Below are 57,671 nucleotides of genomic sequence, written 5' to 3' on the forward strand. Positions count from 1 at the left end.
CAATGAAAGTAATTGTTCAAGCATGTCAAAATGATGGTTGATAGACATAAAAAGAACTCCTTTCAAAAAAGATGGTATGTATCTTTACCATCTTTTTAAGAAAAGTACACCTATTTCTTAAGTTGACAGCTATGTTCGCCCCAACCTCCTGATCAGAATTCGGATAAAAGTACGTCCTATTCTACCGTCCAACGCGTCGGTCTAATTCTAGGTCCGCTTTTATTTATTATTATGATGTTCTTTTTATCTCCTGAAGGGATGAATCCGGCAGCGAAATCGGTGCTTGCGGTGACTCTGTGGGTGGCGACTTGGTGGATTACTGAAGCGATTCCGATTCCCGTCACTTCGTTGCTTCCTATCGTTTTATTACCGTTAACGGGCGCTATGGAAGCGGATGCAGTAACCTCTTCGTACGGTAATGATATTATTTTCTTGTTTTTAGGTGGATTCTTTATTGCCACAGCGATGGAAAAATGGAACTTACATAAACGACTTGCACTTGGTATTATCGCGTTCATCGGTACAGGAACGCAGCGGATTTTGCTTGGTTTCATGACTGCGACCGCATTTTTATCGATGTGGGTTTCTAATACCGCAGCAGTTATGATGATGATTCCGATGGGCTTGGCGATTACCGCTCAGGTGGCAGCCGCTTTAAAGGGCACACCGGAAGAAAAAGAACTGCCGAAGTTTGAAAAGACACTTATATTCGGTATTGGTTACGCAGGAACGATTGGTGGACTAGGTACGTTAATAGGTACACCACCCAATATTATTCTGGCGGCACAAGTAAAAGAATTATTCGGTGTCGAGATATCCTTCGCAGGTTGGATGCTGATCGCGGTACCTATTGTTATAGTTCTCTTGTTTTCGACATGGATCTATCTGGGACGATTTGCTTTTAAGATGAATATTAAAGGTCTTCCGGGTGGAAAAGAAGTGATCCAAGAAGAACGGAAAGCATTAGGGAAGATGACATTCGAAGAGAAAGCAGTGGGAGCTGTTTTCGCATTTGCGGCGTTTATGTGGATTACACGAGAATTCCTTTGGATTAATATTCTTCCGTCATTAAAAGACGGCATGATTGCGGTAATAGCTGCAGCATTGTTGTTTACTATTCCAACTTCCAAGAAATTCGGCAAACGTATTCTAGGATGGGAAGATTCCAAAGAAATTCCATGGGGCATCTTGTTGTTGTTCGGTGGAGGACTAGCGATCGCAGCAGGTTTCCGTGAAACGGGGCTTTCTGAATGGATTGGATCGCAATTGACGGCTTTGGAAGGACTTCATATGATTGTGATCATTGCGGCTTCCTCATTCCTTGTTCTAGCTTTGACGGAGTTCACTTCCAATACAGCGACCGCTACAATGATCCTGCCTATATTGGCTGCTCTAGCTCTAACAATGAATATCCACCCGTATGCATTGATGGTACCCGCTGCAATGGCTGCAAACTGTGCATTTATGTTGCCGGTAGGTACACCACCAAATGCTATCATTTTCGCTACGGAGAAACTCCGCTTAAGTGAAATGGTACGCGTTGGATTTATCATTAATGTGTTTGTGCTGATTCTCATTGTATTAGCCGCCTACTTCTTGCTACCACTTCTTTGGGGAATTGATTTGCAAGTGGTACCAGAAGAGTTTTATGCGAATTTTAAATAACAGAAAATGAATGACTTTCGTCAATAGTTAGACTCTCTAGTGAGCGCCAGATTCTTAAACAATGCATATTGTTTGAGGAGCTGGTGCTTTTTCAATGATGGAGGTATCCGAACGCTACACAACGGAAGGCCGATTCAGAATAATGTCGGGACCTGGTGCTTATAGTGATAGTTACTTTTCTTTGTCTTGTAGTTGGACAATTGCTAGACAAGCAACACCAATGGACAGTAGTGTGATGGCGGTATCTACAGATACATCCCCTAAAATACTTAAAACAATTGTACTGACACCCATTGCCAATGCAACTGCTTTAAAAATCAGTTTGATATTTTTCATTTGAATCAACTCCCATTCTGGCCAGTAATGGCAATCTTTTATTCAGCGTTATTTCATTTATCGAACTTTGTGGAAAACGTAGTCATCAACACTATAAAGATAGGTAGCAAACTCCATAAAAAGAAGCCCCAATTCTTTGTTAGTAAAGATAATACTAAGAAGAAAGCTAGTGCGGCAATTGAAATATATATAGTACGTTTTTGATATTTTTTCATTTTGTAGCTCCTTTTCGAGAGTAGGTCCTAGTTATATGTATCGACGAACGTTTTGGCAGTACTGTACGTACTCTTCTCCATAAATTTTTACTAAAGACTGTTCTTCGAGTCGTACTTGTCGATTAAATAACCAAAAAGCTGAAATCAAATATATTAATAGGATCCAATTGGGGTAAATGAGAAATTCACCACATAAGACCATTCCAAAAGCAGTATAAATCGGGTTTCGACTAATGGAAAAAGCGCCAGTAGTAATCAGTGTACCTGGGCTTTCTTCATCAATGCCTACCCTAAAGCTTTTCCCGAATGAAATTAAGCTATAAAGGAATAGCAAAAGTCCAGCGGAGCAAAGGGCGACACCAATCCACCCCACAATGCCGTTAGTAAATAGCTCTGTTCCCAACCTTGGTAAATTAAAAGCGTTTGAAGTGATTAAATATAACAACAGCAACGCAAAGGGCGGTATGATGAAATCTTTTTTGTACATGTGACCAAATTTAAATACGTTAATGCCGAATTTCTTTAATTGAATCGACCGAATAATTACGAGTATGATTAATAGTGAAATGGTTGTAACAGCAATATATCCCTGCATCAAGACCCCCCTCTAATTTACTGTTTTTCTATATTCATCGTATCACAAATATCGTAGTAAAATACTATGTTTAGAGACTACTCTGACAATAGGATGGTACCACTTCAATTGTATTACATAGTAGAGAAATATAGAATCCCAGAGGAGCAACATCTCTTTCGGGACCTAGTACCTTCCCATACATAATTATCAATATGAATACTCAAACGTTAAAATTTGACTTGACATTCAAATTCTGAAAACTTAGAATGTAAACACAACGAGATGTGGCAATGTGAAGGAAGTGAGAAATTCATGTCATTACGAGAGAAGAAAGTAGAAAAGAAAAAAGAAGAGATTCGGCAATCCGCTATGAGTGTGATCGCGGAAAAAGGATATCATGCTACTACGATGGAAGACATTGCAGCAAAGTTACTCATGACGAAGGGTTCCGTTTACTATTATTTTAAAGATAAAGAAGCACTAGTGTATGACAGTCACAAAATACTTCTAGAACAAAGTATCGAGCAACTTAACGAAGTGTTGGCGGAAGAACTTCCTTCTATAGCGAAGCTTCGGAAGGCTATGATTGTCCATATGGAATATGTCATTACAGAAAGAACGGACTTCTTTATAGGTGCTAAGCCGGATCAAGTTTTCGTAGGAGAGCATTTAGAGGAAATCATACGTCTACGAAATGAATACAGTGATTGCATGGACGGACTGATTAAACAAGGGATTGAGGATGGTAGTTTTGCAAATGTAGATAGTAATATTGTGAATAATATTATCCTAGGTGCCATGAATAATGTGGTGATTTGGTATTCTCCAAAAGGAAGTAAAAGTATACAAGAGTTAGCCAATTCGATTGCCGATTATTTATTGAAGATCTTAGTCTAATATCGTAAATCCTTAAGACGAGAAAGGGAGAGAATATATTATGAATATGGATCACGTATCAGCAGTTATTACAGGAGGCGCATCAGGGTTAGGCGAAGCGACAGCAAGAGAGATCGTCGCGTCTGGTGGAAACGTTACGATTTTTGATTTGCAGGAAGATCGAGGGAATAAGTTGGTGAAGGAGCTTGGCGATCATGCGACATTCGTAAAGACAGATGTCACTAGCGCAGAAAGTGTTCAAGCTGCGTTAGATCATGCCGTCAGTACTTTTGGCATGATTAATGCAGTTGTCAATTGCGCGGGAATTGGTGTCGCGGAGAAAACGTACAGCGGCAGAAAAGGCGCACATAACTTAGAGAACTTTAGTAAAGTCATTCAGATTAATTTAATCGGAACATTTAATACGATCCGACTCGCTACCGAACATATGGCGAAGAATGAACCGAATGATAATGGAGAAAAAGGAGTTATTGTGAATACAGCATCTGTGGCGGCATTTGACGGACAGATTGGCCAAGTAGCGTATGCGGCATCGAAAGGCGGGATCGTCAGTATGACATTGCCGCTGGCGAGAGACTTAGCATCTGAAGGAATCCGCGTGATGACTATCGCACCGGGTTTGTTTGAAACACCGATGTTTGCTTCATTGCCAGAGAAGGCAAAAGAATCTCTTGGGGCGATGGTCCCTTTCCCTTCGCGACTAGGCTACCCCGAAGAATATGCACAACTAGTAAAAGGTATTTTCGAAAATACGATGCTAAATGGGGAAACAATTCGCCTCGATGGCGCAGTCCGCATGCAGCCTAAGTAAGGCGTTATGCGTAAAGACTGACCTGCTTGTATCTAATAAAATGTAAGGGCTTACAAATATATTGAAGGAAGAGGGATCGACATGAGAGAAGCAGTAATTGTGGAGTGGGTAAGAACGCCAGTAGGAAAAAGAAATGGTCTATTGAGTACCATGCGGGCTGAAGATTTGGCAGCTAAGCCGCTGGCAGAAGTAATTAAACGAGCTGGAATCGATGCCGGACTAGTAGAGGACGTAATCTTCGGCTGTGTATCGCAAGTAGGGGAACAATCCTTTGATATCGCGCGTGTCGCTGCTTTGCAGGCAGGATATCCAGTTGAAGTACCGGGGACTACAGTGGATAGACAATGTGGGTCAAGTCAACAGGCTGTACATTTCGCGGCGCAAGCGATTATTAGTGGAGATATGGATGTCGTCGTGGCAGGAGGCGTCGAGAGTATGTCTCGAGTACCGATGGGCAGTACTCGACTCGGCGTTGCATTCAGTGAAGAACTTACATCGAAATATGAAATGGTTCACCAAGGTGAGTCAGCCGAAAGAATTGCTGAACAGTGGGAGATCACAAGAGAAGAAATGGATCGTTACTCACTCGAAAGCAATGAGAAAGCTATCGCTGCTCGAAAAGAAGGTAAGTTTGATAGCGAAATCATGCCAATTGAGGTCACACTTCCTGACGGTACGAACATGATCGTGAAGGATGATGAAGGACCGAGGGAAGATACGACGATGGAAAAGCTCAGCAAGTTGAAAACTCCTTTTAGAGAAAATGGTGATGTGACGGCAGGAAACTCGAGCCAAATCAGCGACGGTGCCAATGCGATTTTGTTGATGTCACGTGAAAAAGCAGAAGAACTTGGATTGAAGCCGAAGTTTAAAGTACTCACGCGTGTAGTCGTAGGTTCCGATCCAACACTTATGCTAACAGGGCCAATACCTGCTACGCAAAAAGCATTGGAAAAGTCGGGACTGACTATGGAGGATATCGATGTGTTTGAAGTAAATGAGGCGTTTTCTGTTGTGACGATCGCATGGTTGAAAGAAACAGGTGCAGATCCAAAGAAGTTAAATCCAAACGGCGGGGCTATCGCTCTTGGTCATCCACTCGGTGCAAGCGGCGGACGTTTGATGATCACGATGATGAGTGAACTCGAACGAACAGGTGGCCGCTATGGTTTGCAGACAATGTGTGAAGGTCACGGCATGGCCAATGCGACCATTTTGGAAAGGTTGGAGTAACTGCTGATCACGCTAGTCAAGACGTAGAGAGGAGGGATTTCATTGCCATTAGATGCTATTCGGGTACTGGATTTATCTCGCTTATTACCAGGGCCATACTGTTCGATGCTTCTTGCCGATTTTGGTGCAGAGGTGATCAAAGTGGAAGAGCCTAACGTGGGTGATTATGCGCGGGCGGAATATCCGAAGCTAGGTGAAGATAGTGCGCTGTTTCATTCATTGAATCGTAGTAAGAAGAGTATTTGCCTTAATTTAAAAGCGGCAGAGGATCAAGCGAAGTTCTTACAGCTCGTGAAAGATTCGGATGTAGTGATTGAGTCTTTCCGACCTGGCGTGATGAAGCGGTTGGGGCTGGATTATGAAACGTTGAATGAAATTAACCCGAGTCTAGTGTACTGTGCGATCACGGGTTATGGGCAGGAGGGTCCATACGCGGAGATGCCGGGACATGATGTGAATTTTCTCAGTTACGCGGGATTGCTAAATATGATGGGGGAACAAGGAGGTGCGCCGCAAATTCCAGCCACACAAATCGCGGATATTGGTGGCGGGGCATATCCAGCGGCGGTGGGAATTCTGCTTGCATTGTTTGAGAGACAGAAGACAGGCAAAGGCCAAATGGTCGATATCTCCATGATGGATGGGGCGATATCCTGGATGCCAACATTCTTCCCGAACTTTCTTGCGTCGAGGCAGGAGTCAAAAAGAGGCGAACTTGATTTAAGTGGAAAGCTTGCTTGCTATGCAATCTATGAAACGAAAGATCAAAAATGGTTGTCTGTTGGCGCACTCGAACCGAAATTTTGGGGTGAGTTTTGTCAGGTGATTGGAAAAGAAGAGTTCGTCGCAAAGGTCCGTGATCCGATCGATGTGCAGACACAGATGAAAAAAGAAATTCAGGAAATTATGTGGCAGAAAACACGTGAGGAATGGATGGAGATTTTCGAACAGATCCCTGCATGTGTCTCACCCATTCTTTCATTTGGTGAAGTGGTAGAGAATCCGCACGTGAAAGCGCGTGGCATGATTCAGGAAATAGAAGATCCCGTGCTTGGAGTAATCCAGCATATCGGTACGCCTATTAAGCTATCGCGAACACCAGGGAAAATTAAAGGCGCTGCTCCAAGTTTAGGTGAACATACAGAAGAAGTTCTTCGGGGATACTAGAAAAATCGGTAGGCGGTATGTAAACGACAGGAAGTTTAGTGAGAGAAAGGGGACAACAACAATGGATATCGGATTATCACTTTCCCGTAACGCGCGCAGAATACCTGAGAAAACAGCAGTTATTTATGAGGATCGACGTTATACGTATCGCGAGCTGAATCAAGAGGTGAATAAACTTTCACATGGACTGATTCAGCATGGCGTGAAAAAAGGTGACAAAGTCGCGCTTATGATGAAAAACTCAGATACATTTATCATCGTCTACTATGCCATATTGAAAGCTGGAGCTATTACAGTACCCGTGAATTTCCGCTTAACCGCTACTGAAGTGTCGTATATTTTGGATGACAGTGATGCAAGTGTTGTGCTGTTTGATGAAGAGTATGCTTCGTTAATCGATCAAGCAACAGCGACAAATAGCAAAATCAATTTGAAAATCACAACAGGTGCTACAGCAATAAGTGACCAAGTCCTTTATCAAGATGTAGTACAAAATCGTACAGATGATCCCGAGATCTCTGTCGATGAAGCGGATGATGCAGAAATATTATATACATCCGGTACAACTGGCTATCCGAAAGGCGCGTTATTTGATCATCACCGTGTGCTTCATGTCGCCTTTAACACCTCTTTAATCCTCAAAATCAATCCCGATGACATATTGCTTCATGCGGCACCGTTGTTTCATTCCGCACAATTAAATTTATTTCTCGTACCAGGAATTTATTTAGGCTGCACGCAAGTCGTTCATCAAAACTTCGAACCTCAAAAAGTATTACAAGCAATCGATCAATATAAAATCAGCTTCTTCTTCGGTGTGCCGACGATGTATAATTTCTTGCTGCAAGTTCCAGATAAACAGCAATACGATCTATCTTCTGTTACACGATGTGGATACGGTGCGGCGCCGATGCCTGTCGCTTTGTTGGAACAGATCATGAAACTTTTCAGTACAGACCAGTTTTACAATATGTGTGGTCAGACAGAAGGTGGACCAGGTGGCGGTGCTTTTCTTCTGCCAGCAGATCATAAAGATAAAATCGGTACGGGAGGAAAAGCTTCGCTGAACACGGAAATACGCGTGGTGGATGATCATGATGAGGATATACTTCCTGGTGAAGTAGGAGAATTTATTATCCAAAGCGAGATGGTCATGAAAGGCTATTATAATAAACCAGAAGAAACGGCGAAAGCGATCCGGAACGGTTGGCTCTATACCGGTGATTTGGCGACGATCGACGAAGACGGTTTCGTTACATTAGTAGACAGAAAGAAAGATATGATCGTTTCTGGAGGAGAGAATGTCTACTCAACGGAAGTAGAACAAGCGCTGTATAGACATCCTCAACTGCTAGATTCAACAGTGGTCGGCTTACCGGACCCGGTGTGGGGAGAGAAAGTAGTCGCGATTGTAGTAGCAAAGAAAGACGAGACGCTCGATTATGCAGAGTTAAAAGCGTTCTGTAAAACCCATTTAGCGGATTATAAAGTGCCAGTCGAATTTATCGAAGAACAAGAGATCCCGAGAAATGCATCAGGGAAAGTATTGAAATATCGTATTCGGGAAGCACTAGTTTCCAATCGACCTGTTAATCCTCACGTATAAAAATAGAAGCTTTCTTACAGGAGAGTAAAGGAGTGGCGGATGCATGAAGCGACCATTTATGACGGAAGAGCATGAACAGCTCCGAAAATCAGTGCAGAAGTTTTTGCAGAAGGAGGCCGTACCTTATATAGATGAGTGGGAGAAAGCACAGCAAGTGCCTCGATCATTTTGGAAGAAAGCTGCCGCCCAAGGATTGATCGCACCATCCGTTGAAGAAAAATATGGCGGGATAGGCGCGGATTTTGGCTATGCTGTCGTCATTAGTGAAGAGTTTGAAAAAGTGGCAAGCGGCATCGGTGGAATTGGATTGCATAATGATATTGTCATTCCTTATATACAATCCTTTGGTTCGGACGAACAGAAAGAACGGTGGCTCACGAAAGCTGTAACCGGAGATATGATTAGTGCCATTGCAATGACGGAGCCAGGCACAGGTTCCGATCTCGCTGCAGTGCGGACGACTGCGATAAAAAAGGGAGACCATTATATTATTAATGGAGAAAAGACATTCATCACGAATGGCTCTTCTGCCGACTTCGTCATTGTGGTCTGTAAAACGGATCCTACCGCGTCACCTGCTCATAAAGGCATCAGCTTGCTCGTAGTGGAAGAAGGAATGCCTGGGTTTACAAGAGGGAAGAAACTGAATAAAGTAGGACAGCATGCGAACGACACGAGTGAATTGATATTTGAAGATGTAGCGGTTCCGGCAGAAAACCTTCTGGGTGAGGAAGGGAAAGGTTTCTACTATTTGATGGAGAAACTCCAGCAAGAACGGTTAATGTGCTCCATTCAAAGTGTAGCTTCTGTGCAGAAAATGCTAGATATTACATTAGCGTATGTAAAAGAGCGACAGGCTTTCGGCAAGCGGATCGGAGATTTTCAAAATACGCAATTTAAAATGGCAGAGATGCAAACGAAGGCAACCATTGGTCAAACATTTGTTGATCGTTTAATTATCGAGCATATGCAAGGCAAAAACGTTGTAGATGAAGTATCGATGGCGAAATGGTGGACGAGTGATTTGGCTCAAGACGTGGCAATTCAGTGTATGCAATTTCATGGTGGCTACGGCTATATGGAAGAATACGAAATCGCTAGAAGGTATCGCGATGTGGCAGTCAGTTCGATTTATGCCGGAACGAATGAAATTATGAAAGTCATTATCGCGAAGAATATGGGGCTATGAAACAAAGTAGGCGAGTAAGATGGAACAGCATATTAGGTATAAAAAAACGCGATGAACAACTCATCGCGTTTTTTATATTAAGGCTGAATCAATACTTTGATACAACCGTCTTCTTTCTTATCAAAAATAGAATAAGCATCTGCTGCGTCTTCCAATTTCACTTTATGCGTAATAATATCTGTCGGATCGAATTCTTTTGCTTCGATCTTTTTAAATAACTCAGGCATTAAGTGAATAACGGGCGCTTGTCCCATTTTCAAGGAAACATTGCGTGTGAAGAAATCACCCAGTGGGAAGTTGTTGGCGTCTGTCGCATAGACACCTGTCAATTGCACCGTACCAAATTTCCTTACGACTTGTGAAGCCGTGACAATTGGGCTGATCGTTCCAAATTGGTTATCTCCACTAGATCCGAATGTTTCGCCTGGTTGTACAGTTCCGTCCATTCCTACACAATCAATGACGACGTCTGCGCCGCCTTTCGTTTCTTCATGCAATAATTTGCCAATGTCGTCATGTTCTTTAAAATTATACGTTTCTACTTTATTCGTCTTCTTGGCATGCTCTAAACGGTAATCTACATGGTCCACTGAAATGACTCGTTTCGCGCCTTGCATCCAAGCAAACTTCTGCGCCATTAATCCAATAGGTCCGGAGCCAAGAATAATTGCGGTATCGCCTTTTTTCAATCCGCTATGAAGTACACTCCAATACGCTGTCGGAATGACATCAGATAGTAAGGCAAGATGCTCGTCATCTAGTTCGCTGTTCTCCGGTACTTTAAATGACGTGAAATCTGCGTATGGAACACGTAAATATTCGGCTTGACCTCCCGGGAAGTTCCCGTTTGGCTCAGCAAAACCAAATAACCCACCTACTTCACCGTGCGGATTGGATTCGTCACATTGACTTTCCATTTCGTGTTGGCAGAAGAAACATTCTCCACAGCCTATATTAAAAGGAACGACGATACGATCGCCTTTCTTTAATGTTTTCACTTCAGAACCTACTTCTTCGACAATCCCCATCGGTTCATGACCGACTACATAATCTTTCTCGGGCACAATCCCGCCATGGTACAGATGCAAATCCGATCCGCAAATACCACTTGTCGTAATGCGTACGATTACATCACTATTTTCTTGGATACTCGGAGCTTTCACTTCTTTTGTGACCATCGACTTCTTTCCTTGAAATGTTACTGCTTTCATACCATCACTTCCTTCTCATATTATATGTGTTTTCTACCCGCCTCCTTTATTCATAAACTAGATTAGTGAGAATATGATTATTGGTACCTAGTAGGGGAATAGATAGAAGAAGGTAATGCAATTAGAGAATTTCAGAGTTGCTTTTGTATTTACAATATGAAAAAGATGCACTTCACTATATAATTAAAGTAGATTATGTATTTACATAAAGATACTAGTATATAGAAACATAGTTGGAGGCTAAAGTTTGTTACAGCTCATCATTTTCTTCATCATTTGGTACGTTGTCGGTAGCATATTGCCTGCGCTTTATATAGGAAAAAGAAAAGGACTAGATTTACGTGTAGAAGGTAGTGGAAATCCAGGAGCGCGTAATGCAGGGAGAGTGCTCGGTAAGTCGATGTTCTTTATTGTGTTGTTTCTTGACGCGGCCAAGGGGGCATTGCCGATCCTCGTCTCGCGTGCCCTTGGATTCAGTCCCGAACTTATATTGTTGATGCTTTTCGCGGTCATACTTGGGCATTGTTTTCCGCTGTTTCATCGCTTGCGTGGAGGGAAAGGGGCGGCTTCTTTACTCGGCGGTATGATCGTCTTTCAGCCACTTTTCTTGCTGTTAGCCCTTATTTTTTCAGGGCTGTTGTACTCGTGGATTCGTCAGAAAACGAAAGCGGCTGTGCTTGGACTGTCGGCCATTATTCCAGCTATTTTTATTGGCTACGGTGAATGGGCGGGAATTGTTGCTATCTGTTTGGTTGCGCTAGTCGTCTATACACATCGTAGTTATTTCATTAACTAGCATTGGAGGCAATCAGTATGACCTATTATTATCGGCTTGCCGTACTTCCACAAGATGCGGAGCGAATTCATCAGTTGAATTATCGGGCGTTTGTGGAAGAAATTCCGCAGCATGCATCCAATGAACAGCGTTTGTTGGTCGATCCGTTTCATGAAGAAAATACATACATCGTTTGTTTGAAGGACAATGAAATTGTTGGGATGTTGGCATTGCGTTCAGTTCGTCCGTTTTCATTGGATAAAAAGATTGGTCCGATTGAGGAATGGCTTGAACGAAAGCCACAGCATCCTGTAGAAATTAGATTACTTGTAGTGGATCGAGCACATCGTCGCGGTCGTGCATTTTTCGGTTTGATGCAGGGGCTAGTGAATTGGTGCAAGCAAGCGGGATATGATGCCGCGGTGATTTCGGGTACAGTGCGTGAGTTGAAACTTTACCATCATATGGGCTTTGAGCCGTTTGCCGATCCGGTGGGTACGGAGGAAGCGAAATATGTGCCGATGATATCGTCGTTCGCCACGTATGAAAAAAGTGCGGCGAAACGTCTCGTTGCGCCTGTCGTGAATTTTTTGCCAGGTCCACCAAAAATTGCTGAAAATGTTAAAGAAGCTTTTGCACGTGACGCATTTTCCCATCGTTCGGCTGAATATACACGATTAGTCGCGACGGTTAAACGTCAATTACTCGACTTAACGGGAGCGAACTACGTCCAGTTGTTGCAAGGAACAGGGACGCTTGCGAATGATGCGGTGGCGGCTCAGTTGACTAGAATTGGGGGAAGGGGACTCATTGTAGTCAATGGAGAATTTGGTCAACGGTTATGCGATCATGCGACGCGTTTTGGTTTAGTTTTTGATTGCTTGGAACAAGAATGGGGCGAAGTGTTATCGCTGGAAATGTTAGCGGAGCAATTGGATGCTCAAGAATATAGTTGGCTGTGGATGGTTCATTGTGAAACGTCGACGGGTGTGTTGCATAAGTTGGAACAGATTACAGCACTTTGTCGCGCACGTGCTGTTCGGATTGCTGTGGACTGTGCGAGTTCAATCGGGACAGTGCCTGTGAATTTGCGTGACGTCGATTTCGCTTCTTCAGTTAGTGGGAAAGGACTGGCTTCGTACGCGGGGCTTGGTCTAGTGTTCCATCAAGAGGCGATCGAGCCGGATGATACGATTCCGCGCTATTTGGATCTCGGTCAATATGGGAAATACGATGGAATTCCGTATACGCAGTCGTCTAATGCAGTAGTTGCGTTGCATCAGGCGCTTGAAAATCTATTAGTGGATCCGCAACGCCGTTTTCAGCGTATTCGCTATTGCGCAGATCGTTTGCGTGAGGGTGTAGAAGGGGTAGGTGTGGAGGTGTTGTCGCCGAAAGAGTCAACAAATCCTGGCATTCTGACGTTCGTACTTCCGAAAGAGATAGGTTCGAAGCGTCTCGGTGATGATTTGCTTCTGAATGGCTACCGCACGCATTATGAAAGTAGTTATTTACAGACGCGTAATTGGTTGCAAGTGGCGGCAATGAATGAGCCATCAGATGAGGAGATGGAGAGGTTTCTGGAATTGTTACGTTGTTTAGTAGAGGGGGTGCGTAACGGGGAACATCTTAAATATGGACATTGAATGAGGTGGAGGGTGGACACCAGTCGTTCATTGCTGCAGCTCTCGCTGAAATTTCTGGAGTGTCTGCTCGAGTGAACTAAGGGGAGTAGTGGTTTGAAACTGTTGATCTGCGTTGCAGCCGGACGCGTGTCCTATGGGTGGGCTAGTGCAAAGATGTGCTCCTAACGCTACGCTTTTACTCGCAAAAGCCGTTCTTCGTTACGGCTTTCGCTGATCCTCCCGGAGTGGCTGGCTGTAACGAAGATCAACTAAGTGAGTACAAAAAGCGTATGCGACAATCGCGCCCGTTAGTTGGAATCTGCATTATTTCGGGTTGTTTTAGGAAAAAGATAAGAAATTAGAATTAAAATAATTCCTATTGTAAATCCTGTCCAGGTTATGGCATTCATTGTGATATCGGTTAGATTGTAAGCAATTCCCGTGGTGAATAAAACTAGTTTTAGAACAAGTGAGAGCATTACAATCCCAAGTGCAATCCACTGAATAATAATCCGTTTGTTATTATTTTTACTTTTCATAAGACCACCCTTTGATAAAGCATAATTTGATCAGCAAAAATGAGCTTATCTTGCAAATTGGCCCTTTAACGACACAACCCATCTTCCATAATTGAGCCCGATAGCAGAGGTCTAATTTTTATTTACTTTCCAAATTACTGAAATCAAAATAACTGTGAGAATTAACATAAAAAGTGAGATTTGAAGCAAGAATTGTACATTGCCGCCGGAAGGATTGAAATACGAATATATACCAATCCCAATACATGAAACAGCAAGCATTAGTGTTAATGTTCTTAATAAATTCATATTATTTCATTCCCCTTATTGCTACTTTAGCCTGTATGAATAAAATTTCTTTGTAAATGGCTTTCCCAAAGGCTTAATTTTAATACCATTTCCATTAGCAGATTTTTGGCCCGATTGAAGCGTAGTCCTATACAACAAACGCACCCATTACTTGAACAGTAAAATGGGATACTTAGTTTAATGGTCCATATATATCAATAAGTTTACCCGTATAAGCATCAATAACAATTGTTGGCTCTGAGCCGTTAATTTTTATCGTGACTTCCCAATTCATTCTATTTGTTAAGTTGTTCCAGATACCATTCTTTTGATTTAATGATACAACAACATCTTCTAATGCAGTATCATCCCAATTATAGTCTGAAAAATTTTTCCCCACTCCTTTGGTGGATTTTGCAAGTGTTTTTCTGCACTATCTATCGCTTCCCCTGTACTCATAATTGGTAACTGATATGAGTATGAAAAAAACATCACAATAATAATAACTAAAACAAATAACAGTTTTTTCAAATGAACGCTCTCCCTTGTCAATTACCTGGTCGTTATGTAAATCGAAGGCAAACTCCACGATTTGGCCCTATTACTGAAAAGGGTGCAGATTCCTTATACAAGAATCGCGCCCGATTCTTGAGTTATTTTAATTAACGAACAAAAAGATATATAAATCAATAGAAATGTAAACCGTGAATATTAACGGAATTACAAATAGAAACTTACTTTTAGGTGAGAGTTCTTTAATTTTATTTTTAAAAATAAGAGCTAATAAAAACAATGAAATATATAAAACGACGAATAATGATGCTGGGAAAAACAACTGATATACTACTCGATCAATAAATGTTATATCGCCTAGATAATTGGAAGCAGCCATACTACGGCTTATGTCAATATAAATATGACTAGCCCATCTCCAGAAATAAGTAGTTAAAATGCTTATTAGCAATGCTATAAAAACCATATTTCTTACTCCATTTCTAACAATCATTTCTTTAATCTGGCCCGATTGTTGAACAGCAAAAACATTTTTAATCATTTTTTATATAATAATTTTGTCGATTCTAATTCCACATTGCCGTTACCGTATACGCAGGATCCTCTTTTTCTTTTTCTTCATCTTCGCCATCTACTTTTATTAAATCGCCATCTTCAGCACTATCTAAATTTAATTTCTTATGAATCTCTTTCAACAAACCCATCGTAAGAAATCAATCGTTTTCGGAACAAACCCTCTTCTAAATCCTTAACAATTTGCAAATTCCGTTCTTCATCATCTGTTAAATAATCATCAGATTTACATGAACGAACTTGTTATTTTTTTATCAAAAGTGCCGGTATACAAATCAACGAAATTATTGCTAAAAATACCCATATACCGAAAGGGTAGTTGTGAGAATAATTATAAAAAATATATCCAACACACAATATCAGGAAAAAAATAGAGATAACAAGATAAATTATTCTTTTTTTATCGTTCATTTTTTCCATTAACAATTACCCAATCTATATTTTGTTGTTCCCTTATGAGCGTCTCTGGCTACATTAGCTTTGTGCTCTGTATTGAAATATGTAACCAATGTGTAAATTTGACCTATTCCAGGTACCGCTTTGCCTATAGTTTTAAAAGCAGCTTTTATAGTAGCTATTGTTACTTGTTTTTTGCCAATAGCCTTCACTAATTCTCCAAGTCCCTTAGCTGTTCCAACAATAGGTACAGCTGCTTTCTCTTGTGCTATAAGACTGTCAACAATCCTTGTATATTCGTCAAACTTTCTATCTGGAGTTTTGACAATAATATCTAAAGTTCCTAAACGAGAAATGCCCTGATTAGTTTTCCAATTGTGAGCGTATTGGTGTCCGGAAACTATAGGTTTTTTCCCTTGAAAACCAGAAGGCCATACTTGGCTGCATTTCACCATTACAGAGTACTCTGTATCAAGGTTATTCGCATTAATTTCTATTTGCTCTGTCGTGTTATTAATGTTGTCATATACACTCAATGAAAGAATATTATCAACCAATTTGACTGTCGTTGAACTATCTTCGACCAATGTTCTTGAAGATTGAGTAACTCTGTATTTCTTTGTATAAACTACGTCAGCAACAGTTCTTTCTTCATAATCATAAATGAAACCGTTTTCCTCTGTTCTGTAAGACATAAAATCTTCTTCATCTTGAAATACTGTCAATTTATTTTCCAAACTTTCTAAGTCTTGAGCAGCAACTGCTTGAAGCATTGAAGTTTGGGAAATAGCAATCAAAAAAACAACCGTCAATAAAAACATTTTCTTCATTTCTTTTTCACACTCCTTATGGATTTTTTACTCATGATAACCGGATGTTACCACCTAGCTCATTCTGGCCCGTTTGCTTAACAAGCCAATCTCTTACAATCCATTTTAACATAAACCCCCTTTTTTAACTTCGACGTATTAAATTCCCCCGAAATATATTCTCTGGTGCCATCCCACTTATCCATTCATAAGGAAATTTAATAACACAATTAGCTGTGGCGCATTTAGTTATGTGCTGTTGTTAATTTGTTCATCAAATAAAAGGTGATTTACAATCTGCCGTGCTACATATTGTTTACTCCGCATGTACCGCACCTCGTATCTCTTTAAGAACAGCGTGTTACCTATGCCGATGAACTTTTTCAGCCCGTGGCCAAATGAAGTAGGAGAGTGAGACGACCATATCAAGGCCAACGATGAGCGCCCATAACTTCAGCATTTGAGAAAGTGCTTCGGTTTTATTGGTATCTCCAATTAGGTAAATCATGACAAACAAGAACCCGCCACCGATGATAAATGCTAGTACATGTTGCAACGCACCTTTTACGGAATGGCGCGCATGGGCATATCCTGTTTTCTTCGCAGGTTTTGTGCCTTCTTTCTTGACGTAGTAAAGAAAGCGTTCGTCCGCCCAGTGAATCATGCTTTTTCCGAATGCGATCGATACTCCGAGATAGATCGCCGCAATGGCATGAACTTGTGTGGCAACAGCGCCGTTATATAAATCGGTAGCCGTGACGACTAGCAAGAGTAAATCGATGACTGGTGTTAACGCTAGAAAAAATAAGCCGAGCCGTTTTTTGTTGAATACATAGCGTGTAATAAGACCGGCAAGAATAACGACCCAAAAACCTATTTCACAAGCAATAATCAACCAAGCCATGAAATTCATTCGCTCACCTCTTTTAATAGAGTAGTATTGGTTATGTGTATCATAGCATAAACATTCTGAATTGTTTGTGGTCCTGGTACCATTTGAATAGATAGATATGAGATAATAGACACGGAATATGGACTCATATAAGTATTTTATTTTATGGCAGGAGGGATGGTATGGTGAAATCAAAAAGCTTCGAAGAATTTTATTATACTAAAACGGATGAGAATCATTTTATAGAAGAGGTAGTAGATTACGCCATTGCTAATCAGGGCGACTATTCTCCATATGAAGGCTTCATGCGATGTCCCGAATGTGAAATGGCGGATTTGTTTTTAGTGAGTAAATCATCTTCGGCAAGGACCCATTTGAAAAAGAAACCCACTTCGGACCATCGTGAAGGATGCTCTTATATGTATGAGTATGCATCTAAGAAATTGATAGAGAAGTATGTGGAAAGTCTCAACTACGATAAAGTCCAAGATAAGCTGGATTCCATGATGCGCATGCTATTTAAGAATACACATCGACAATCGAGACAGCAGGATCATAACCAGAAAACGACTAAAGAAGAGCAAAATCCGATGTTGATTCATGGGGATAAAACAGAGCTTCAAGAAGTGAAAGCAATCAGAAGAAAAAGTTTAACGAGCTGGATTGACGCATCTGACGGAACAGATATCCGTCTTTTATATGGAAAAGTTAAGTTGGAAGTGACTGAAAAAGAAGCTGTAAATAAAAAAGGGAAGAAATTCACTTATTACTTACTCAAATTATGGACTGAGAATAAGTTAGGCGAATGGAAATATAGAACGCAAATATATAGAGGTTCGAATAAAGATGATGTGATGTTTGATAAAGTGTATCAGATCGCAGTTATCGGGAAATTGAATTTTAAATGGAAATGGTGGCAGATTGATTTGGTCGATCCGTCTGCTGTGCGTATCCGAGAGGTTTGAGTATACACAAGATGTCTGTGAAATTCCATCAACTATAGGGAGTGAAGTCAATGTTTGCAGTGGGACGAGAGGATATGCGACAGATGGATCATTATGCAATTGAAACGCTTGGACTGCCGGGGGCGATTCTTATGGAAAACGCCGGCATGAAAGTGACTGATGAGCTGTTGAAACTGACCCGTGATAAGCCTGACACAAGATTCCTCGTGTTCGCAGGTGCAGGCAATAATGGCGGAGATGGATTTGTTATCGCTCGCCGATTACAGGATGAAGGCAAATCTTGCATGCTTATCGTTACCAATACATCCTCCTTGCAAGGCGATGCGAAAGTTCATTATGATGTCTACAAGAATCGAAAACTTAAAATGGTGCCTTTTATAGAAGAACTTATTCCGGATATAAAGCTATTGTTAAGTGAAAACGTCATCATTGTGGATGCGTTGTTAGGAACAGGATGTACGGGCAAACTACGTGAGCCTGTTCGCTCAGTTATAGAGCTAATCAATTCATCAAGGAGTAGAGTCGTCTCGGTAGATATTCCATCCGGGGTAAATAGCGATACTGGAGAAGTGGCAGATATAGCTATACGAGCGGATCATACGATTACGTTCGTTGCGCCGAAGGTTGGATTCTTCCTGCAGCAAGGTCCAGAGCATATAGGCGAATGGAAAGTGGTTGATATTTCAGTCCCATCTTCTATAGCTGACGAGCTTACACTGGAACTGCCACAAGTGATTACGGAAAACAATGCCATCCACGCGTTGCCGAAACGACCAAAGCACGGACATAAAGGAACATTCGGTCATGTGCTCGTTCTGGGCGGTTCGAAGTCATATGTAGGTGCACCAATCTTCACTGCTAAAGCTGCATTGCATTCGGGTGCGGGGCTTGTGACGCTCGGTGTTCCAGAGGGGATCTATCCGATGGCGGCTACGCAGTTTCCCGAAGCACTGTTTTGGCCAATGGCAGAAACGGGTGGTCATCTCGCTGTAACTTCATGTGAGCAAGAATCATTCAATTCGTATGACGTAGTGGCGGTCGGACCTGGGTTGAGTCGATTTGCAGGCGGTGAAGAGTGGATGAAAAGTCTATGGCATTCATTGGACGGACAAGCGGTTGTAGTCGATGCGGATGGGTTGTATTTATCACGCGATCTGCTGGACATAATTAGTGTATATGATGGCCCTGTAGTGTTTACACCGCATCCTGGTGAAATGGGTGCTTTGCTGAATACGACCGTACAGGACGTGGAAGCGAATCGATTGGATATAGCGAAACAATTTGCGTTGGAGCATCGGCTGTATTTAGTGTTGAAAGGGCATCGTACGGTTATCACGACACCTGAAGGGGAAGTGTATATTAACCCCTTAGGTAGTAGCGCGCTTGGCAAAGGCGGATCGGGGGATGTGCTGACGGGTTTGATCGCCTCATTCCTTGCTCAAGGAGCTAAACCAAAACAAGCGTTGATTGCGGCAACTTACTTGCATGCGTCAGCTGGTGAAAATCAGTCGGCTCTTCATTCGGAATATGGCGTGACTGCACCTGATATTATTGAAGGTAGCAGAAAGTTATTACATGATTGGACAACAAACTAGTAAGTGAATAAGGAGGATTTTATTATGATCAATGAAACGGATTTACAGCATTTACAAAGATGTGTGGAGTTGGCGAAAGAAGCAGTAGACCACGGTGATCAGCCGTTTGGTTCGGTACTTGTTTCAGCTGAAGGCAAGGTGTTGGCTGAGGATCGTAATCGGGTAGGAAACGGTGACGCGACGCAACATCCTGAATTTGCTTTGGCACGTTGGGCTGGCGAAAATATGACAGCTGAAGAAAAGAAAAACGCAGTCGTCTATACTTCCGGAGAGCATTGTCCGATGTGCTCGGCTGCTCATGGATTAGTCGGTCTAGGGAAAATCGTGTATGCGAGTTCATCCAAACAGTTATCAGAGTGGAAGAAAGAACTGGGGGTCGAATCCCAAAGCATTCAATCGATTCCGATCGAGGGTGTCATTTTGAACGCGGAAGTGGTAGGGCCTGTTCCAGAACTAGCAGAGCAAGTTCATGAGCTGCATCGCCAGTATCACGCGAAGCAACGGTGATATATAGGAAAAGATGATGATGTCAAAAGCCTATCAGTTTAAACTGGTGGGCTTTTGTGTGTGAAAAGACAAATTCAATGCAGCTTAGAAGTAGGTTGACTATATTTCATTATTTACTCGTATGCTCGTGTGTTGAAGCATTGTGTATATTTTGTTTCGCACTTCAAATAATTAGAGAATTCTATGTACAGTTTGCGTTATTCCATAGTATGATAGATTCATAAAATGCTAAATTCTACTAGAAATTGATTACTATTGTGGGGGCAATGAAAGATGTCCAATGAAATCAGTCGCCACATATTATCCATTCACACAGTTTACACGTACATATAGTCAATCGGAAGGGGTTGGGAAGAATGGAAAAGAGGAGTACTAGTTCCACAAACGCTAAAAGCAATAAAAATAAAATCATTTTAACTATATTATCCGTGGCAGTCATTGCGGTAAGTGTATTTTTATTCACTGTCATTAAAGACAATAAAACGATCAAGCAAGCAGATTCATTGGTTGCGATAGGAAAGTATGAAAATGGCATCGCAATCTATGACACGGTGCTGACGAAGAAATACTCGGACGATGTAATGGCAAAGCGTGAAAATGCGATTGAATTAATGGAAGCAAATGAAAATTATGAGCGAGGCATGGAGTCACTAGATCATAATGATCGATACAAAGCGCTGAAGTATTTTTCAAAAGTGCCTGAGAACGATACCAAATTATATGAAAAAGCAACAACTGAATTACAAGACATTGAAGATGTGACTGCTGCCGAAATTGAAGAATTGATAGGGGATCAAGAATTCGATGAAGCACATGACATCGTGAATGCGTATCTGAAAGCAGCTCCAGGCTCTGCAAGAATCAGCAATTTAAAGGACACTTTACTAGCTATAGAAAAAGATGTTACTAAGAAAAACGCCGTAGCTAAAGCAGAAGAAGATCAAAAGATTGCACAAGCGAAGAGCGAAGAAGAAAAACAGGCAAAAGCGATTGAAGATGAAAAGAGAAAACAAGAAGCCATAGCCATAGCAAGTGCTAAAAGTAAGGAAACAGGTAAGTGGGAATTAGAACAAGCGAGAATAACGGGTGCTAATTTGGTGAATAAAACTCTTTATACAACGAGTAAAATCGCCAATCTAAGAGATGCGCCTACTTTAGGTGGGAATGTGGGAATAGTATTGTATAAAGGAACTGAAGTATATATTTTGGAGACGCACGTAGAGAGTGCTAGTAGAACGTGGTGTAAAGTGAGAGCCTACACAAATGAAGGTTCTTACGTGGGATGGATTTCGTACAATACGATGAATAACAGTATTCCTTAAAATGAAGGGTGAGCGACTCACTATGAATAATCGAACGAAGAAAGAGCAAAAATTACTAGATCAAGTGGTTGGATTTATTATTGTGTCTGCCGGTACGCCGTTTTCAAGTTTCAGGTAGGCAGTGACGTATACACCTACATGACGTGCGCATGGTAGATCGAGAAGCATTGATTCGACTAAGTATCGAAATGAAAAGAAATGTACAGATTACAGCTTAAAATATATGTTTATTCAACCTATCAGATAAATAATCTGGTAGGTTTTTGTGCTACTGCCCATATTCATTCACTTCCTACGTATCGTCATACTGCGAAACTTGATGAGTTTACTCCCTTTTTGTAGTATGATGCATAGAGAGTTGGAATTCGAAAACAAATTATGCGGGGGTACGACATGAATTATGGGGATCCGTTAAACAATAAAAACATTGAACCAGATAGAACGATTTATAACAGTGAGGGCTTCGATAGACAAGGGTTCAATAAGTTTGGTTATGATCGTCATGGGTTTAATGAACATGGATATAATGCTAGTGGTTTTGATAAATATGGTTTTGATGCACAGGGCTTCGATAAAAACGGCTATGACAATCAAGGCTATGATAAAGAAGGCTTTAAGGCAACGGGCTTTAATAAAGCAGGCTTTGATCGGACGGGTTATGATCGCTACGGCTATGATGCAAACGGTTATAATAAGAACGGTTATAACGTGCAAGGCTATGACAAAGACGGCTATAAAGCGGATGGCTTCAATCGCCAAGGCTATCACAAAAATGGCTATAACAAAGAAGGTTATGATGTCAACGGCTTCAATCGGGCAGGATTCAATAAACAAGGCTATGATAAATATGGCTTCAATAAATACGGTGTCAGTGCACAAGGTTATCGGACAGACGGGTTTAATAACTTGGGTTACGATAAGAACGGCTTCAATCGTCAAGGCTATAATAAATTTGGTTACGATAAAAGAGGCTTCAATCGCGATCGCAAGCATATGAATGGCACGATGTATGATGGCAGCGGTTTTGATTTCCAAGGTGTCCATAAAAATAACAGTTCATTTGACGAACAAGGGTATGACCAAGAAGGCTTTGATGAACAAGGTTTTAATAGAAGAGGATACAACCGTGAAGGTTTTACACGGGATGGTGGCCATATCAGCGAAAAAACGTATGATGAAGCGGGTTATGATCAGCATGGGTACAATCGAGATGGTTTTGACAAAGCAGGGTACAATGCATCCGGCTTTAATTCGCTCGGCTACGATAGTGAAGGCTATGATGTAAATGGTTTCAATAAGCATGGCATCGACCGCGAAGGTTATAATCGCGATGGCTTCAATAAAGCAGGCGTCGACCGAGAAGGCTTTGGCAAGAACGGCCGAAACCGACAAGGCTATGACAAGAAAGGCTTTAATCTGCAAGGATATGATAAGAATGGCTTCAATAAAGACGGCTATAATCGTTTCGGCTATGATCCACACGGTTTCAATCGGGATGGCAAACATGCGAACGGTACGAAATATGATACTAAAGGATTCGATTGCAACGGCTTTACTCCTCAAGGGATTCACCGAAACGGGACGGATCGCGATGATGAAGGATACGACAAGTCGGGCTATGATGAAGAGCGCTATGACCGAAGAGGCTTTAATAAGTTAGGCTACGATAGAAATGGTTATGATAAATATGGCTATGATAAATCGGGGTTTAGGGCGGATTCGAAATAGGATTCTTGTTTAACTTTGATAGAATTTTATAAGTGATGGTTGTAATAAGTTCAACACCCCAAATTTCAGGTAGAGTTTGGGGTGTTTGTAATTTGTAAAAGATATCTGTACATAAAAATCAAACTGTAAGCCTCTCCGTATAAAAAACATGAGGAGTGTATAAGTGAAGATATTCAAGCTATGTGTAGTCGTATTATTTATCATTTTATTTCCCGATGTGTCATCCGCTGAAGAGAATACTGTGACGAAGATTATCGATCCTTATACTATAGAAGTCAATGACACGAATCGAATTCATCTTTATGGCATCTCGACTAGTATGTTCGAAGAGTATGAAGAGTTTAAAGGGAATTTTGAAGAGGCTCCACTAAAAATAGAAACTAAAAAAATAAAAGACGCAGTACTGTTTGTGGAGGATATAGTTACTTTTGATCAGCAAGATGCTGTAAATGAAATTGAAAAGATTCTATTAAACAAAACTATTTACTTGAAGGAAGTTGAACAGGACGACTATCTCATATCTTTTTCAGCTGATGATGATCTAACTATAAATGAGTTAATTGTTGCGGAAGGTTTAGCTAATATGGACGACCTAATTAAACCAGAATATAAAATGCGTTTTTTACATGCGGAAAAGATGGCTAAAGATAATCAATCAGGGATTTGGGGCATCCGTTATCAAAGCAAGTCGATAAGCAATTCGGAAGTTATTATGGGGAAAGGAATATATAAAGTATTAGCGGTAATTAGTATAGTTAACTTGATGTACTTGCTATTCACTATAAAACAGTTATCAAATATTCCGAGTTGGTCAGGACTGTTCTATGGATTCATTTCCTTATTGTTTATTCCTTTTCCAGTGATCATAGTAGCGATTCAATATAAAATGGCTGCTAAGATATATTTAGGAATCTGTTTAATTATCATACTAGTTATTTTTTACATTCTATCTAAATTCATATTGAAACACATAGAAATATTGAATATCAAGAAGTTAAGTGCCCTCATTGTCGGGTCAGTCCTAGTAGTTATTTCTTATTTTACATTTGTCTATGCTGTATTTGATAATCCACGAATAGTTCATATAACTCAAGAGGATTTCTTTTCGGGAAAAATATACACTGACGACAAAGAAGTTATAGGAGATCATATTTCCGTAAATGGCGGGGCAGATCATCTGAATGATTTAGGTGATTATCTATATTTAAGTGGCACTACTTTCTTTGGTGGATCGTATGGTGATGTAATTCCTAATGGAAATATACGCTTTATAGTTGTGTTAGAAATGTTTATTGGTTTCTTATTACAATTACTTTTCTTTAGTATAGTGATCAACCTTATTTACGATAAATTTATCAAAAGTAAAAATATAGTTGAGGAAACGAATACACAAGGTGAAAAGGACATAATGGAACGAGAAGATAAAGAGTGCCAAGTCGAAGAGGTACCACTTAAAATAAGTGCGAGAGTAAGTCTAGACAGAGAAACTACTAAATTGTCTGCGATTTTAGCGACATGTATAGTCTTGTTTCTGGAAATATGTAAGAGTAAAAAAGATTGAATGATCTATATTTAGATATTTAATAGAGAAAACAAGACACCCGAAACTTCAGTTGAAGTTTCGGGTGTCTTTGATTAATTCTTACATAAATACTCCTCTAACCACTTCAACGCATCATCCTTGGAGGCAATATCTCCATTTAGCTGACTCACTTCCAGAAGGAGCAAGATCTTAGCGAATGCTGGTCCAGGCTTGAGTCCGGCTTTCATTAAATCGCCACCCGACAATAGATTTTGAAGTTGGTTGCGTTTGTACAGATAATCAATGACGGATTCCAGATGCGCTACTTCATCCGCCACTAGGATAAACAGGATTGCTTCGTCAGAAAAATCGTGAAGGAACAAGTGGTAGTCTCCAGATTGTTTTGCTGCATTCCATTGATCATGCCGCTGCAATGCCGTGATTTCTTCCAACAGCTTCCTACGGTTTTTTCGCAGTGTGAATTTTTCCGCTGCATACAAGCTATCATTACAGTAGAACGGCAACAGGAAGTAATTGAACCAGCTTGGTTTTTCACCGATTTTCAGATTCGCGATTTGACGTACTTGTTCGTTGTACAGCTTTTCTAAGTTACTAGCGACCATTACGGAAGCACCTAACTGTTTCTCGCTGACACCAAACTGTTGCCAAACTTTTAGTTCAAATAGGCGACGAATGACTTCTTGTGGTCTGCCTTCTGTGAATAAACGAATCATTTCTTCATTAATACGCTGCGGTGACAAGTGGATGACTTTATCAATTGATTCCAGTGCCAATTTTTCTGTTTGCTCATCCATCGAGAAACCGAAACGTTCTTCAAAGCGTACCGCACGGAAAATACGTGTCGGGTCTTCAATGAAACTAATATTATGGAGAATCTTGATTTTCTTTTGGCGCAAGTCTTCTTGTCCGCCAAACGGATCGATCAACTCACCAAACGCTTCTGTATTCAAACGGATTGCCATCGCATTGATCGTGAAATCACGTCGTTGCAGATCATCTTCGAGGATGGAGATTTCAACTTCAGGTAAAGCAGCTGGCTGTTCGTAATATTCGAGCCTTGACGATACCATATCAATGGATAGGCCGGACGGGGTATTCCACGTCGCAGTGCCGAAGCTTTCATGTTCCACTACTTCGCCGCCATGGGTTTCCATCATACTTTTCGCCAGTTCGATTCCATTGCCTTCCGCCACAATATCGATGTCATAATTCGGCTTGTCGAGTAAAATATCCCGTACAATCCCACCGATTAAGTAGGCAGGTGTATGGATGCGGCTAGCCGTTTCGCCGATGTCTTTCAGCAATTGCGAAACTTCTTCACTCATATGCTTGTCCATCTTTTCAATCAGATCAGTGGTAGGGGACGTGTTTTCTGTTTGCTTGTCAGCTGTCATATCGCTATAGAGCACTTCGATAATATTCGACCGTGTGACAATCCCAACGATTTCTCCGTCAATTAGCACAGGTAAGCGACCGATATTATGCTCGATGACGAGTTCCTGTATTTCTTCAAGTGAAGCATCGGGTCCGATTGAATAGATTTTAGTCGTCATATATGCCTTCACCGGTGCATGACCGAGTCCGTGGTGATTTGCTTTATCTAGATCACGTCTCGTAATTAAACCGACCAATTTATTGTTTTCGACGACAGGGTAGCCTGAATGCCCGTATCGATACATGCGATGGCCTGCTTCTTCAATCGTTGTATCAGGCGTTAGTGTTTTGACAGGCGACGTCATCAACTCTTTTGCAGTAATCGCAGGGCGCAACATTGTACTCATACTATTGTTGATTTCCTCAAGAATGGCGTCTTTATCTCCTTTTTTCACAGTGGCGGAACCTGCATGCTTGTGACCTCCGCCGCCTAGTTTTTTCAGGATAGGTTGCAGTGTAATACGTTCAGAATTTGCACGCCCTACGACGCATACAGTATTTTTCATTTTGACGACAGTAATGACCGCATCCGTTCCTTTCACACCCAGTACTTTGGTGGTAATCAATGCCAAACCGTTCAAGAAGCTATCCAACTCATGCGTACTGACTGCAATTTCAAGACCATCGACTTCATGAATTTCTGTATGTGTAAGCAATTGATCCAACAAATCTTGCTGGTCTGAAGTTAATGATTCCTCCGCGAAACTGCCAACCATCTCAAGGCTCATTCCTTGTTCGAGTAAATATGCAGCAGCTTTCATGTCACGGACCGTTGTATTCGCGTATGTAAAGTTTCCTGTGTCTGTATACAAGCCGAGACCGAATAAGGAAGCCTCAAAACTTGTGATCGATACGTTCTTTCTCTGGATTTCCTCAAGAAGCAATGTCACAGCAGCCCCTGTAAGTTCCACAGTCCCTTCATCGTATGCTAGGTCCTTTTCGCCTTTTTGATGGTGGTCATAAATAATGACTTTGCGTTTTGAGACGTCGAAATCATCGGGGAGTCTACCGATTCTAGAAAGTGAAGCGACGTCCACGATAATCATTTCTGTTACTTGATTCCAATCAATACGAGCGCTTGGCACGAAGTCGAAGACATCTCGGTAAATATTCAAGAAACGTTGTACGCGACCTTCCAGCTTATCGGAAATGATCAACTGTGCATCCGGATACAGCTTTTTCGCTGCAATCATTGAAGCGAGCGCGTCAAAGTCAGTATTGACGTGTGATGTAATAATTTGCACTGATAGTCCCCCTAGACAATATGTGAGTTAGTAAAAAAATAACCACCCTCTGCTCTGCCTGAGTGGAAGGTGGTTATTTTTCGCGTTAAATAGTGTAATAGGTACAGTTTATCAGTTTCATTCAAAATGTTCAATTGAGTCTAATCTATGGTGCTTTTTAACCCATATAGACACTATCACAAGTCCCAGGTTGCGGTTCATAGAAACAGTGATTTTTAAATTGCCCTGTAAACGGCTGACCATACCAAGTAGGCGGGCAAGGGGCGTATGGATTAAAATACCATAGCGCATAGTGGGCAGGATGTTGACGCCAGTTTGTTAGAGTCCGTTCAGCTAATCTTTTTTCTGATTCTCTTGCACGTTGGTAGAACAAGTTTCCTTTTTGTACGGCTTCGAATGAATAATTATTTCCTTGTATTTGGAAGATTACATCGTTGATCGAACGCACATCCCTGAAGTCCAGACAATCGGCTACTGCGCGATTAACAATAACATTTCCAACATATAGCATTCCTTGGTTACCTTCCGCCTCGGCTTCCGCTCTCATCATTCTTGCCATTAAGTCGACATCTGAATTTCGATATTTGACTCTCGCCATAGTTTTCACCTCACTCATAGTGTATGAAAAAGAGGGGTGATGATGTGCCATTTTAGGAAATAGTTATAGGAATGAAAATAAATATACTAGCGAACGTTGAATCGCTAATGTAGATTACTGTCTAAAAATGAAATATGCAGGTTTAATAGATTGAAATAGATACACTGAACATTTCACTGTACATAGTACTCTAAAATATTTAGAATAGTAAATTACTATTGTGATATTATTTATATCTTCTGATCGCATTGTCTACATGTACAAATTCATACATCTGTGCATACGCATTCAAATTATTAATTATTGTGTATATATGAAGAGTGCAACGGTGTTGTAGAAGTGATGTATTCATACAAAAAAGGAGGACAAGCTCATGGCAGATAATAATACAAATAACCCCAAAAACACAAATGAAGTTTCAGATCCGGGCCGCCGCAGTTTCGTCAAGAACACAGGAATTGCTGTCGGTGGGGTAGCCGGTGGTGCGTTGCTTGGAGGACTATTTACAAGCCGCTCTAAAAATAACAACAACGCGAATTCCACTGCGGACAAAGGAACAGCTAAAGAGAAGCGTTATGAAGAAGCGCGTATGTATTTCACGCGCATGGCGGACTTTGCTATTTTGGAGCAAGCCGTTGAGCGAATCTTCCCTGAAGACGATAACGGTCCTGGTGCTATAGAGTTAGGCGTTCCGTATTATATTGACAAGCAACTTGCGGGTCCTTACGGGTCTAACGTTGGCGATTACAGACAAGGTCCCTTTAAAGGTCCTAAAACTTCCGCAGCAGATTCAAGCCTAGATCGTGGGCAGATTTTCATTAATGGACTGCGTGCAATGGATATGGAGAGCCAAAAGAGATTCGATACGAATTTCATTAAAGCAACAGAAGATCAACAATTAGAAATCATGACGGACTTTGCAGATGACAAAGTAGAAGTAAAAGGAATTACCTCAAAGGCATTCTTTGCACTATTGCGTTCAACTACGCTTGAAGGAGCGTACTGTGATCCCTTATATGGTGGTAACCGAGATATGAAAGGCTGGAAAATGAAAGAATATCCAGGAGCTATCGCATCTTACGCCAACATGATCGAAGAAGATAAATTTATTAAAATGGATCAGGTCAGCCTGACGGATTATCAACCTAAATAAACTTTAGGAAAGGGGAGAACAGAATGGTAAAAACATTGGAAAAAGTAGATGTAGTAGTCGTAGGTTCAGGCTGGGCAGGCGGTATTGCAGCAGCTGAATTAACGAAAAAAGGATATAAAGTAGTAGGTCTGGAGAGAGGTAAGGCACAGAAACGAGACGATTTCGTCGGTTCAAAAGATGAATTGCGTTATGATGTGCGGAAACTCATGTTCCAGGAATTGAACAAGGAAACATTGACGATTCGTAATACGCTGGATGAAACTGCGACACCAAACCGTAGTAACGATACGAATGCTATTAATGGTACTGCTACTGGCGGTTCAGGTGTTCACTGGAACGGTATGGTTTATCGCTGGCTTCCGACAGATTTCGAAATTCGCACGAAGACTGTGGAAAAGTATGGAGAGGAAATCATTCCGAAAGATATGCAACTTCAGGACTGGGGTATAAAATACGACGAACTAGAAAAGTATTATGACCAGTTTGAAAAAACGGGAGGCATCTCTGGGGAGCCCGATCCATTGCGACCAGGTCAGCGTTCAGATGATTATCCTACACCACCGATGAAAGAAACGGATATCATTCGTACATTCACGAAAGCAGCGAAAGATTTAGGGTATCACCCGTATCGTATTGCTTCTGCCAACATTTCAGAAACATATACAAATCCAGACGGCGAAACAATTAATGCGTGTGTTTACTGTGCATTTTGTGAATCGTTTGGCTGTGATTTTGGAGCGAAAGCGGATCCAATCGCTACGGTCTTGGCTACTGCCAATAAAACGGGTAATTATGAGTTACGCAATAATTCATATGCAGTCCGAATTGTACATGAAAATGGAAAAGCTGTCGGTATCAAATATGTAGATACCGAAACAGGTGATGAGTTCATCCAACCGGCTGATCTAGTCGTAGTGGCAGGATTTACATTTACGAATACACGTTTAATGCTTTTATCGGAAATCGGGAAACCGTATAATCCGAAAGATGGAACGGGTGTTATCGGTAGTCACTTGACAGCACACCAACGTAACTTGACGCACACACGCGTACGTGGATTCTTCGATGAGAAGAAATTCAACCGCTATGCAGGTACCGGTGCACTTGGTGTGACGATGGATGATTTCAACGTGGAGCAACTGGATCATACGAAACTCGATTTCTTGCATGGTTTCTGTTTGCGTACGTCTCAAAGAGGAGATCGACCGATTACGAATAACCACGTTCCGGCAGGTGTTCCTTCTTGGGGGAAAGAATTTAAAGACAAGTCCATTTTCTATGCAAACCGTCGTATAGACGTTCAGCAACAAAATGGTGCACTCGCTTGGCGTGAAAACTATATGGACTTAGATCCAACGTATACAGATATGTTTGGTGATCCATTGCTGCGCGTTACGAGCAAGTTCCATGACCAAGACCGCAACATTGTCCGATATGCTCACCAAAGAGGAAAAGAGTTACTAGAGCAAATGGGCGCGGATTATATTACAGTTCCTGAAATTACGGATGAAACAGAATTTGATAAGACATCACTTTCCGATCATACGGGTGGCGGCGTCATCATGGGAGACAATCCTGAAACATCTGCTGTCAATAACTATTCACAAGTATGGGATATGGATAATTTATTCGTAGTAGGGGCATCTTCATTCCCATTGATGGGTAGCTCCAATCCTACAGCGACAGTTGGTGCTCTCGCGTATCGTGCTGCTGAAGGAATGATCAAGTTCCTCGAGGACGGCGGAGGCCAGTTGGTCAAAAAGGAAGAAAGCGCAAAAGCGTAAACTAATTAAAGATATGACGTGGGGGGAGAGGGAGATCGAAGCCTCTCTCCTTTCTTTATATAGATTATAGCGAGGAAAGATGCTTATGAATATCCGAATACTTTTTCTCCTGTTGACAGCCGTATTTCTCAGTGCCTGTTCCAATCAAATCGAAACGAATATGTCCGAAGAATTACCGGATTTCGAGTTTACTACACAAGACGAGAATACACTCGCGCTGGATGATTTGAAAGGTGATTGGTGGATTTCTTATTTTTCCTATACGCACTGTACAACAGTCTGTCCACGAACGACAGCGAATATGGTCAGTATTCAGGAGAGTTTGAAAGAAGAAGGTGTAACACCGCAAATTATTTCGTTCAGTATCGATCCGGAATTGGATACACCTGAAATATTGCGAGATTATGCAAGAGATTATGGAGCCGACCTAGATACGATGACGTTTTTAACAGGCTATGATTTTGAAGAAATTCGTAAGTTGTCTGTGAATACATTTATGGCAGTATTGGAAAAAGGAGCGCTCGGTCAGCGATCCCACAGCTTTTTCTTTTATTTAATTAATCCTGACGGCGAGATTGTCAAACAGTATAATGGCATGAGCGCTACGGATAATGACTTGCTAGTCGAAGATGTGAAGACGATTTTAGGGAAGTAGCGTTATTTGAAAAATAATTTATATAACTAAATCAGGCATACTTTCGTTCTAAAAAGGGCGAAAGTATGCTTTTTCTTTTTATGTACGTTATACGGTTCTCATCGATAAAAAACTTTCTAAAAAACTTTTGAAACTTTTTCTGTATTCCTCCGTCTGTAGGGTGCGCAAATGATAATAGGGGGATTCACATGAAGAAAATATATAGCTGTGTGTTGTTACTAGCGAGCTTACTCTTATTTATAATGGGAGATGGAGCCAAGTGGAATTTGAATGAAGTGCCACTGTTCCATGAGCAGCCAGCCACGGCATTTGCGGAAACTATACAAAGCAAACCGTTCATTACAGAGAGAGAATTTGAACAGGTAGTCACACTTACACAAAACCAACCGATGTATATGAAGCAAGAGAATCTTGTCCGAATTGGTGAACTGCAAGCGAATCAAGCGGTTGCGATCATTGGTGAAGATGAGGAATATTATGAGATTCGAGTAGGTAAGATGCCAGCTTTTATTCGTAAAGGGCAGGCAAAGGTGGAAAAGAACGTGATCAAAGCACCGTTACATACAGAACGTCTTGGTGCAGTAAAAACAGCTGAAGAAACACCGGTCTATTCGGAAGCAAATCGTGAAAGTGGTATCCTCATGCAATTGAGGGAAGGTTATCGCTATCCAGTTGTGCAGGAAGAAAACGATTGGTATATTATCAAAGTCGGTGAACGTGCGGGCTATATTCATAAGTCATCCGCGGAAATGGATGAAGGCTTGCCGGTATTGCTGTATCACCAAGTACTGCCACGTAAACTAATGGAAACAGAAATGAGTACAATCTCACTTGAAAAATTTGAAGAGCAAATGGCGTATTTAGCCAATGAACAATTTACGACGCTGACTTCACAAGAATTGTATGATTATCTTGAAGGGCGATTAGTCATACCCGAAAAAGCTTTGATTATTACATTTGACGATGGATTATTATCATCGAAGAAATATGCGTATCCCGTCTTGAAGCAATACGGTTTTACTTCACCTCACCACATCATTTCTTCACGTTTGGACAGAGGAAAAGGGGCACCGGCATTTGACGGTGGCGGGTTGTTGAAGTATCTTGATGCGGAAGATCTGAAAGAAATGACAGATGTCTTCCAGTTTGAAGCCCACACATGCGCATTGCACGAGCTAGGGATAGAAAGCGGAGCGGGTTTAGTTTTCGAACATTCCGAAGAGGAAATTATCGAAGATTTGAAGCTGAATTTGCACCATGTACCGTCAGCTATTTCGATCGCGTATCCATATGGCCAATATAATGATGAATTTATCGCGGCTGCTAAAGAAGTAGGATTGCTAATTGGCTATACAACAGTAGAAGGATATGCCAATATGGATCGTTCCAATTATGAAGTGAATCGATTTGGCATGACAGAAAAAAGGTCGTTTAAAGATTTTGCAACGTATGTTGACGGAGACATGAGATGGCCATAGAAGAGAGTGACTAACCCAAATGAATGAAATGGATCAAATAATGAATGAGCATTCGCATTATTTAGTACGAATCGCTTATCTATACGTGAAAAACTGGTCAACTGCTGAAGATGTCGTGCAGGAAGTCTTCGTCACGTACTTCCAGAAGAGCGACCAATTTCGCAATGAAGCCTCTCTTAAAACGTATTTGACGAAAATGACGGCGAATCGTGCAAAAGATTATTTGCGCTCCTGGAAGCATAAAAAAGATGTCGTATTTGAAACGATTTTCGTATCAACCAAAAGCTCGGAAGAACAAATCATTGAGCAAGAGCAGCTCGCTTCACTTGAAAAGCACTTATTCCAACTGCCGCTGAAATATCGCGAGCCTCTACTTTTATATTATTATGACGAGCAATCGATTGCGGAAATCGCATTATTTCTAGGGCTCAATGAAAACACGATCAAGACTCGATTACGTAGAGCAAAGTTGCAATTGAAGGGATTTTTTGAAGATGAGGAGGTGGACGACTTTGAATGACTTTAAACGAAAACTCGACCAAATGATGGGCGATACAACAGAACAGGAACGTCGAATTAAACAGCGCGTGCACGATGACCTCCAACCTTCGCGAAAGAGACAGTTTTCTTGGCAAGCTTTGCTCGTCACAGCGGCATTACCCGTTGTCGCCTTGTTGCTCGTGTTCAACTTGATGCCGGACAATCAAATCTCTTCCGATCAAGGACCGGGCACACCGTATGATCCACTTGACGATATGGCGTTGATTTCTGCGCTTCAAAAGAAAGACCAACTATCGTCCATTGATTACGAAGAATTTTCTTCATTGCCTGAGGCGAAGGAAGTAGACGGTCTATTATACGTCGATGATGAATCTTTTTCACTGCAATTTAGTACAGACACATATCATCCAGTTCTAGAACGTAAAGCGGATCTATACGATGCTACGGTCTATGAGCCAGGTGACATAGTGAAGACCTTTACGAATACGAATAGTCACTTGCCGACGTATACAGGTGTCTATTATGAAGTCGTGGCGGTACCTGGAGATCGTGTTGTCCTGCAAGACGGTAAGCTGAACATTAACGGCAACCAGTTATCGTCTGAGCTGATGGATCGCTATAAAGAACAAAACGTCAAGATCGCTGGCGGATATGATCAGTTGTTGAACGCGCGGGAATATTTACTGCTGAACCACTTCCCGGCAAAGGGGACGGTTCAAGGAGCGACCGTCACGCCAGTGCACAAAATTTACGGTAAATTAATTGGCGTCGCAACGGAAGAAAGAACCGAGTCAATTTACATCGATTATCTGACTGATCAAATGAAGAGTGATTATACAGCCGAAGAGTACTTCGATTTGTATTTATACGATCAGCTCACAGGTTTGAATAAACTACCCGAGTCATCAGTATTCGCGGAATCTAGCAGAATCGGAGAACTATTCCTCGAGGCTGCTTATCGCAGAGCCATTTCAATCAATGAAGACAGAGTGGAAATACGTTATCGATATGGACGCGAAGGAGTCGTGGAGCAAGCGTTCTCTATGGGAAGAGACGCTAACTCTGGACAGTGGATTGTGAAAAATTGATCTGTTAAAGACTTTAAAGGAGGTGATGCCAAATATAGCCTCAAAGAAACCAGGTTGGCACCTGTTCAGCACTAGCCGTCAACCAACCGCTCGCTTATAGAGCCAGCCTGGTTTTTATTATATGTAACATGAGCAAGAACACTGGTAAGCACTATCGAAACAAGAAATAGAAAACATACCAGACCGGCACCTGTTTTGCATAAGCCGTCAACCAACCGCTCGCTATATAGAGCCGGTCTGGTGTGTATACATAATCGTTTAAATAGCGTGATACAAGTATTACAGACATACTAGCGATTGAAACTATGTGATGGATCAAGTACTCGTTATAGTTGATGAAAAAGACAAGAACTTCAATTTCAAGAAGTAAGAAAGAAGTGCCCGAACCCTCCCGTTTGCATTGGAAGATGTATGATGAAATACTAAACAGGTATACTCATACAAGGAGATGATACTATGGCACTCAGCAGAAAAGATTACTTACAGAAAATCATTGGATTACATGAACGCTTGATTATAGCGTCAGAAGAATATGAAGGTATTTCTGAAGAATTTATTTCTAAACAAGAACTCGATATTCCAGGGATGCAAGAACAATGGATGGGGAAAGTAGAAGAGTTCAAGCAAATTCTGAATGACATGAATGCATTGGAAGTTCCGAACGCGTTTGAAACGGAAGGCAATGAACTAAAAGAAGCCTATACGATATTCGTCAACTGTGTAGAAGAGAAGACGAAGAAGTTCAGCGTGGAAGCGATGGAGAACGGTGAGCTGGATGCCCTCCAGTCGAAGGAACTGCACGCCGCAGAGGATATGGAAGAATTGATTGAGAGTATGTTTGAGAAGTAAATCTTCCTTCATACGATAATTAAATACAAAACAATCGAACTGCAGACAACCCTCTAAGTAGAGTGGTCTGCAGTTTTTCGTTTGCAAAGAATGCACTTTTTAACCGTACCAGATATGATAAGAGTACTAGTACACGAAATCGGTTCAGAAAGGAGTTCTCATTGATGCAAAGTTTCATCGTCATGCAAGGACGTACATATCACGAAGAACGAGAAGTAGGAATCATTTGGACACCTCGAAAAGATCGTATTGGACAAGAGCAACATTCATGGGAGCGCGTAAGGGAAGTGCGTGCAGGAGATCGGATCCTGCATTACGTGAAAGGATATATTGTCGCAATGAGCGTGGCTACATCTGACTATGTGATCGCAGAAAAGCCTTCGAGTATGAGGACACATCTAGAAGACAATGAAGAAGGATATCTAGTTCACTTAGAGTATCATGAGTTAGAAATTCCATTAAATGTTCGCGATCATTTTACTCATATCGAACCTTACCTCCCGATGAAATATTCTCCATTCCAACAAGATTCAAATGGAAATCAAGGCTACCTATATCCGTGTAATGAAGAATTATTGATTAAGTTAGTGGAACTGATTGGTGAGTTGAATATTTTTGTAGAAGATGACGAACAGTTGGAATTTGCTATTGGGATTGTGAAAAGAACCGAGCATAATACGTTCATCCCTATGTTGACTGAAACGGAATCGGAAGCTAAAACGAAAGTGCGGCTAGGCAAACAGAAGTTCAGAAATGAATTGATGGATCAATGGAATGGTACATGTGCGATTTGTGAAATTAAGCTACCCGCTTTGTTGAAAGCTAGTCATTCCAAGCCCTGGAAGGATAGCACTGAAGCGGAAAGATTAAATCGGTATAATGGGCTATTACTATGCCGTAATCATGCGGCACTATATGACGAAGGTTTCATAGCATTCGATGGTCAGGGAAAGATCCATATTTCTTCGCAAATTCCGGAAGAGGATTATGAGAAGTATGCGATACATGCAAAAGTAAAAATTGTACGTGTGGAAGAAAATAAATACTATTTTAAATGGCATAAGAAGAATATGCTCAAAAAATAAAATCGTATATTCTGTATCTTATTTACTTTCTTCAGTCTATATAGAGCAAAAAAGGGTTTTTTCGTTTATTACTGCTCAAATAGATTGTACGATGGGAGCAAAACAGTCCATGTAGTAGACAAATTTGCACCGTTCCATGGGACAGTTTTGCACCTAGCAATAACCTAAGCATTTAAGAAAACTACAAAGAAAAGAAAAAGCGCGCGTGGACAAAAGATTTCCACACGCACTATCCCTTTTGGATTTATTCTCTATATAGTGGGTAACGAGGAGGGATGCTTTTCTTGAAACTTCACCATACTAGTTATAATTGTGGTCACTTTATTGCAAATAACGACCGACGTTCAAGTCGTCATAGGACGGCGTTAGTATAAAAACATTATTTGTAAAATCAAAAGTTCTTCTAGGTAGTTCAACAGTTTTAACCGCATACTTGCCATTAGCAAAAACGAGCAAGAATAGATCATCTCTAAAATCAATATTTTGAATACTGCCTTTGACTGTAATATCCAAACGGTCTTCAATCATTTCTCTCGAAGTATATGGACCGAAGACCATGGCTTGATCCCAATCGAAATTTGTTAAATTACTTAACCGGATTTTCATCACGCCACTGTTGGCTTGTTCCTCGATTCGCTTGGCAAGAATCGGATCTTCGGTCGCTTTATGTAGGAAAGTCGATGCGAAAACTAGTACGATCAGCAGCACTAGAATGGACCCTATAACAACTTTCTTTTTCATCCCATCACCTCTTTGATTTTTGATTATAATATATATACGACGAGAGTGGATAGTAGTTCCACTAATTGAAGAGATTCAGTATATAATCATGGTAAAGAGGATGAGTGGTATGGACTTTTTAACACGTAAGGAATCACTTCATCTACAACACGCTGGCCTAGCAACCTATACTAGGGGCCAATACAGCCAGAGTGGATTAAAATTTCCTGATCTGCATATACACTAAATACAACTTAGATTACCAGGAGGCCATAAAATGAGTACAACTAAGATCATGACTGAAATTAAACGATTGATAGAGCAAGATCCGTCACTCGCCATTAGTGAATGGCAGGGGACGTGCCATTATGTAGTTGGTGAAATGATATCGCTTGAAACGAAAGATCTGCACGAAATTGATTTAGAAGGATTTGCGAAGCCTGGAGAAAAGCAAGTGATGCCGATTGAGTTATTGATCGCTGCCGCAACTACTAGTTTTGGCGTTACATTTCATTTAGAAGCACATAATCAAGGTGTAATTGTGGATCGAGCGGAAATTGTCTTCAGTGGGGTATGTGATAAAGCACCGTTTTTAGGAATTCAAAGTGGAAATAGTGGAATTACGAAACCAATGATCGTCTTATCAGCACAGTCTGCTACGAATAAAGGACATCTAGCAGAGATTGCGGCCATTGCAATTGAACGTTCACCGATTCTTTCTAGCTTGAAAGAAGACGTTACGTTGCATATTAAGTGATTGTATGAAGCAAGGTTATAAATAGGTATAAAAATACGCCATCATTTGTCTATTGAGACGAACAGATGGCGTATTTTTCATTCAAATCAAGCATTTTTCTCAAGTGACGCAGCCGCAACATTGCCGCCTTCTTTTAAGAACTTGATCATCCCTTCAGCTGCACGATAAGCGAATGCACCAATCGTAACGGTTGGGTTGTAGTTACCAGTATGCGGGAATGAAGATCCGCCTACGACGAATAGGTTTTCCATATCCCACATTTGTGAATAGGTATTGACTGCGGAGTTCTCAGGAGAAGCTCCCATGATCGCACCACCAAAGAAGTGGTCTGTAAAGAATTTATGGTCGAATACAGTATCGTCTTTTACTACATCGACGTTCATTTGGTCTGCACCCATTTCTTTCATGATCTCTTCACACCGCGCGACTCCTGCTTTTGCACGTTCAATGTCTTGTTTTGCATATTCCACTGTGACCCGCAGAAGCGGATTACCGAGTGCATCTTTATATGTTGGATCCAAATCCATATAGGTATTCTCGTTTGGCAAGAAGCCACTCTGTGCTGTGATGAATAGGTTACGGTTATAATATTTTATCGAATTCTTTTTAAATTCCTTACCCCAACCCGGTGTGTCATACGGAACTGCATTATTGTTAATAGGTCGTGAACCGAGCTGGCTGTAATGTACTTCATACCCGTGCAAGTAGTCGAGGTTTGTATGATCTTCATTGTCTCCACTGAAGTCGCCAATGGAAGAACCCATACCGCCAGCGCCCATGAAGTTGTTGAATTTTTTATCTTCGAAGAATCCACGAGCCCCGATATACGTTGACAAGTTGTTGAAGTGACCTGTAAAGTTCTTGCCGATCATGCCTTGTTTTGTTTTGGGATCGTATGGCTGTCCAATTTTAGAATGTAACAACAGCTTGATGTTCGTAAAGACGAAACCTGCAAGTACTACAATGTCGGCTGGTTGTTCGAATTCTTCGCCAGTCGTTGTATCAGTGTAGACTAACCCGTTCGCTTTCTTTCCGTCATGGCTTACCCGATTAACGAATGCGTCATTACGAATCTCCATCTTACCCGTTTTATGTGCCGTCTTGAGCACTGTACCGATCGGATCTGCTTTCGCTCCAAAGTCACAGCCGTATTCTTCGCAAAAGGCACAATATACGCAACCATTGATCGTTTCACCATCTGGATTGGTATACGTTTTTGATGCGTTAGCAGACGGAATCCGATAAGGGTGGTAACCGAGAGCTTTCGTTGCTTTGGTGAACAAACGAATATTCGGTGTTTCTTTCATTGGTGGATTCGGATATTTATCGGAACGTGGAGGACCGACTGGGTTTTCTTCACCTGAGATCGCTGCTGTTTTTTCAAATTGATCAAAATACGGCTCGATCTCATCGTATGTAATGCCCCAATCTTGCATCGTCGAACCTTTTGGAATTTTTTCTTTCCCATACCGTTCTACAGTCTTACTATAAATTTCAAAATCATACGGCAACCAGCGAAAAGACATGCCGTTCCAGTGAACACCTGCGCCACCTGTATGGTTTCCAAGACGTGCGTTCATATTATTCCGAACCGGTATAGCTTCTTTGTTTATAGAGTTTCTAGAAGTGATCGTATCTTTGTTTAATTCCTGCATCAGCTCATATCTTTTGGAGTAGCGTAATTCATCTTTCGTTCCGATGAAGTCTTCATGCTTTTTGTTTTTACCTCGTTCTAATATGACCACGTTGTATCCTGCTTTTGTAAGTTCTGCAGCCGTGATTCCTCCAACCCAGCCGGAACCTACGATGACCGCATCTACTTTTTCAAGTTTTTTTACCATTGCATATCCTCCTCACTGTTTCTGTTTTAGTGCCCTTGGTAATCTCTTAGACTGACGGGATCCAGTTTTGCAAATTCATCTGATTCAATATAGTTTGCATAGGAAGCCACTGCGCCCGGAAACTCTTTCATTTTCCAGCCTTCCATATTAATATTCCCTCCATACAATGGATCACAATAAGCGCCTTCTAATGTCGCTTGTTTTAACAGAATGAAAAATTCAGAAGCTTTTACACCTCTCATCTGCACTTTGTTTGCCTCGACGTCGGTCATGATTTCTATTTGTTGTTCTTTAGTTGCTTTATCAAAAGTGACTTCGAAACGCTTTTGACTTTCTTCATCCATTTTACGTAGTCCGAGTAGGAAGATCATGCCGCGATCCAAAATGGATTGTTCTCCACCAGGTCCAGCGGTTTGATCGACAGCTTTCAAATCGATTGCATAGGGGGCCTGGCGATAATCGTATGCATTGACACCCCAGCGTCCTGCTAGTTGTTTGTCGATATAATACGGAACACCTAATTTGATTGCGCCTGGACCAAGTTCATCTTCAGGAAAAATCTGTTCAGTCGCTGCATTTAATACTTTGAAATCTTGATGACGTGTAAAGAATTGACGTGCTTGTGTTACTTCGATACCTTTATTGTTGTTTTCTCCAGCTGGCTTGTTATTTTTATCATTCTTCTTATCCAAGCCGCCTGTGAGTAGACCTCCGAATATAGATCCACCGACAAGTCCACCAGCTACGAGTCCAGTGTTTTTCAAGAAATTTCTCCGGCCCATATCTTGCTCGTGTTGCGGTTTCTCATGTACATCCTTTGGTGGTTGTTGGTCTGCCATTTTAACCCCTCCTTAGTAAAGTGTAACCAAAATACATATGCGATATACTGAATAACTAATCTACTTATAAAACGTGCCTACTTAAGATTACCCACATTATCATGTATTTAGACAAGAAAAAACTATTTATCTACATATAATTTCAACTTTTTGATATATATAATAGACAGGACTATATTTGGCCCATAGAATTGTTTTAACAAAACAGCTCATTCACATTAGCAAAGGAAATGATGATACAATAATTCCAAGACAGGGATAGTACAACGAGTAAACTGCAATAATAGATAGAAGTCAGTTGTGGTATACTTACTTTCTTCATTGCGATATACCAAAAGTGGGAGGATCTTCATGAAAATTAAAGTAGCTATTCTTTTATGCGCGACCATTTTATTTCTGAGCGCATGTAATAAGAAAATCGAAACAAATATGTCTGAAAAAATACCTGATTTTACATTTACTACACAAGATGACAAACCTCTTGGATTGGATGATTTAAAAGGGGACTGGTGGATTGCGTATTTCTCCTATACGAACTGCATTACAGTATGCCCAAGAACAACAGCGAATATGGTCGATGTTCAAGAAAAATTAAAAGAAGAGGGTCTGAAACCTCAAATTGTATCATTCGGTATAGATCCTGATTATGATACACCTGAAGTGCTGAAGAAGTATGCTGCGGATTTTGGAGCGGATTTGAATACGATGAGTTTTTTGACAGGCTATGATTTTGAAACGATCCAAGATATTTCAAAAAACACTTTCCTTTCTATATTGGAAAAGGGAGCGCTAGATCAACGCGCCCATAGCTATTACTTTTATTTAGTAAACCCTGACGGTGAGATTGTGAAAAGATACGATGGGCTGACAGCGACTGAGAATGAATTGTTAATAGAAGACGTCAAGACGGTACTCGGCGCGTAAGCCGAAAAGGTTCGACCATATGAAAAGCCTTTCTAATCCTAGGATTAGAAAGGCTTTTTGAGTGTTCGGGAATGTTACCATTTTGGTACGCCTACATGGTTTTCAACCCATTCATCATTGTATTTAATCGTTGGATTGGCTTTACTAAGCGGAACGACTTTGAAACGCCTATCTTGATCTCGAATGACGCCAGTTGGGAAAAATCGTGGATCTTCGATAGTTACCGTTTTTTGATCGCCTGTTTGTTCTTTTGTCACCGATAGCTTAGCGATACCGCCAAAGTTCGTATAGTCAAATGGTTGAGCGGAATAGAAGTTGCCAAGTGAGAAGAAAACTTTCGTGTTTCCTACTTCTCCATAGCGTTGTAAGACGTGTGGGTGATGTCCGAATAGTACATCTGCACCCGCATCTGAAACGAATTGTGCAAGTTCGGCTTGATCTTCAGACGTTTCGAGATGATATTCAGGCCCCCAATGCAATGATACGATTGTAACGTCTACCATGGGTTTCATTTCTTTAATTTCATTTTCCATCCGTTCACGGTCGATGTAGTTGACCAAGTACTCTTTGTCGTGCAAGTCTAGCTCCACATTTGTGCCATATGTATAGGCAAGTACTCCAATTTTGATGCCGTTGACTTCGACAATCCGTTGCGTCTTGCGATCTTTAAATGATTCATAGGCGCCAACATACTCAAGCCCATATTCATTTGCATGCTCAATTGACTTTCGTACACCGGCTTCTCCTTTATCGAATGTATGGTTGTTCGCGAAGGTAACCATATCGACACCAATTTTTTGCAAAGCCGGCAGTATGTGTTTGGGACTGTTGAATTTTGGATACGTAGACAATCCAAGTTCGACACCAGCTGGCATAGATTCTTGGTTCGCTAATAGAAAATCAATACTTGCCGTTTTATCTTTTATTTCTTCAAATGCAAAATCAAAGTTCGGATACGTGTAGATGGGATTATGTAAAAGCACATCTCCGATCATTCCAATCGTTGCTGTAGTACTAATCGTTTCTTCCACCTTTTGTTCTGCTTTCACTTCTGTTACTTTTTCAGTCGTGTCCTTTGCTACAGAGTTAGTCACCGTACTTTTCTTTTCTGAAGTTAGTCCATACTCTCTAGTATTCCAATCACTCCATAAAATTATGCCGCCAACGGTCCAGACAAAGACCAATGAAGCCACAAGCCATTTCCTCATCAAGTTAATCTCTCCAAATCTATAATTGCTATTCCTATGTAGGTTTCCAAAGTTAACGATAGCACATTAGTAGATTGGTAAACAATTAAAAATTGGAATTGTAATAAAAAATTTATATATTTTACCATAATGTATAAAAACCGCTAGACTTCGACAAAAAGATCGAGGTCTGGCGGATTCTTTTTTTATGAATGTACTTTCACTTGGTTCGTCACATGATCTTCTTGGGTATCGCCAATCGGCTTTTTTGACCAAATGGTTGCTAGAATCGGGCCAGAGATATTATGCCAGATGGCACCCCAAACACTTGGGAGGGCTGCGAGTGGCCCGAAGTGAGCAGTAGCGAGTGCTACACCAAGACCTGAGTTTTGCATCCCGACTTCTAGTGAGATGGCGCGTCTGTCGTTTTCATTTAATCCAAGTCCGAGCGCAATTAGATAGCCGAGTAGTAATCCGATGCCGTTATGCAGGAACACCGCGATAAATACGATGAAGCCTGAACTCGCTACATTGCCTGCATTCGCGGAAGTAACCGCAGCGACAATGATGAGAATGGCAACAACAGAGATAATCGGTACGACGGATACACTTTTTGCAACCGCTCCAGGGAAGAACCGTTGAATGAGTAGCCCAAGAACGATTGGAATGATAATCACTTGTACGATCGACTTAAACATCGACAACGCATCTACCGGAAGCCATTGACCTGCTAACAATAATAACAATAACGGTGTGACGAGTGGTGCCAATAATGTGGAAAGGGACGTCATAGCGACAGATAATGCAAGATTCCCTTTTGCCAGATAGACCATAACATTTGAAGCAGTACCGCCTGGAACAGATCCAAGTAATACAAGGCCAGCTGCTAGTTCAGGTGGTAGCTTCAATAAATAGGCTAAACCGAAAGCAACCAATGGCATAACAACAAATTGTGCGGCAACCCCGATAATCACGGGTAGCGGATTAGTCAAAATGATTTTGAAGTCTACAGCGCGTAACGTCAGTCCCATTCCAAACATGACGACGCCTAGTAAAATTGTGATATAGGCACCTAATCCAAGAAATGGACTAGGGAACATGAATGCAATAACCGCAACAATGATGACCCAAAATGCAAAGAACTTTCCGGCTATAGAACTAATGGCTTCGAGTGCTTTCATGGCTTCGTCACCTCAGAATCAAGGTGGAAGATTTTATTTGGATTGAGTAAATGATCCGGATCGAGAGCCTGTTTGATTTTCTGCATGACTAGAAGTGCAGCGCCATGTTCTTGTTGCTGGTATTTCTGTTTGCCGATTCCTACGCCATGCTCTCCTGTACATGTACCGCCACGCTCGAGTGCATACAGAACAATTTTTTCATTCAACTCGTCCGCTTTGGCAATTTCAACTGGATCGTTGACGTCCATCATCAATAGTACGTGGAAGTTGCCGTCACCTACGTGGCCCACAATTCCGCCCGGCATATTCAGTGATTCAACGACTTCACGCGCATGATTGACTGCATCGGCTAGTTCTGAAATAGGCAAGCACACATCCGTCACCATTAGCTTCTTACCTGGGTTGCCGTGAATGAAAGCATAAGCCAAGTTGTGTCGAGCTTCCCACAATCGATTGCGTTCGGCATTGTCCGTTTCAAACTCAATGTTTTCACAGTGATGATCCGCCACAATTTCTTTCGTGAATTCGACATCTTGTTGAAGTCCGGCTTCATTGCCATGGAATTCTAGGAATAGTGTTGGCTGTTCTTTATAATCCGTTTCACTGAATATATTTACTTGACGCATCGATGGTTCGTCGACTAATTCTACGCGCGCGATTGGAATGCCAGCTTGCAGGATGGATACTACGGCTTCTACCGCATCTTTTACAGAAGGAAAGGATGCGCGAGCTGCCGTTGTGAATTCTGGAATACCATAGACGCGCAATGTCAGCTCAGTGAAGCAACCAAGTGTTCCTTCAGAGCCGACGAATAATCCGTTCAAATGGAGACCTGACGCAGATTTAGCTGCTTTATTACCAGTATGTATAACAGTTCCGTCAGCCGTAACGACTTCCAGATCACGTACTTGATCGCGCATGACGCCGTATTTGACAGAAGTCGTACCGCTAGCATTCGTTGCAGCCATGCCACCAAGTGTCGCGTCTGCTCCTGGATCGACAGAGAAGAATAACCCATGTTTCTTCAGTTCCTTATTTAATTGGGTACGCGTAACGCCCGGTTGTACAGTAACAAGGAAATCTTCTGCGCGCACATCTAGAATCGCGTTCATGTTTGAAAAGTCTATTGTGATCCCACCGTTATCTGGGATGACACTACCTTCTAGACTTGAGCCAAGTCCGAATGGAATGACCGCAACGTTCAGTTCCTTCGAGACGCGCATGATGTTGCTTACGTCTTCCGTACACGAAGGGAACGCCACAATATCCGGAAGTTTCATCGTATGGTAAGACTCATCTTTACCATGAAGTTCGCGCACGGTTTCATTGATCGTCACTTGTTCATCGGTTAATACCTCTTTCAGGGCTTGGACGATTTTCTCAGTAGTTGCTGTCATAGTTGTTCTCTCCTTATATGTTGAATTCATTTGGTTAAAAGTAGTTCCATTGATTAGAATTTTATAACTATTCTAGCGGACATTATACTATTATACTTGCTAATTTGAACAATTCAATAATAGTTTTCATATTATTCTTTTTTCATTCAATACTTCGCAGATGCAAAAAACTATATATACGCATGTTCGAAGGCCTATCCGACTAGCTGTACTCTTTCATATGATTAAAAGAACGCCAAAATAAGTGACTGTTTTGTTTGTATTTTCATTAACATATGCAAATGAATAACAGGCTTTGACGAAGGAGAGTGTGAAATGGATAGTATTTTGTTTGTGGAAACCACGAAGAGTGGTTCGAGCAGAGAGGCCATAAAGGCTGCGGAAAGGATAGGCTATGTAACGGTCTTGCTAACCGAGAATATGAAGTATCTCGAGCAAAGGGAAGAGTTTCCCGAAGTTACACATATGATTCATGTTGACAGCCTAACGGAAGTGGTGATTCGTCAACAGATTCATTCATTACAGAAGTCGGGAATGAAGTTGAAAGGGATTTTCAGTTTCGTAGATCCATTTGTTTCGATGACTGCCCATCTTGCGAATGAATTTTGCGATTCGAAAATTTCCGCTGATGCCTATCTGAAAATGGAGGACAAAGTATTAACTAGAACAGCATTAGCCAAGAACGAAGCGACACCTAAGTTTATGATTTATGAAACATCGGCAAATTTGAAACAGTTCATCATCGAACAGGAGGTATTTCCCCTCATCATCAAGTCGCCACTTTCAAAGGCATCAAGAGACGTATATCTCGTTGAAGATCGAAAAGAAATGATGCGTGTCATGAAGGGCATGTTGAAAGTCCACCCTGGCCAGCAAATTGTCGTTGAAGAATACTTGGATGGACCTCAATATTTAGTTGAACTTGTAGTGGTTGACGGGGAGCACCACCTAGTTGCAGTGATTAAACAGGACATTCAAAAAGACTTGAAGTTCATCATTACCGGTTATGATTTTCAACTAACACTAGAGAAAAGCTTATATGACAAGCTTTTCAAAACAGTGGAATCCATTTGCAAAGATCTCGGAGCGAAAAATGTAGCCTGCCACCTAGAACTACGATATGTCAGGGATACCTGGAAGTTGATTGAATTGAACCCAAGAATTTCAGGCGGTGCCATGAATCGTATGATAGAAGAGGCATATGGAATCAATTTGATGGAAGAGACATTGAAGCTATTTATCGGTGAAGAAATGAATTTAAAGAAAAGGCACGAAAATCATATTTATACGCATTATATTACCGTGAATGCTTACGGTACATTACTGAAAGTGACAGGAAAAAACAATGCCATGATGTATGAAGGTGTGCGTGAAGTCTACGTGAAGCCACGTAAAGGCACGTTCATGACTCCACCCACTTCGATGGGAAATCGATATGGTTACGTCATAGCTTCGGGCGATTCAGCATCAAAAGCGAAACAAAATGCCTTGCATGCAGCGCAGAATATCAAGTTCTATATAGAAACGAATGAGGAGTGAGCGCAGATGATTACAGTAGGAATGTTGCATTCAAAGAAACACCCAAGCAAAGTAGATAAAGCTTTCGCCTGGGCAGCTGTTGCTAAAATGGAAGGAATAAATTTTTATTACTTTTCACCACGCGATGTTAATTTTACGACAAAAGTAATTTCAGGTTATGTTTATGAAGAGGGCGAATGGATTCAAAAAGAATTGTTGTTCCCGGATGTCATTTTCAATTCATACGGGATGAAAACCGATGAAGATAACGCCGTCTACAATAAATTGAGTGAAATGGTTCCTTTCACTTCACAACCAGTTGGCAATAAAATGAGTGTCTATAAGAGAATTAGTCAAATGTCAGGATTTGAGGAGTATTTGATCCCTTCTATACGGGTGGATCAACCGAAGGATGTATTAGAGGCTTTGACAAAATATAAAAAAGTAATTATCAAACCAGTATCCGGCAGTCAGGGGAAGGGAATTTGGTTCATAGAGCAAGATGGAGAGCAGTTTCATAAAGTAGTTGATACAGAGAAGACAACTACAAATCGAAAACAACTTATTTCCGAACTTCAAAACTTACTCAGTGAGGAAGACTATTTGGTTCAGCCGTATATATTATGCCGAACAAAAGATGGGAATCCGTATGATTTTAGACTGCATGTTCAAAAGGACAGAGAGGGTAAATGGGTAATTCCAATCATTTTCCCTCGGATAGGTACGATGGATCGAGTAACTAGTAATCTTTCACGTGGCGGTAGTAAGGGCGAGTTTAAATCATTTTTACAAAGAGAATTTGACGATGAGTGGATGAATATGAAAAAAACTTTAGAGGAATTTGCTGAGCACTTCACGAATGAATTCGAAAGTACTTATGACGTGGAATTCGATGAGCTTGGTATTGATATAGGTGTCGATGAAAATAATAAGCTATGGATCTTCGAGGTGAATTGGAGACCTGGATGCGTAGATTTCATACTCGCTATAGCAAAGAACCATATTCCTTATGCCATGTATGTCGCCAAGAAAAATGAATCAACTTAATAAGGTTTCAAATAATTATCCATTCATGCTTGCCCAAACCTAACCTGTCATTCTACTTTGGCATATATATAAGAGATACGTATATATGAAGGGAAGGAAAATGATGAATGAACCTAGTGTGATTTGTCTAGCAATGAAAAAATTACTGGAAGAACAAGAGATGATGAAGAAATTCGGCCATGGATTACAATTTGTCTGTTCACTACCTGTCTACGATACAATCCCCTTTACACTGCATGACTGTACATTACAAAAGCCGTTCAGTGCTCACTATCAATGTATAAAGACTCCATATTTCAGATTGGAAAAAATCGATATAGATACATGTTGCGCGACTCTGACCTTACTCGAGCCAGTCGATATGGAAGGGAATCCAGTGGAAGACTGCGAAGAACTTTACTCCCTCAAGAAGACAAAAAGCTGTATCATAGTCAATATCAATTGCTTTTGCACTATCACACCTCTCCCACCTAAACTAGTCAATAGACCACTACCTATTATTGAACCGAAAAAATAAAACGTAAAAGGTGATACTTTATGCAAGACACGATCAGAAAACAAATTTTTGAACTACAAGAGGCTAGCTATCAGAAGTTTATATCCGCGCTCATACCGAATATCGATAATGTACTCGGAGTGCGCATGCCGGAACTCCGCAAACTTGCAAAGGAGATTGCAAAAGGTGACTGGCGGACATATTTGCAAACTGCGAATGACGAGTACTTTGAAGAAGTGATGTTACAAGGTTTAGTCATTGGATATGCAAATGCGGATGTAGAGGAACTTTTGACGTATGTAGAGACATTTGTACCCAAAATAGATAACTGGTCTGTTTGCGACAGTTTTTGTACAGGGTTAAAATTCACCAAGCAAAATAAAGAACGTGTATGGTCATTCCTTCAACCGTATCTGATTTCCGACAAGGAGTATGAACTCCGCTTCGGTATAGTCATGTTGCTTGATTATTATATTGAACCTGACTATATCGACAGAGTTCTTGATTTACTAGATGATGTACAACATGAGGGATATTATGCAAAAATGGCAGTTGCATGGGCGCTATCTATTTGTTTTGTGAAGTTGCCCGATCAGACGATGAAGTATTTAACAGGGGATCACTCATTGGATTTGTTTACGTATAATAAAGCTTTGCAGAAAATCACGGAATCGACACGGGTAGGGGCAGACGTGAAGGAGATCATTCGTGGTATGAAAAGGAAATGACAAAAACCTGACAAATAGTCAGGTTTTTTGTTGAGATGTTATATGTGTTCAAATTTCATTTTACGTACATCTAAACGAATCGATTTTCTTTAAATCTAATCCATAATACTCCCATCGGTAATGGCGTGGATCCCATCGGTAGCCGGCAATCGAAGTTCTGCCAACGAATGTTGGATAGTACCAGAATCCATTATTCCGCGAAGTCCATACATACGTGTAACGGTACAGACATCCGGCTATTCCGCCTGGGTCGACTGCACGTAAATGGGCATCGGGATAACTCGGCGTTTGGCTTGGTGGAGCAAAAGTCGGTGCACTTTGTTGTGGTTGACCACCTTGGTGTCCGTGTTGATGACCTGGCTGGCCATGCTGATGACCTGGCTGCTGTCCGGGATAATGCTGTTGATGATGTCCTGGTTGACTAGGATACCCTGGATATGAAGGTTGTTGAGGGTACCCGGGATATCCTGGTTGTGGTGTATGCCCGTGATGTTGCCCAGGATATCCTGGCTGCTGTCCTGGATAACCAGGTGGCCATTGAGGATTCTGTTGATTGGGTGGCGGATAACCAGGGGTATTTCCACCTTGCCACCCATGTTGTGGATATTGACCATGTTGCGGTTGATGCTGTTGATACGTCTCTTGCTGTCGCCCTGGATAACCATCAGGCAACTGCGGATACCACATACCTTCATTCTGCTGACTCAAACTATCACTCCTTCTTTTCTACTTGTTTCAAACACAACGAAACTGATCGATACGTTGTAAGTCAATACCGATATACTCCCAGCGGAATCTTCGCGCGTTCCATTGAAAACCTGCTACGGATTGTCTACCGACGAATGTCGGGTAGAACCAGAATCCATTGCGTCGAGATGTCCATACATACGTAAAGCGATACAAGCAACCCGCAATGGCACCTGGATCTACCGCGAACGTCTGGAATTCCGGGTAACTTGGAACTTGATTCGGTGGCGGAGTAGTAGGAGCGGCCGCCTGCCCACCTTGATTGGGTGACCCTTGATTGCCTCCTGGTCTACCGGGTTGCTGTCCAGGGAAATTAGGTTGCTGTGGAAAACCAGATGACCCCGGGAATCCTGGCATACCTGGGAACCACTGCATACCTGGAAAACCTTGTGATCCTGAAAACCAAGGTTGCCAAGGTGAAAACGATTGCGCTGTAGAGAAGCCTTGTGGATCAGCACCTTGCCAATTTTGATCTGTGTATTGTGGATACCACATAAATTCATCTTGTGGATTCAACTCATTACGCCTCCTTTTTCTATTCGTTTTATCATATGCAGCCTGATAGTCATTTGACCTTATTCTCTCTTCTTTCGACAGCTGTGCTAAACTATAGGTGAAGGAAGTGGACTATAATGAATGAAAATAAACCGCATATTTTAGTAGTAGACGGAATGGCGCTCTTGTTCCGTTCGTTTTTTGCAACGGCACATAGTGGTCAGTTTTTCCGCAATGCAATGGATGTACCGACGAACGGGGTACAAGGGTTTGCACGTCACACGATGAGTGCCATCTCGATTTTCCAACCGACACATTTGGCGGTGTGCTGGGATATGGGATCGAAAACATTTCGTAATGAATTATTCGCAGACTATAAAGCGCATCGCCCAGCACCTGCACCAGAATTAATTCCACAGTTCGATATGGCACGCGAAGTATCGGAAACGCTAGGATGGAAGAGTTATGGAATTAAGAACATGGAAGCGGATGATCTGATTGGTTCGCTAGTTGAAACGTGGAAAGACGAAGCCAAATTGACCGTAGTATCGGGGGATAAAGATTTACTCCAGTTGTTGAAACCGGATGTGTCGATTGCGCTAACGAAAAAAGGATTCACGCAGTATGATGAATACACGGAAGCTCGTTTTATAGAAGAGTATGGAATTACGCCGAAGCAATTTATTGATATGAAAGCATTTACTGGAGATTCGAGCGACGGATATCCTGGTGTGAAGGGGATTGGACCGAAGACGGCATTGAAGCTCATACAGGAGTATGGTTCGGTCGATGGCGTGCTTGCAGCGAAAGAAAACTTAACGGCAGGTTTGCAAAAGAAGCTAAACGCAGAAGAAGAGATGTTGATGATATCAAGAGATCTCGCAACGATTCATTGTGAAATCAAGCTGGATGATCCGCTAGAAGAATTGATCATTCCCGAGTTCACGGTAGAAACCGCCAAAGTAATGGAAGAACAGGGCTACTCCATGATTGCAAAACAAGGCCTACCGGTTTCACCGTTTTAACGGTTCGATCGTAACAAACGTCAAAATCTTTTTATTCGGCTCATAAGGGATAGAGCGTACACGGCTCGCGCTATTTCTGCCACCGTGATCATGAACGAGTACAAGCAGTTGATTGTCTACATATTCATAGCCAACCATTACGACCCAGTGGTAATTGAATGAAAAACGACTACGCCATTTGAATTTGAACCATTTATCAAATTTCAACGCAACAGGACGGTCTTCATCGATCTGTTCAATTGCCTGCTGTACAGTACAAACTTTCACATTCCATTGCGAGCCGAGCATTTGGTTCAGCCTACGAACAAACCGCCAAGTAGGCAAACCAATCTTCGTACTACCTAATGTTCGATACAGCTCATTAATAGAAGGAGTTTGTTCGGTGGGAAAGAAATGGCGCAACAATACATACGCTGTAACAGGCCCGCAAGCCGATGGACGATAGCGTGGTTCAATGTCGTGATCATATTGTGATTTGCCTTTCACTTCTATGTATTTGGACATGCTGAATGCCTCCTTTTAGTGGGTATGTTATGGGGCTGGGAATGCTGAAATGCTCAATGAATCCGCGTGACCGCTCTATGTAACCGGTTAGACTGCTCTAGCCAACCGCGCGACCGCCCTATCCAGGCCGTTGAGCGCTCTATCAGCCGTGTTAACCGCTCATAGCCGCCACGCAACCACTCTTAGACCTTCAAACTAAACTATAAAACAAATGCTGAGAACCTAGAGGCTCTCAGCATTTTTATTACCATCTTTAGATCTTTACTTCATCTAAGAACGCCATAACTTGTTCAGGTGACTTCGCAAACGCACTATGCAAGTGTGCATGCTTTTCACCATTTTTGAAGACTAACAAGCTTGGAATACCCATGACTTCATACTTCTCAGCGATTTCAGGAATAACGTCGCGATCCGCATCATACCATGTGTATGTATCGTATTTTTCAACGATTGGATCGATGAACATGTCCATACGCTTACAGTCAGGGCACCAGCCAGCTTCAAACTTCACAAGCACTGGTTTGTCGCTCGCAATGATTTCTTCAAACTCACTTGCTGTTTTAATTTCTTTCATTTCTATCGCCTCCATTCAATGAATAGTGTACAATGATTCTAAAGCATTGGGAATTAAAGTGCTTATTTTAAAAAGTCAGATTAAATATGAAATAAATATTGCGAAATAGTTTCAAATGATTTATACTAGCAATTATAGGCAATGCGTATTTTTTTTACGCTATAAATGAATGAGTGTTCATTCAAAGAACATAAGGGGAGGATTGCACGTGACTTATCAAATTAGAAAAGCGGCAGTTTTAGGATCTGGAGTTATGGGTTCTGGTATTGCAGCACACTTAGCGAATATTGGCATTCCCGTACTTTTATTGGATATCGTACCACCGAAATTAGGTGCAGACGACGAGGCCAAAGGATTAACGTATGACGATCCAAAGTTCCGTAATAAGTTTGCGGCTACAGCATTGGAGAAATTACAAAAACAAAAGCCGGCACCTCTGACAACGAAGAAAAGCTTAGCATTACTTACACCAGGAAATTTCGAGGACCATTTGGATCAATTGAAAGACGTAGATTGGATCATTGAAGTCGTCGTAGAAAACCTTGATATTAAAAAGAGTTTATATGAAAAGATTGAAAATGTGCGAAAGCCAGGCACCATCATTTCATCCAATACATCGGGTATTAGTATTGAAGCGATGACAGAAGGACGTTCGGAAGATTTCCAGAAACACTTCCTTGGCACACACTTCTTCAATCCTCCAAGATACTTAAAATTGCTTGAGATTATTCCTACAAAAACCACATCACCTGAAGTTGTCGAGTTCATGACAGTGTTCGGTGAGGATCGTTTAGGTAAGGGAGTCGTCATTGCGAAAGATACACCAAACTTTATCGGCAACCGAATCGGTACGTATGGTTTACAAGTGACATTGCATGAAATGCTAGAACGCGGTTATACAATCGGAGAAATCGATTCAATTACAGGTACATTGATCGGTCGTCCGAAATCCGCAACATTCCGTACATTGGATGTAGTGGGACTAGACACGTATATGCACGTTGCGAAAAACGTCTACGATCAAACGACAGGTGAAGAGCAAAAAATCTTCGAACTGCCAGACGTCGTTACGAAAATGATTGATAATGGCTGGATCGGTGCGAAGGCGAAACAAGGCTTCTACGTTAAAGAAGGCCGAGATATTCTTGAACTCGATATGAAGACATTAGAATATATTCCTACACAGAAAATGAAAGCGCCTTCAATCGAAATGGCAAAACAGCAAAAAGGACTAGCTAACAAAGTGAAAACATTGCTGTATGCAAAAGATCGTGCAGGCGAGATTTTTTGGAATACATTAACACCGACAATGCTATATGCTGCCCAACTTCATGGAGAAATTGCTGACGATATCGTTTCGATCGACAACGCAATGAAATGGGGCTTCGGCTGGACGCAAGGACCGTTTGAAATTTGGGACGCAATCGGCGTGAAGAAGTCTGTTGACATGCTAAAAGAAGAAGGTAAGGAAATTCCTGAATTCGTTCAGTCATTGCTCGATAAAGGCTATGAAACTTTCTATAAAGAAGAGGATGGCGACACGTACTACTTCGACGGCTCGGACTATCAGGTTGTGCAAGTAAATGAGAAAGCTATCAACTTGAAGCAGTATAAGAAAAAGCACGGCGTGATCAAGAAAAATTCTGGCGCAAGCTTGATCGATCTTGGCGATGGCGTAGCTCTACTAGAATTCCATTCACAATCAAATGCTATTGGTCTAGACATCATTCAGATGATCAACTTCGCGGTAGATGAAGTGGAGAAGAACTTCAAAGGGCTTGTGATCGGGAATCAGGGGAAAAACTTCTGTGTCGGCGCAAACCTAGGCATGATTTTAATGGAAGCGCAAGATGATAATATCTTTGAACTCGACTTTGTCATCCGTTCATTCCAGAATGCGATGTTGAAGATTAAATATAGTGGCAAGCCGGTTGTTGTGGCACCATTCCAGATGACGCTAGGTGGCGGGGCGGAAGTTTGTCTTCCAGCTGCACATATTCAGGCATCTATGGAAACGTATATGGGACTTGTTGAAGTAGGGGTAGGCTTGATTCCTGGAGGTGGCGGAAACGTCAACTTGTATCAGAAGCATCTGAAAGGTTTACCGAACGGTGTACCTACTGATTATCAACATATTGCGAATAAAGTATTCGAATCGATCGCGATGGCGAAAGTTTCAACATCGGCTGACGAAGCAAGAGAGAATAACTTCCTCGACTTTGCAGACGGCATAAGTGTCAATCCAGATCACCAGATTTATGATGCGAAGCAAGCAGCACTGGCTTTATTTGAAGCAGGCTACGTTGCACCAAAGCGAGCGAAAGTTCCTGTAACAGGCGATTCGGGCTATGCGACATTATTGCTAGCAGCTGAAGGCATGTACGGTTCTGGATTCATTAGCGAACATGATTTGAAAATTGCGAAGAAACTCGCGTACGTGCTAGCAGGCGGAAAAATCCCGTACGGCACACGTGTTGATGAGCAGTACTTACTTGATTTAGAACGCGAAGCATTTTTAAGTTTAGTAGCAGAACCGAAATCACAGCAGCGTATGCAGCATATGCTGGTCAAGGGTAAGCCGTTACGTAACTGATGAGAGATAGTTAAAGGAGGAAACAGAATGCGCGAAGCAGTAATTGTAGCCGGTGCTCGAACACCGATTGGAAAAGCAGGAAGAGGTTCTTTGGCAACTGTCCGTCCGGATGATCTTGGGGCGTTGACTATAAAGGAAACATTGAAGCGTGCAGGGAATTATGATGGACCGATCGATGATTTAATCATCGGTTGTGCCATGCCTGAAGCGGAACAAGGAATGAACGTAGCGCGTAATATTGGCGCATTGGCAGGGTTACCGGATACGACACCAGCCGTAACGGTCAACCGCTTTTGTTCATCTGGCTTACAGTCGATCGCCTATGCAGCAGAGCGAATCATGCTCGGTCACTCAGAAGCTGTCTTAGCAGGTGGCGTTGAATCGATGAGTATGGTTCCGATGATGGGAAACACGATTCGTCCAAACTTTAAATTAGCAGAAGAAGCGCCTGAATATTATATGGGAATGGGACATACAGCCGAGCAAGTGGCGCAAAAGTATGGTATCTCACGTGAAGATCAGGACGCGTTCGCAGTCGAATCACATAAACGTACGGAAGCGGCAATCAAAGAAAATAAATTTGTTGATGAGATTGTACCTGTTGAAGTAACGAAGCGTTTTGTCGATGCAGACGGCAAGTATCAGGAAAAGACGGTTTTATTCGAAATGGATGAAGGCGTGCGTCCTGGCACGACGACGGAAGTACTGGGGAAATTACGTCCGGCATTCGCAGCGAAAGGTTCCGTAACAGCTGGTAACGCGTCACAAACATCTGACGGTGCAGGAATGGTCTTATTAATGGATCGAGAAGTTGCTGAACAGCGCGGCTTGAAGCCGATGGCAAAATTCCTTTCATTCGCAGTAGGCGGCGTTCCACCAGAAGTGATGGGGATCGGACCGATTGTAGCTGTGCCTAAAGCATTGAAGCTTGCAGGTTTATCTATTGAAGATATCGATCTTTTTGAGCTCAATGAAGCATTTGCCTCTCAGTCGCTCGCAGTTATTCGCGAACTAGGACTTGATACAGATAAAGTGAACGTCAATGGTGGCGCGATTTCATCAGGTCATCCACTAGGCGCAACAGGAACTATTTTGACGTTGAAATTAATTAATGAATTGAAACGCCAAGGCAAAAAGTACGGTGTCGTCACGATGTGTATCGGTGGCGGAATGGGAGCAGCTGGAGTGTTCGAAGTTCTATAAAAATAATACAGACAAACAATAGGGGGAAATTATATGACTAAAGCTATGGAGGGAACTACTATGACTGAATTCGTAAAAGGTGGCGCATTTTTAACTGAGGATATGGACGCAAGTCGCGTATTTACACCAGAGGACTTCACAGATGAGCAAAAGATGATTGCCAAAACAACGGAAGAGTACGTAAAAAACGACGTAACACCGTTAATTGAAAAGCTAGAGAACCATGAATTTGAAAACTCTGTAACATTGCTGAAGAAAGCTGGAGATCTAGGTCTTCTAGCAGCAGATATTCCAGAAGAGTATGAGGGACTTGCACTAGATAAGATTTCATCTGCATTGATTGCGGAGAAATTATCAGTGGCAGGCGGCTTCTCAATCACTCACGGAGCGCACGTAGGGATCGGTACATTACCGATCGTTCTATTCGGTAACCATGAACAAAAAATGAAGTACTTGCCAAACTCCGCAAGTGGAGCGAAAATTTCCGCTTATGCATTGACAGAGCCAAGCTCAGGATCAGACGCATTAGGCGCGAAGACCACTGCTAAATTAAACGCTGCAGGTACACACTATGTACTGAACGGTGAAAAACAGTGGATCACAAACTCTGCATTTGCTGATGTATTCGTAGTCTACGCAAAAGTAGATGGCGACAAGTTCACAGCGTTTATCGTAGAAAAAGAATATCCAGGCGTTTCAGTAGGACCCGAAGAGAAGAAAATGGGTATCAAATCATCTTCTACACGTACGTTGATTCTAGAAGACGCAGAAGTACCTGTTGAAAACTTATTAGGTGAAATTGGTCGCGGACACGTGATCGCGTTCAACATTCTAAACATCGGTCGGTACAAGCTTGGAGTAGGTACAATCGGCGGATCGAAGCGTGCACTTGAATTGGCTATCAAATATGCGAATCAGCGTAAGCAGTTCGACACACCGATTTCTTCATTCAACTTAACGAAAGAAAAATTCGGTACGATGGCTTCTATGTTGTACGCAACAGAAAGCTTGATCTATCGTACAGTTGGATACTTCGAAGAGCGTAACGCGGCGATGAGCCCTGAAGAGCA

52 protein-coding genes and 1 pseudogene (1 of these 53 running past the window's edge) are annotated in these 57,671 nt (G+C 41.6%); 33 read left to right on the forward strand and 20 right to left on the reverse strand.

Annotated features, from left to right (window positions below):
• Positions 1 to 162 precede the first annotated feature (162 nt).
• Positions 163 to 1,665: pseudogene (locus CSV69_RS12005) on the forward strand (SLC13 family permease); the annotation flags it as partial.
• A 171-nt stretch (positions 1,666 to 1,836) separates the two neighbouring features.
• Here the strand turns inward: CSV69_RS12005 and CSV69_RS16880 are convergent.
• From CSV69_RS16880 to CSV69_RS12010, 3 genes are read right to left on the reverse strand one after another with little or no spacing between them, the layout of a single operon-like run.
• Entirely contained in the window at positions 1,837 to 2,001 is a 165-nt protein-coding gene (locus CSV69_RS16880; protein WP_158232668.1) for a hypothetical protein, read from the reverse strand.
• 53 nt (positions 2,002 to 2,054) lie between these two features.
• Complete coding sequence (locus CSV69_RS17060) at positions 2,055 to 2,216, reverse strand: hypothetical protein (RefSeq protein WP_199170419.1); 162 nt, start codon at positions 2,214 to 2,216, stop codon at positions 2,055 to 2,057.
• Between the two features lie 31 nt (positions 2,217 to 2,247).
• On the reverse strand, positions 2,248 to 2,811 hold the full coding sequence (locus tag CSV69_RS12010; protein WP_099693538.1) for a methyltransferase family protein: 564 nt from the start codon (positions 2,809 to 2,811) through the stop codon (positions 2,248 to 2,250).
• A gap of 294 nt (positions 2,812 to 3,105) precedes the next feature.
• Between CSV69_RS12010 and CSV69_RS12015 the strand changes: the two genes are divergently transcribed.
• From CSV69_RS12015 to CSV69_RS12040, 6 genes are all read left to right on the forward strand, one after another.
• Complete coding sequence (locus tag CSV69_RS12015) at positions 3,106 to 3,690, forward strand: TetR/AcrR family transcriptional regulator (protein WP_085426870.1); 585 nt, start codon at positions 3,106 to 3,108, stop codon at positions 3,688 to 3,690.
• 40 nt (positions 3,691 to 3,730) lie between these two features.
• The gene (locus CSV69_RS12020) at positions 3,731 to 4,501 is read left to right on the forward strand and encodes a 3-hydroxyacyl-CoA dehydrogenase (RefSeq protein WP_099625862.1); all 771 of its coding nucleotides are present in this window, start codon (positions 3,731 to 3,733) and stop codon (positions 4,499 to 4,501) included.
• A gap of 81 nt (positions 4,502 to 4,582) precedes the next feature.
• Complete coding sequence (locus CSV69_RS12025; RefSeq protein WP_099625863.1) at positions 4,583 to 5,734, forward strand: thiolase family protein; 1,152 nt, start codon at positions 4,583 to 4,585, stop codon at positions 5,732 to 5,734.
• A 42-nt stretch (positions 5,735 to 5,776) separates the two neighbouring features.
• A complete protein-coding gene (locus CSV69_RS12030) occupies positions 5,777 to 6,901 on the forward strand; it encodes a CaiB/BaiF CoA transferase family protein (RefSeq protein WP_099693539.1) in 1,125 nt (374 codons plus the stop codon).
• Between the two features lie 61 nt (positions 6,902 to 6,962).
• Positions 6,963 to 8,507, forward strand: a complete 1,545-nt coding sequence (locus CSV69_RS12035) for a class I adenylate-forming enzyme family protein (RefSeq protein ID WP_085426866.1) — start codon at positions 6,963 to 6,965, stop codon at positions 8,505 to 8,507.
• Positions 8,508 to 8,550: 43 nt separating this feature from the next.
• On the forward strand, positions 8,551 to 9,696 hold the full coding sequence (locus tag CSV69_RS12040) for an acyl-CoA dehydrogenase family protein (RefSeq protein WP_099693540.1): 1,146 nt from the start codon (positions 8,551 to 8,553) through the stop codon (positions 9,694 to 9,696).
• A 77-nt stretch (positions 9,697 to 9,773) separates the two neighbouring features.
• Here CSV69_RS12040 and CSV69_RS12045 read toward each other — a convergent pair whose 3' ends face one another.
• Complete coding sequence (locus tag CSV69_RS12045) at positions 9,774 to 10,907, reverse strand: alcohol dehydrogenase catalytic domain-containing protein (protein ID WP_099625867.1); 1,134 nt, start codon at positions 10,905 to 10,907, stop codon at positions 9,774 to 9,776.
• A gap of 247 nt (positions 10,908 to 11,154) precedes the next feature.
• Between CSV69_RS12045 and CSV69_RS12050 the strand changes: the two genes are divergently transcribed.
• On the forward strand, positions 11,155 to 11,703 hold the full coding sequence (locus CSV69_RS12050; protein WP_099693541.1) for a glycerol-3-phosphate acyltransferase: 549 nt from the start codon (positions 11,155 to 11,157) through the stop codon (positions 11,701 to 11,703).
• 17 nt (positions 11,704 to 11,720) lie between these two features.
• Positions 11,721 to 13,328, forward strand: coding sequence for an aminotransferase class V-fold PLP-dependent enzyme (locus CSV69_RS12055; protein WP_099693542.1), 1,608 nt, complete (start codon positions 11,721 to 11,723; stop codon positions 13,326 to 13,328).
• 978 nt (positions 13,329 to 14,306) lie between these two features.
• Here the strand turns inward: CSV69_RS12055 and CSV69_RS16690 are convergent.
• The 4 genes from CSV69_RS16690 to CSV69_RS12080 form a co-directional block, all read right to left on the reverse strand.
• Positions 14,307 to 14,513: a PepSY domain-containing protein gene (locus CSV69_RS16690; protein WP_143560831.1), complete on the reverse strand. Its 207-nt coding sequence runs from the start codon at positions 14,511 to 14,513 to the stop codon at positions 14,307 to 14,309.
• 679 nt (positions 14,514 to 15,192) lie between these two features.
• A complete protein-coding gene (locus CSV69_RS12070) occupies positions 15,193 to 15,330 on the reverse strand; it encodes a hypothetical protein (RefSeq protein ID WP_233192389.1) in 138 nt (45 codons plus the stop codon).
• Between the two features lie 288 nt (positions 15,331 to 15,618).
• Positions 15,619 to 16,425: a hypothetical protein gene (locus CSV69_RS12075; RefSeq protein WP_099693545.1), complete on the reverse strand. Its 807-nt coding sequence runs from the start codon at positions 16,423 to 16,425 to the stop codon at positions 15,619 to 15,621.
• Between the two features lie 340 nt (positions 16,426 to 16,765).
• The gene (locus CSV69_RS12080) at positions 16,766 to 17,317 is read right to left on the reverse strand and encodes a hypothetical protein (protein ID WP_085426860.1); all 552 of its coding nucleotides are present in this window, start codon (positions 17,315 to 17,317) and stop codon (positions 16,766 to 16,768) included.
• A gap of 161 nt (positions 17,318 to 17,478) precedes the next feature.
• On the opposite strand from CSV69_RS12080, the gene CSV69_RS12085 reads away from it, so the two are divergent.
• The 6 genes from CSV69_RS12085 (at position 17,479) to CSV69_RS12110 (ending at position 24,974) form a co-directional block, all read left to right on the forward strand.
• Positions 17,479 to 18,261: a hypothetical protein gene (locus tag CSV69_RS12085; RefSeq protein WP_099693546.1), complete on the forward strand. Its 783-nt coding sequence runs from the start codon at positions 17,479 to 17,481 to the stop codon at positions 18,259 to 18,261.
• A gap of 50 nt (positions 18,262 to 18,311) precedes the next feature.
• Positions 18,312 to 19,856: an NAD(P)H-hydrate dehydratase gene (locus tag CSV69_RS12090; RefSeq protein WP_099693547.1), complete on the forward strand. Its 1,545-nt coding sequence runs from the start codon at positions 18,312 to 18,314 to the stop codon at positions 19,854 to 19,856.
• A 24-nt stretch (positions 19,857 to 19,880) separates the two neighbouring features.
• Positions 19,881 to 20,363, forward strand: a complete 483-nt coding sequence (locus tag CSV69_RS12095; protein WP_099693548.1) for a nucleoside deaminase — start codon at positions 19,881 to 19,883, stop codon at positions 20,361 to 20,363.
• Positions 20,364 to 20,719: 356 nt separating this feature from the next.
• A complete protein-coding gene (locus CSV69_RS12100) occupies positions 20,720 to 21,685 on the forward strand; it encodes an SH3 domain-containing protein (protein ID WP_099693549.1) in 966 nt (321 codons plus the stop codon).
• 393 nt (positions 21,686 to 22,078) lie between these two features.
• Positions 22,079 to 23,413 (forward strand): hypothetical protein, encoded by a 1,335-nt coding sequence (locus tag CSV69_RS12105; protein WP_085426854.1) that lies wholly within the window; start codon positions 22,079 to 22,081, stop codon positions 23,411 to 23,413.
• A 163-nt stretch (positions 23,414 to 23,576) separates the two neighbouring features.
• On the forward strand, positions 23,577 to 24,974 hold the full coding sequence (locus tag CSV69_RS12110) for a thermonuclease family protein (protein ID WP_099693550.1): 1,398 nt from the start codon (positions 23,577 to 23,579) through the stop codon (positions 24,972 to 24,974).
• A gap of 74 nt (positions 24,975 to 25,048) precedes the next feature.
• Here the strand turns inward: CSV69_RS12110 and CSV69_RS12115 are convergent, their stop codons facing one another.
• Both CSV69_RS12115 and CSV69_RS12120 read right to left on the reverse strand, forming a co-directional pair.
• Positions 25,049 to 27,634, reverse strand: coding sequence for a CBS domain-containing protein (locus CSV69_RS12115; RefSeq protein WP_099693551.1), 2,586 nt, complete (start codon positions 27,632 to 27,634; stop codon positions 25,049 to 25,051).
• A 157-nt stretch (positions 27,635 to 27,791) separates the two neighbouring features.
• Entirely contained in the window at positions 27,792 to 28,232 is a 441-nt protein-coding gene (locus CSV69_RS12120) for a cell wall hydrolase (protein ID WP_085426851.1), read from the reverse strand.
• Positions 28,233 to 28,605: 373 nt separating this feature from the next.
• Here CSV69_RS12120 and CSV69_RS12125 point away from each other — a divergent pair, with 373 nt between their 5' ends.
• The 8 genes from CSV69_RS12125 (at position 28,606) to CSV69_RS12160 (ending at position 36,825) form a co-directional block, all read left to right on the forward strand.
• Positions 28,606 to 29,385, forward strand: coding sequence for a gluconate 2-dehydrogenase subunit 3 family protein (locus CSV69_RS12125; RefSeq protein WP_099625710.1), 780 nt, complete (start codon positions 28,606 to 28,608; stop codon positions 29,383 to 29,385).
• 23 nt (positions 29,386 to 29,408) lie between these two features.
• The gene (locus CSV69_RS12130) at positions 29,409 to 31,169 is read left to right on the forward strand and encodes a GMC family oxidoreductase (RefSeq protein ID WP_099693552.1); all 1,761 of its coding nucleotides are present in this window, start codon (positions 29,409 to 29,411) and stop codon (positions 31,167 to 31,169) included.
• A gap of 112 nt (positions 31,170 to 31,281) precedes the next feature.
• On the forward strand, positions 31,282 to 31,824 hold the full coding sequence (locus CSV69_RS12135; RefSeq protein WP_158232669.1) for an SCO family protein: 543 nt from the start codon (positions 31,282 to 31,284) through the stop codon (positions 31,822 to 31,824).
• Positions 31,825 to 32,012: 188 nt separating this feature from the next.
• Positions 32,013 to 33,302: a polysaccharide deacetylase family protein gene (locus CSV69_RS12140; protein ID WP_099693554.1), complete on the forward strand. Its 1,290-nt coding sequence runs from the start codon at positions 32,013 to 32,015 to the stop codon at positions 33,300 to 33,302.
• A 19-nt stretch (positions 33,303 to 33,321) separates the two neighbouring features.
• A complete protein-coding gene (locus CSV69_RS12145; RefSeq protein WP_099625714.1) occupies positions 33,322 to 33,822 on the forward strand; it encodes a sigma-70 family RNA polymerase sigma factor in 501 nt (166 codons plus the stop codon).
• On the forward strand, positions 33,815 to 34,891 hold the full coding sequence (locus tag CSV69_RS12150; RefSeq protein WP_099693555.1) for a S26 family signal peptidase: 1,077 nt from the start codon (positions 33,815 to 33,817) through the stop codon (positions 34,889 to 34,891). The genes CSV69_RS12145 and CSV69_RS12150 overlap by 8 nt, the downstream gene beginning before the upstream one ends.
• A gap of 456 nt (positions 34,892 to 35,347) precedes the next feature.
• A complete protein-coding gene (locus CSV69_RS12155) occupies positions 35,348 to 35,740 on the forward strand; it encodes a hypothetical protein (RefSeq protein ID WP_099625716.1) in 393 nt (130 codons plus the stop codon).
• Between the two features lie 164 nt (positions 35,741 to 35,904).
• A complete protein-coding gene (locus CSV69_RS12160) occupies positions 35,905 to 36,825 on the forward strand; it encodes an HNH endonuclease (protein WP_099693556.1) in 921 nt (306 codons plus the stop codon).
• Positions 36,826 to 37,146: 321 nt separating this feature from the next.
• Here CSV69_RS12160 and CSV69_RS12165 read toward each other — a convergent pair whose 3' ends face one another.
• Positions 37,147 to 37,566, reverse strand: coding sequence for a hypothetical protein (locus CSV69_RS12165; RefSeq protein WP_099693557.1), 420 nt, complete (start codon positions 37,564 to 37,566; stop codon positions 37,147 to 37,149).
• A gap of 256 nt (positions 37,567 to 37,822) precedes the next feature.
• Here CSV69_RS12165 and CSV69_RS12170 point away from each other — a divergent pair, with 256 nt between their 5' ends.
• A complete protein-coding gene (locus tag CSV69_RS12170) occupies positions 37,823 to 38,302 on the forward strand; it encodes an OsmC family protein (protein ID WP_085426841.1) in 480 nt (159 codons plus the stop codon).
• A gap of 86 nt (positions 38,303 to 38,388) precedes the next feature.
• On the opposite strand, the gene CSV69_RS12175 is transcribed toward CSV69_RS12170, so the two are convergent.
• Positions 38,389 to 40,143, reverse strand: coding sequence for a GMC family oxidoreductase (locus tag CSV69_RS12175; RefSeq protein ID WP_099693558.1), 1,755 nt, complete (start codon positions 40,141 to 40,143; stop codon positions 38,389 to 38,391).
• Between the two features lie 26 nt (positions 40,144 to 40,169).
• Positions 40,170 to 40,982 (reverse strand): gluconate 2-dehydrogenase subunit 3 family protein, encoded by an 813-nt coding sequence (locus CSV69_RS12180; protein ID WP_099693559.1) that lies wholly within the window; start codon positions 40,980 to 40,982, stop codon positions 40,170 to 40,172.
• A 351-nt stretch (positions 40,983 to 41,333) separates the two neighbouring features.
• Here CSV69_RS12180 and CSV69_RS12185 point away from each other — a divergent pair, with 351 nt between their 5' ends.
• Entirely contained in the window at positions 41,334 to 41,906 is a 573-nt protein-coding gene (locus CSV69_RS12185) for an SCO family protein (protein WP_085426840.1), read from the forward strand.
• Between the two features lie 74 nt (positions 41,907 to 41,980).
• Here CSV69_RS12185 and CSV69_RS12190 read toward each other — a convergent pair whose 3' ends face one another.
• The 3 genes from CSV69_RS12190 to CSV69_RS12200 all read right to left on the reverse strand — a co-directional run bounded on the left by CSV69_RS12190 (position 41,981) and on the right by CSV69_RS12200 (position 45,671).
• Positions 41,981 to 43,114, reverse strand: a complete 1,134-nt coding sequence (locus tag CSV69_RS12190) for a CapA family protein (protein WP_099693560.1) — start codon at positions 43,112 to 43,114, stop codon at positions 41,981 to 41,983.
• 185 nt (positions 43,115 to 43,299) lie between these two features.
• Positions 43,300 to 44,274, reverse strand: coding sequence for a bile acid:sodium symporter family protein (locus tag CSV69_RS12195; protein ID WP_099693561.1), 975 nt, complete (start codon positions 44,272 to 44,274; stop codon positions 43,300 to 43,302).
• Entirely contained in the window at positions 44,271 to 45,671 is a 1,401-nt protein-coding gene (locus CSV69_RS12200; RefSeq protein WP_099693562.1) for an FAD-binding oxidoreductase, read from the reverse strand. Before CSV69_RS12200 ends, CSV69_RS12195 begins: the two co-directional genes overlap by 4 nt.
• Before the next feature lie 315 nt (positions 45,672 to 45,986).
• On the opposite strand from CSV69_RS12200, the gene CSV69_RS12205 reads away from it, so the two are divergent.
• The 4 genes from CSV69_RS12205 (at position 45,987) to CSV69_RS12220 (ending at position 49,460) form a co-directional block, all read left to right on the forward strand.
• Positions 45,987 to 47,210, forward strand: coding sequence for an ATP-grasp domain-containing protein (locus CSV69_RS12205; RefSeq protein WP_099693563.1), 1,224 nt, complete (start codon positions 45,987 to 45,989; stop codon positions 47,208 to 47,210).
• Between the two features lie 6 nt (positions 47,211 to 47,216).
• Positions 47,217 to 48,236: a YheC/YheD family endospore coat-associated protein gene (locus tag CSV69_RS12210; protein WP_099693564.1), complete on the forward strand. Its 1,020-nt coding sequence runs from the start codon at positions 47,217 to 47,219 to the stop codon at positions 48,234 to 48,236.
• Positions 48,237 to 48,369: 133 nt separating this feature from the next.
• The gene (locus CSV69_RS12215; RefSeq protein WP_158232670.1) at positions 48,370 to 48,753 is read left to right on the forward strand and encodes a CotY/CotZ family spore coat protein; all 384 of its coding nucleotides are present in this window, start codon (positions 48,370 to 48,372) and stop codon (positions 48,751 to 48,753) included.
• Between the two features lie 20 nt (positions 48,754 to 48,773).
• Positions 48,774 to 49,460: a DNA alkylation repair protein gene (locus CSV69_RS12220; RefSeq protein WP_099693566.1), complete on the forward strand. Its 687-nt coding sequence runs from the start codon at positions 48,774 to 48,776 to the stop codon at positions 49,458 to 49,460.
• Between the two features lie 60 nt (positions 49,461 to 49,520).
• On the opposite strand, the gene CSV69_RS12225 is transcribed toward CSV69_RS12220, so the two are convergent.
• Positions 49,521 to 50,168 (reverse strand): hypothetical protein, encoded by a 648-nt coding sequence (locus CSV69_RS12225; RefSeq protein ID WP_099693567.1) that lies wholly within the window; start codon positions 50,166 to 50,168, stop codon positions 49,521 to 49,523.
• Between the two features lie 27 nt (positions 50,169 to 50,195).
• Entirely contained in the window at positions 50,196 to 50,723 is a 528-nt protein-coding gene (locus CSV69_RS12230) for a hypothetical protein (protein ID WP_085426830.1), read from the reverse strand.
• A 116-nt stretch (positions 50,724 to 50,839) separates the two neighbouring features.
• Here CSV69_RS12230 and CSV69_RS12235 point away from each other — a divergent pair, with 116 nt between their 5' ends.
• Entirely contained in the window at positions 50,840 to 51,727 is an 888-nt protein-coding gene (locus CSV69_RS12235; protein ID WP_099693568.1) for a 5'-3' exonuclease, read from the forward strand.
• Here the strand turns inward: CSV69_RS12235 and CSV69_RS12240 are convergent.
• Positions 51,716 to 52,231, reverse strand: coding sequence for a C39 family peptidase (locus tag CSV69_RS12240; RefSeq protein WP_099625726.1), 516 nt, complete (start codon positions 52,229 to 52,231; stop codon positions 51,716 to 51,718). The genes CSV69_RS12235 and CSV69_RS12240 overlap by 12 nt on opposite strands.
• 253 nt (positions 52,232 to 52,484) lie before the next feature.
• Positions 52,485 to 52,805, reverse strand: coding sequence for a thioredoxin family protein (locus CSV69_RS12245; protein ID WP_085426827.1), 321 nt, complete (start codon positions 52,803 to 52,805; stop codon positions 52,485 to 52,487).
• A gap of 169 nt (positions 52,806 to 52,974) precedes the next feature.
• On the opposite strand from CSV69_RS12245, the gene CSV69_RS12250 reads away from it, so the two are divergent.
• The 3 genes in view from CSV69_RS12250 to CSV69_RS12260 are tightly spaced (at most 33 nt apart) and all read left to right on the forward strand, a layout consistent with a single transcriptional unit that may run on beyond the window.
• Positions 52,975 to 55,398, forward strand: a complete 2,424-nt coding sequence (locus CSV69_RS12250) for a 3-hydroxyacyl-CoA dehydrogenase/enoyl-CoA hydratase family protein (RefSeq protein ID WP_483315699.1) — start codon at positions 52,975 to 52,977, stop codon at positions 55,396 to 55,398.
• Positions 55,399 to 55,425: 27 nt separating this feature from the next.
• Entirely contained in the window at positions 55,426 to 56,601 is a 1,176-nt protein-coding gene (locus CSV69_RS12255) for an acetyl-CoA C-acetyltransferase (RefSeq protein ID WP_085426825.1), read from the forward strand.
• A 33-nt stretch (positions 56,602 to 56,634) separates the two neighbouring features.
• Positions 56,635 to 57,671: the 5' portion of an acyl-CoA dehydrogenase family protein gene (locus CSV69_RS12260; protein ID WP_369823958.1), read on the forward strand. It continues 763 nt past the right edge of the window; only the first 1,037 of its 1,800 coding nucleotides appear in the window; its start codon is at positions 56,635 to 56,637; its stop codon lies beyond the right edge, outside the window.

This window comes from Sporosarcina sp. P26b, from assembly GCF_002743245.1.
GTDB classification, from domain to species: domain Bacteria; phylum Bacillota; class Bacilli; order Bacillales_A; family Planococcaceae; genus Sporosarcina; species Sporosarcina ureae_C.

What these genes read in the sequence shown, in the direction of transcription:
- CSV69_RS12165 (WP_099693557.1), bottom strand. Translation starts at nt 37,566, where the DNA reads ATGAAAAAGAAAGTTGTTATAGGGTCCATTCTAGTGCTGCTGATCGTA.
- CSV69_RS12180 (WP_099693559.1), bottom strand. Translation starts at nt 40,982, where the DNA reads ATGGCAGACCAACAACCACCAAAGGATGTACATGAGAAACCGCAACAC.
- CSV69_RS12185 (WP_085426840.1), top strand. Translation starts at nt 41,334, where the DNA reads ATGAAAATTAAAGTAGCTATTCTTTTATGCGCGACCATTTTATTTCTG.
- CSV69_RS12215 (WP_158232670.1), top strand. Translation starts at nt 48,370, where the DNA reads ATGAAAAAATTACTGGAAGAACAAGAGATGATGAAGAAATTCGGCCAT.
- CSV69_RS12020 (WP_099625862.1), top strand. Translation starts at nt 3,731, where the DNA reads ATGAATATGGATCACGTATCAGCAGTTATTACAGGAGGCGCATCAGGG.
- CSV69_RS12100 (WP_099693549.1), top strand. Translation starts at nt 20,720, where the DNA reads ATGGAAAAGAGGAGTACTAGTTCCACAAACGCTAAAAGCAATAAAAAT.
- CSV69_RS12045 (WP_099625867.1), bottom strand. Translation starts at nt 10,907, where the DNA reads ATGAAAGCAGTAACATTTCAAGGAAAGAAGTCGATGGTCACAAAAGAA.
- CSV69_RS12095 (WP_099693548.1), top strand. Translation starts at nt 19,881, where the DNA reads ATGATCAATGAAACGGATTTACAGCATTTACAAAGATGTGTGGAGTTG.
- CSV69_RS12010 (WP_099693538.1), bottom strand. Translation starts at nt 2,811, where the DNA reads ATGCAGGGATATATTGCTGTTACAACCATTTCACTATTAATCATACTC.
- CSV69_RS16880 (WP_158232668.1), bottom strand. Translation starts at nt 2,001, where the DNA reads ATGAAAAATATCAAACTGATTTTTAAAGCAGTTGCATTGGCAATGGGT.
- CSV69_RS12170 (WP_085426841.1), top strand. Translation starts at nt 37,823, where the DNA reads ATGAGTACAACTAAGATCATGACTGAAATTAAACGATTGATAGAGCAA.
- CSV69_RS12220 (WP_099693566.1), top strand. Translation starts at nt 48,774, where the DNA reads ATGCAAGACACGATCAGAAAACAAATTTTTGAACTACAAGAGGCTAGC.
- CSV69_RS12040 (WP_099693540.1), top strand. Translation starts at nt 8,551, where the DNA reads ATGAAGCGACCATTTATGACGGAAGAGCATGAACAGCTCCGAAAATCA.
- CSV69_RS12055 (WP_099693542.1), top strand. Translation starts at nt 11,721, where the DNA reads ATGACCTATTATTATCGGCTTGCCGTACTTCCACAAGATGCGGAGCGA.
- CSV69_RS12240 (WP_099625726.1), bottom strand. Translation starts at nt 52,231, where the DNA reads ATGTCCAAATACATAGAAGTGAAAGGCAAATCACAATATGATCACGAC.
- CSV69_RS12015 (WP_085426870.1), top strand. Translation starts at nt 3,106, where the DNA reads ATGTCATTACGAGAGAAGAAAGTAGAAAAGAAAAAAGAAGAGATTCGG.
- CSV69_RS12235 (WP_099693568.1), top strand. Translation starts at nt 50,840, where the DNA reads ATGAATGAAAATAAACCGCATATTTTAGTAGTAGACGGAATGGCGCTC.
- CSV69_RS12210 (WP_099693564.1), top strand. Translation starts at nt 47,217, where the DNA reads ATGATTACAGTAGGAATGTTGCATTCAAAGAAACACCCAAGCAAAGTA.
- CSV69_RS12155 (WP_099625716.1), top strand. Translation starts at nt 35,348, where the DNA reads ATGGCACTCAGCAGAAAAGATTACTTACAGAAAATCATTGGATTACAT.
- CSV69_RS12255 (WP_085426825.1), top strand. Translation starts at nt 55,426, where the DNA reads ATGCGCGAAGCAGTAATTGTAGCCGGTGCTCGAACACCGATTGGAAAA.
- CSV69_RS12025 (WP_099625863.1), top strand. Translation starts at nt 4,583, where the DNA reads ATGAGAGAAGCAGTAATTGTGGAGTGGGTAAGAACGCCAGTAGGAAAA.
- CSV69_RS12075 (WP_099693545.1), bottom strand. Translation starts at nt 16,425, where the DNA reads ATGAAGAAAATGTTTTTATTGACGGTTGTTTTTTTGATTGCTATTTCC.
- CSV69_RS12190 (WP_099693560.1), bottom strand. Translation starts at nt 43,114, where the DNA reads ATGAGGAAATGGCTTGTGGCTTCATTGGTCTTTGTCTGGACCGTTGGC.
- CSV69_RS12085 (WP_099693546.1), top strand. Translation starts at nt 17,479, where the DNA reads ATGGTGAAATCAAAAAGCTTCGAAGAATTTTATTATACTAAAACGGAT.
- CSV69_RS12205 (WP_099693563.1), top strand. Translation starts at nt 45,987, where the DNA reads ATGGATAGTATTTTGTTTGTGGAAACCACGAAGAGTGGTTCGAGCAGA.
- CSV69_RS12080 (WP_085426860.1), bottom strand. Translation starts at nt 17,317, where the DNA reads ATGAATTTCATGGCTTGGTTGATTATTGCTTGTGAAATAGGTTTTTGG.
- CSV69_RS12090 (WP_099693547.1), top strand. Translation starts at nt 18,312, where the DNA reads ATGTTTGCAGTGGGACGAGAGGATATGCGACAGATGGATCATTATGCA.
- CSV69_RS12140 (WP_099693554.1), top strand. Translation starts at nt 32,013, where the DNA reads ATGAAGAAAATATATAGCTGTGTGTTGTTACTAGCGAGCTTACTCTTA.
- CSV69_RS17060 (WP_199170419.1), bottom strand. Translation starts at nt 2,216, where the DNA reads ATGAAAAAATATCAAAAACGTACTATATATATTTCAATTGCCGCACTA.
- CSV69_RS12035 (WP_085426866.1), top strand. Translation starts at nt 6,963, where the DNA reads ATGGATATCGGATTATCACTTTCCCGTAACGCGCGCAGAATACCTGAG.
- CSV69_RS12120 (WP_085426851.1), bottom strand. Translation starts at nt 28,232, where the DNA reads ATGGCGAGAGTCAAATATCGAAATTCAGATGTCGACTTAATGGCAAGA.
- CSV69_RS12175 (WP_099693558.1), bottom strand. Translation starts at nt 40,143, where the DNA reads ATGGTAAAAAAACTTGAAAAAGTAGATGCGGTCATCGTAGGTTCCGGC.
- CSV69_RS12130 (WP_099693552.1), top strand. Translation starts at nt 29,409, where the DNA reads ATGGTAAAAACATTGGAAAAAGTAGATGTAGTAGTCGTAGGTTCAGGC.
- CSV69_RS12160 (WP_099693556.1), top strand. Translation starts at nt 35,905, where the DNA reads ATGCAAAGTTTCATCGTCATGCAAGGACGTACATATCACGAAGAACGA.
- CSV69_RS12145 (WP_099625714.1), top strand. Translation starts at nt 33,322, where the DNA reads ATGAATGAAATGGATCAAATAATGAATGAGCATTCGCATTATTTAGTA.
- CSV69_RS12245 (WP_085426827.1), bottom strand. Translation starts at nt 52,805, where the DNA reads ATGAAAGAAATTAAAACAGCAAGTGAGTTTGAAGAAATCATTGCGAGC.
- CSV69_RS12250 (WP_483315699.1), top strand. Translation starts at nt 52,975, where the DNA reads ATGAGTGTTCATTCAAAGAACATAAGGGGAGGATTGCACGTGACTTAT.
- CSV69_RS12105 (WP_085426854.1), top strand. Translation starts at nt 22,079, where the DNA reads ATGAATTATGGGGATCCGTTAAACAATAAAAACATTGAACCAGATAGA.
- CSV69_RS12200 (WP_099693562.1), bottom strand. Translation starts at nt 45,671, where the DNA reads ATGACAGCAACTACTGAGAAAATCGTCCAAGCCCTGAAAGAGGTATTA.
- CSV69_RS12195 (WP_099693561.1), bottom strand. Translation starts at nt 44,274, where the DNA reads ATGAAAGCACTCGAAGCCATTAGTTCTATAGCCGGAAAGTTCTTTGCA.
- CSV69_RS12125 (WP_099625710.1), top strand. Translation starts at nt 28,606, where the DNA reads ATGGCAGATAATAATACAAATAACCCCAAAAACACAAATGAAGTTTCA.
- CSV69_RS12070 (WP_233192389.1), bottom strand. Translation starts at nt 15,330, where the DNA reads ATGGGTTTGTTGAAAGAGATTCATAAGAAATTAAATTTAGATAGTGCT.